The organism is Bradyrhizobium sp. MV1.5 (genome assembly GCF_055807615.1).
The window spans coordinates 1-42589 of sequence record NZ_JBVVPL010000049.1; the positions used below are offsets into that span (position 1 = coordinate 1).

A 42589-nucleotide genomic window follows, 5' to 3' on the forward strand; every position below is an offset into this window, starting at 1 on the left:
GAGCACGGCATAAGCCGTCCGACCATCGCGCAGGGAAGGCCGAGTGATTGGCACCACCTGTATGCTGCTGTGCGGTTCTTTTGCGCTACATCTTCGCGCAGCGGACCGCGGGTGCGAGGTCAGCACCCGGCCTTCCCTGCGCCCTCTTGGATTTGAGGGTGGAGTGACCAGGCAAACCTCGGGCGAATTTCGCCGCGAGAATGCGAAAGCGTGTCCTGCGGATTGCAATGCGTGTCAGAGGACTGCGATGCCTTCCACCAGATGTCGTTTTCATTTTGGAACGACGCTTCATGATCAGAAAGAAGGGTGGCGACACAAGGCGCCAGCCCGATAACAAAACTCCGGTGTTGTCAGCCTCACGCATCTTGCGGCGCCGCTGCTCCGGCGGTCCGTCGCCGTGCCGGTAGGAAACACCCCGCAATCGCGCCGGCCAGCGACAGCGTTGCGGCGAGGCTCATCGCCGCGGCAAATCCGCTCTCGAAATGAGCGGCCGAATCGACCCCGCCATGGGCCGAGAAGTTCGCCACCAGCGCGGCGATGCCGAACATGCCGCCGAGGAAGCGGCCCATGTTGAAGATGCCGGACGCCTTGCCCATTTCGGCCACCGCGACCGAGCTCAGGATGGCGTTCTGGGCTGCCGGCATCGCCATCGAGACACCGACGCCGGCCAGCACCAGCGGCGCGACCAGAGCGGAGTAGGCAACCGCGGGGCTCACGATCTCCGCGATCCAGCCGAGGCCGATCGCCTGCATCAGCAATCCCGTCACCACCAGCGGCCGCTCGCCGAACCTGTTGACGACCGCGCCGGCGATCGGGGCGGTGACGAACAGCGTCGCTGTCCAGGGCAGCAGGCGAAGTCCGGCGCCGAAGGCGTCGAAGCCCAGCGTGGTCTGGAGGAACTGCGGCAGCAGGAACAAGACTCCATACATCGCGGCGTAGAACAGCACGCTTGCGGACATGCCGGAGGCAAGCGCGCGCGATGCGAACAGCCGCATCGGCACCATTGGCGCGGCCGCGCGCAATTCCCAGAGCACGAAGCCGGCCGTGAACACCAAGCCTGCCATCAGCGTGGCCATGATTTCGGCGCTCGCCCACCCCACGGCGTTGCCGCGCAACAGGCTCCACACCCAGGCCAGCGCCGCAAGCGCAACAAGCACCAGTCCGGGGATGTCCAACGCGGCGGCCGGGCCGAAGCTTTCGCGCAACCGTGCCAGCACCAGGGCGATCGCGATCAGGCCGATCGGCAGGTTGATCCAGAACACCCAGCGCCAGCCGAAATGTTCGGTGATGAAGCCGCCGATGGCGGGGCCGATGATCAGCGCGCAGCCGGTGATGCTGGCGAAAATGCCGAGCGCGCGGGCGCGCTCCTCGCGGCCGAACGTGCCGCTCAGGATCGCCATCGCCAGCGGCATCACCAGCGCAGCGCCGGCGCCCTGCAGCGCACGGGCGGCGATCAGCGCGGTGGCACTGCCTGCCAGCGCACAGGCCGCCGATGCAACGACGAACAGGGCGATCCCGGTCGCGAACATGCGGCGGCGACCGAAGCGGTCGCCGAGCGCGGCCCCGGTCAGGAGCAGCACGGCAAAGGTCAGGTTGAAGGCGTTGACGGTCCATTGCAGCGTTTCGACCGGGCTGCCGAATTCGGCGCGGATGGTCGCGAATGCCGTCGTGATGATCATGGCGTCCAGCGCCATCATGAAGGATGCCAGCGCGGTGATGCCGAGCACCCAGTTCTGCGCGGCGCGATCGGTCGGGGTCTGCATCGCCCTGTCTCCGTGTGTCGCGCCAGCCTGTCGCGGCGCGTTCTGCGGGTGAGACGAGGGCTGAGCGGCAAAGGATGCGCCCAAAAATAATTTGTTCCGGGCCGCATCCTTCGCCGACCGGCAAACGTCTTGGGGTGATGCGGCCATTTGCGCGATTTTGAGCGAACCAGGTCGCGACATGAGCAAGGAGCGCGCGATGAGAAGGACGTTGATAAGGTACAAGGCCAGGCCGGAGCTGGCCGATCGGAATGCCGAGCTGGTTTCGGCCGTATTTGCGGAATTGAAGGCGGCCGGGCCGGACGGTGTGCGCTATCTGACGCTGCGGCTGGAGGACGACACCTTCATCCATCTTGTCGAGGCCGCGACCGAGGACGGCTCGAGCCCGATCCCGAAACTCAAGGCGTTTCAGGCCTTCCAGGACGGCATCCGTGACCGCTGCTCCGAGCCGCCGCTGGTTCGTGATGTGAGGATCGTCGGTAACTATCGTATGCTGGACGAGTCCTGACCAAGCGAAGCGGAGGAGCAATGGCGCCAGACCCCCTGGCCACCGTCGATGTCGAGGCCCTGCTGGCGCGGATGCGGCCGAAGCTGCATCGCTACTGCGCCCGCATGGTCGGCTCGGTCATCGACGGTGAGGATGTGCTGCAGGATGCGCTGATCAAGGCGATGGAAGCGCTGCAATCGGTCACGCCTGTCAATATGGAGGGCTGGCTGTTCCGCATCGCGCACAACACCGCGCTGGATTTCCTGCGCCGCCGCAACCGGCAGGAGGCGCTGCATTCGGCCGAGGAGGTGGAGATGATTGCCGACCGGCTCGATGATGTGGAAAGCCGCCAGATCGCAGCGACCAGCCTGCGCACCTTCATGCGGCTGCCGGTGGCGCAGCGCTCCAGCGTGATCCTGATGGACGTGCTCGGCTGCTCGCTTGCCGAGGTCTGCGACATCATGGATTTCAGCCTGCCGGCGGCGAAGGCCGCGCTGCATCGCGGACGCACGCAGCTGCGTGAGTTCGCCGGAGAGCCGGACGACGTGTCGCAGCCGGGCCTGTCGGAAGCCGATCGGACGCGGCTCAACGCCTATGTCGGCCATTTCAACGCCCGCGACTTCGACGCGATCCGCGCCATGATCGCCGACGACGTCAGGCTCGAGCTCGTCAACCGCACCAGGCTGAAAGGCAAGGCCGAGGTGTCGAACTATTTCGGCAATTATTCGAAGGTCAGCGACTGGCACCTGGTGACGGGGCAGGTCGAGGGACGTCCCGCGATCCTGGTGTTCGATCCGAATGAGCCGAGCGGGCGCGCGAAATATTTCATGCTGCTCGACTGGTCCGCCGGCAAGCTCGCCACCATCAGGGATTTTCGTCACGCGGCCTATGTTATCGATGGTGCGCAGTGCGTGGTGGATAGAGGGTGAACTCGCCCATGTGCTTTTCGCGCAGCGGACTGCGGGTGTCAGCCGGCCCCCGGCCTTCCCTGTGCCCTCTTGGATTTGAGGGTGGAGCGACGAAGAAAAGCTCGCGCGAAGGCGCCGCGGGGACGAGAGTTCATGCCCGTTTGAAAGATCGGACGCACCATTTTCAGGGATATGTCAACGTTGCTGGCGCTACGCGGCCAGCTCACGCGGCGCTGCGGTGGGCCTTTGCCTTTGTCTTTGCCTTGGGCTTCTCCGGCGCCGTCGATGCCGGGATGCGTCGAGCACCTGGGCCGGGGTGGGTATGAACCTCCTTGGCCAAAAGCGGCTCGCCGCATTCGGAGCAAACCATGACCGGATCGAAGTCCTTGCCGCATTTGCGGTGTTGATGCAGCAAAGGTCGTCCGCGCGCGTCGACCATATGGGTGTCGCCCCAGTGCACGATCGCCATCATGATCGGATAGAGATCGAGCCCCTTCTGGGTGAGGATGTATTCGTGCCGCTTGGGCGAGTCCTGATAGGGGATACGACGCAACACGCCCTGCCGGACCAGCTTCTTCAGCCGTTCGGCGAGCAGGTGGCGCGTGATTCCGAGCGAAGACTGAAACCCCTCGAAACGGCGCGTGCGCAGGAAGCATTCACGCAGGATCAGAAGGGTCCAGCGGTCGCCGATCACGCCGATGGTTCGGGCCATCGAACACGGCTCGTCCTCCAGCTCACCCCATTTCATTCCAGATCTCCACTCTGCCCGCGGCTTCTGCGCGAATCGTCCAGGAAGCCTTTGGTGTTGTTACCATTCTAAATCGGAACTGACTGTGAAACAATGTCTTTGAAAGGCTAAATCAGATGGGAAAATCGCGCAGAAATTGACAGTTCGTTTTCAGAACTGTAAGATAATATGCGGCCTGGATGATGGTCCGACGACCGGATCCAGACCTGACCGGGAGAAGACCCTTGCAAAAGAGAAACGCGACCGTGGCCGTGATCGGCGCCGGTGATTTTATCGGCAGCGAGATTGCAAAGAAGTTCGCCTCCGAGGGCTTTACGGTGTTTGCGGGACGCCGCGACGGCGCCAAGCTCGAACCGCTCGTCAAGGAGATCGAGCAGGCCGGCGGCGAAATTCACGCGCGCGCGCTCGATGCGCGCAAGGAAGACCAGATCATCTCGTTTCTCGGCGATGCCGACAAGCACGCCCCGCTCGAGGTTTGCATCTTCAACGTCGGCGCCAACGTCAACTTTCCGCTTCTGGACACGACCGAACGGGTGTTCCGCAAGGTCTGGGAAATGGCTTGCTATTCCGGCTTCCTCGCCGGCCGCGAGGCAGCGCGCCTGATGCTGCCCCGCGGCCAGGGCAATATCTTCTTCACCGGTGCGACGGCGAGCTTGCGCGGCGGAAGCGGCTATGCGGCCTTCGCCAGCGCCAAGTTCGGGCTGCGGGCGGTCGCGCAAGCCGCGGCGCGCGAATTGGGCCCGAAGAACATTCACGTGGCGCATCTGATCATCGATTCCGGCGTCGACACGGAATGGGTCCGGCAACGGCGGATCGAGGCGCTCGGTCCGAACGCGCTTGACAATCCCGACCTCCTGATGCCGCCATCGTCGGTCGCCGAATCCTACTGGATGCTCTATCAGCAACCCAAGAGCGCATGGACCTTCGAGCTGGAGATTCGTCCCTTCGGCGAGAAATGGTAGCGAAGCCGGCTCACGATGACCCGTGCAAAGGTTCAGGATGAATTGCCGAAGCGGTGTTCTGGAAGTCCCTGTGCGATGCCATCGATGGCCAGAACATGACCCGCTTGGGGTTCGCGGCCCAATTGCTCGCGATCCAGAAACTTTCTCGCCGTCGTCACGAACAGGGTCTTCAGATCGGCTCCGCCGAAGCACACGCAGGTCGGGTTGGTCGCCGGCACCGGAATGACGGTATCGATCCGGCCGTCCGGCCGATAGCGCACCACCCGGCCGCCGGAGAAGAATGCGGTCCACAGTCCGCCCGCAACGTCGATGCACGCGCCGTCCGGCCTCTCCCCGGAGGCGCTGTAGTCCGCGAACAGCTGTCTGTTGCGGATCACGCCGTCGTCGAGATCGAAGTCGAACTGCCAGGTGCGGTATCGCCTCGTATCCGTGAAATAAAGTGTGCGATTGTCGGGCGAGAACGCGATTCCGTTCGTCACGATGACATCGCCGAACATGTGCGTTGTCCGGCCGTCCGCCTCCACCCGATACAGCGCCCCGTTCGGCCGATGCAGCTGGTTGTCCATGGTGCCGATCCACAGCCGGCCCCGCGCGTCGACGCGTCCGTCATTCAGGCGGTTGTCGCGGCCGCTTTCGACCTCACAGAGCTGGCCTGGAGGACCGCCACTGGGCGAGTGGCGATAAAGCCCCAGATCCTGCGCGAGCAGGTGGGAGCCATCTGCCGTCAAGGCCTGACTGCCGAGCGAGTTGCACGCGTAGGGAAAGACCTGATGCGCGCCGGTCGCCGGATCGAAGGATTGATGCAGCCGCCGGTCGATGTCGACCCACCACAGCTTGCGCGAGCGGTCGCACCACAATGGCGTCTCGCCGAGGATGTCGCCTGCGGCGACCGCGGTCTCGACCCGATGCGCGGGGATCATGTCAGGAGTCATCCCGAAATCCGATTGCAGCGACGAGCGCTGTCTCCGAACGACGTCAGGCCGCGGACGATCAATCCTCGTTCCAGGAGGCGAGGGCGTGCGCGACGCAGCCGTTGATGTGGTCGGTGAGCACGGTTTTAGCGCCTTTGATGTCGCGCTTGAGCGCGCAGTCCAGCAGCGCCTTGTGCTGGTTGATCGTCTCCGCGCCGCGGTAGCGCAGCGCATAGCGGAAATATTTGTCGAACACGATCGCGTGGGTCTGCATCAGCTCGCGCGAACCGCAACTCGAGATGAGAGCCTGGTGGAATTCGCCATCGTAGCGTTTGCGCAGCTCGGGATCGTCCCCCTCCTTGAGGACCGTGCGTTCGGTGGCCGCCAGCTTGTGATGCGCGGACACCACGCGGCCCTCCCACTCGACGTCGCCGGCACGAAACGACTCGGCCATTGCATGCTGCTCCAGCAGGATACGCAGACCGGCGAGCTCACGCAGGTTCTGGATGGATATCGGCGCCACCTCGAAGCCGCGCTGGCCCTCCGCGACCACGAATCCCTCGGAGGTCAGACGATTGAGGATCTCGCGCAGCGTGGAGATGCTGACGCCGTAGTCCTCCTTCATGGCGTCGAGCTTGAGACGTCCGGACGGCGTGAGCACCCCGAAAATGATGTCGGCCCGGATGCGCTGATAGCCGCTGTCGCCCGCCGACAGGGGCCGTTCCTCGAGTGACGTCATGCCTTCTGATCCCGCCTGTCCCGGTCGGTCGGCCACTTCGGAGGCGGCCGAACCATCAATGTTGCCAGCAATATAGCAGATTTCCAGTGTCAGACGTATAGTAAATCATCATACGAAACAAAGATCGTCATTTGACATGGAAATATATGTGTGATGTCTAAATAGACTGAGGGTACGAAAAATGATGGCTTAAGCCGCCGTTCGCGCCCGTTCGAACAGGGAGGAAACGATGAGCTTGTTGGTACGGGCGCTGTCTGCGACGGCGATCTGCGTGGCGCTGACGGTCGGTGCATCCGCTGAGGACATTCAGGAGCGCACGATCAGGTGGGGACATCTGAACAACACCGATCACCCCGTCAGCGCGGGGGTGCAGAAATTTGCGGAGATCCTGCTGGCGAAGAGCGGGGGCAAGATGAAGGTCCGTGAGTTCGCGGCCTCGCAGCTCGGCAACGAGCTGCAGCAGCAATCGGCGCTGCGCGGCGGTACCCAGGAAATGCTGTCGGCCTCGACGACGTCGCTCGCAACCGTCGTGCCGGAGTTCGGCCTCATCGACTTTCCGTTCATCGTGAAGACTATCGAGCAGGCCGACGCGCTCGGGACCGGCAAATTCGGCACGTCAATGCTCGATACGTTGCCGCCGAAGGGGCTGATCGGTCTGGGATATTGGGGCCTCGGATTCCGCAACGTCACCAATAGCACGCGGCCGATCACGAAGGTCGAGGATTTCAACGGCCTCAAGCTTCGCGTCATTCCCAACCCGGTCTACCTCGAGACCTTCGGATCATTTAAGGCCAATCCCGTTCCGATGGCCTTCGGCGAACTCTATTCCGCATTGGAGACCCGCACCGTCGACGGCGAGGAGAACCCCTTCACGGTCATTCTCTCCAACAAGTTCTACGAAGTGCAGAAATACGTCTCCGCCACCAATCACACCTTCACCCTGAACATCATCCTGGTGAGCAAGGCGTTCTGGGACAAGCTCTCGCCGACCGAGCAGCGCCTGATGCGCGAGGCGTATGAGGAGAGCCGAGGCTATCAAAAGGAGCAGACGCGCCTTCAGACCGAAAAGGCCCTCTCCGAATTGCAGGCGAAGGGCATGCAGTACAACACCGTTGCGCCGGAAGAGCTCGATCGCATGCGCAAGACGGCGCAGCCGGTGGTCGACAAGATTGCCGCCAGTCTCAAGCCGGACGCGGTCAAGCTCTTCAACGACGAGCTCGACCGCATCCGCAAGGACGTGAAATAGTCGACCTTGTCAGCATGCATAAGTAGGAGCCGACCGGTCGGCCGGCTCTTGAACTGACCTTGCCCGGACGGCACGTATGGCGCGATTTCTCGACCTCTATTGCACCCTGCTGAAGGGTATCATTGCCGCATTTCTTGCGGTGATGGTGGTGCTGGTGTTCGGCAACGTGGTGCTGCGCTACGGCTTCAACTCCGGTATCGCGATTTCCGAGGAGCTGTCGCGCTGGCTCCTGGTCTGGCTGACTTTCCTCGGTGCGGTCGTGGCAATGCGTGAGCACGCCCATCTCGGCGTCGATAGCCTTGTGCGGATGCTGCCGGCTTACGGCAAACGCATCTGCTTCATCGTCAGCTATGTCCTGATGCTGTTTGCCGACTGGCTTCTGCTCTCGGGAAGTTGGCGTCAGACGATCATCAATATCGACGACCGCGCGCCGGCGACCGGCCTGTCACTCGGCATCTTCTATGGCGTGGGCGTGATTTTCGGCGTTTCGGCCGGAGTGATCCTTCTCTACGACCTGTTCCGTGTCATGTCCGGACAGGCCAGCGAAGCCGACATGGTGGCCGTCAGGGAATCGGAGGAGCACTGATGCTGTCTCCCCGTATCGTGCCGCCCGGCGCTCTCATCCTGGAAATCACCGGGATCACGCGATGACCATTGCCGTCTTCACCTTCTCGCTGCTCGGCGCCATGGCGCTGGGCATGCCGATCGCCTTTGCGCTGATCGTCTGCGGCGTGGCCCTGATGAGCACGATCGACATGTTCGACGCGCAGATCGTGGCGCAGAACGTCATCAACGGCGCAGACAGCTTTCCGCTCATGGCCATTCCCTTCTTCATGCTCGCCGGCGAGGTCATGAACAAGGGCGGCCTGGCCAAGCGAATCGTCAACGTTGCGCTCGTCGCGGTCGGCCATTTTCGCGGCGGACTTGGTTACGTAACGATCCTCGCGTCCTGCATCCTTGCGTCGCTCTCCGGCTCCGCGGCAGCCGATGCCGCGGCGCTGGCCGCCCTGCTGGTGCCGATGATGGTGGCGGCGGGTCACAAGAAGTCCTATGCGGCGGGTCTGGTGGCGGCCGGCGGCATCATCGCGCCCGTGATTCCGCCCAGCATCGGATTCGTCATTTTCGGTGTCGCCGCGGGCGTGTCGATCTCAAAACTGTTCCTGGCCGGGATCGTCCCGGGGATCTTGCTCGGGGCAGGGCTCTGCCTGGCCTGGTGGTGGGTGGTGCGCCGGGAGAACCTGACGCCGCCGCCAAGGGCATCGCTCTCGGAAATGGTGAAAGCGGTGGTCGACGGCTTCTGGGCGTTGATGCTGCCGGTCATCATCATCGTCGGCCTGCGCTTCGGTATCTTCACCCCGACCGAAGCCGCAGTGGTCGTCGCCGTCTATTCGCTGTTCGTCGCGACCTGCATCTATCGGGAACTGAAACCGTCGCAGCTTTACGAGGTGTTCGTCTCCTCGGCCCTGACGACGAGCATCGTGATGTTTCTGGTGGCAGCGGCGCTGGTATCGTCTTGGCTCATCACCGTGTCCGAGATTTCGGCACAGATCGTCGCCCTGCTCAAGCCTTTCATGGGCAACAACACGCTCCTGATGCTTGCGATCATGGTCGTGGTGGTGATCGTGGGAACGGCCCTCGACATGACGCCGACCATCCTCATCCTCACGCCGATTCTGATGCCGATCGTCAAGGCGGCGGGCATCGATCCCGTCTACTTTGGTGTTCTCTTCATCATCAACAATGCGATCGGCCTGATCACGCCGCCGGTCGGTATCGTGCTCAATGTGGTTTGCGGTGTCTCCAGGATCAGCATGGAGGATATCATCAAGGGCGTCTGGCCCTTCTTGATTGCGCAGCTCGTGGTTCTGTTCCTGATGATTCTGTTCCCGGGGCTCGTAACAGCCCCTGCCAAATGGTTCGCCGGCTAGACGCGTCGGCAACAAAAGAAGGACAAGCGAAAATGGCCGCAAGGATCATGATCCTCAACGGACCCAATCTTAATTTCCTCGGCATCCGCGAGCCCCACATCTACGGCTCGACGACGCTCGATGAGATCGAGGCGAGCTGCCGCGCGCTGGCCGACCAGCTCGGCGTTTCGATGTCGTTCCATCAATCGAACATGGAGGGTGAACTCGTCAGCCTGATCCAGTCCGCCCATGGCAACGCGGACGTCATCATTATGAATCCCGCGGCCTATTCATTCACCTCGATCGCGCTGATCGATGCGCTGAAGATTTTCGAGGGTGTGAAGATCGAGGTGCATATCTCGAACATCCACGCGCGGGACGAGCTGCACCGCCACTCGATCACGTCGAGCGCCTGCACGGCGGTCATTTGCGGACTGGGTCCCTATGGCTATCTCGCCGCGATGCTCGCGGCCGTCCAACGGCTGGGGCAATTGCCTGAGACCATTGCACCGGCTCTGCGCGGGCTTGCGGCCGGCGGCAAGGCGTAGGCATGGAGGGCGCAATGCGCGGCACGGGATTTCTCGCCATCTGGAGCGACGTCGAGGCTCACGACCTGACCGACTACCGGCATTGGCTGACGCGTGAGCACACGACCGAGCGCGTAACGACGAAGGGGTTCCTGGCATCGCGTGTCTTCCGCGCGGCAAGGGACGACATCAACCGCTTCTTCATTGTGTATGAGCTGGAGACGCCGGAGGTCCTCGACGGCGAGGCCTATCTGGCGCGCCTCAACGCACCGACGCCGTGGTCCCAGCGCATCATGCCGAAGCTCGGCAATTTCATGCGGGGCGGGGGCGTCATGATCGCGCGGGCAGGGCGGGGCGAAGGCGCATCGATCGTGGCGCTGCGGATCGAGACGTTGCCGAAAGATCCCCAAGGTCTGGCTCAGACGTTCGTTGCGTGCGACGGGGTTGCCGCGGTGCAGATCGGCGCGACCGACGAGGCGCGGACATCGGTGCGGACCGCTGAGAAGGGCATGCGGACGAACGAGGGCTTTTTCGCGGGGCTCTTGCTGATCGAGGCGCTCGACGTCTCGTCGCTGCAGGCCGCCTTGCTCAAAGCCGCGGAAATTGCCCCCGACGTCATGGCCGTGGCGAGCGAGCCGGAAGTTTATCAAAGCATGTTTGCGCTCGACGCCCGTATCGCGGATTTCGGCTGATGACAACGTTCTCGCTAGGAACTCTTGCGCACCATTGAGGCTTGACTCAGCGGGCCAGCGTCGCCGCCGATTTGCTGGCCTGCACGGCCCCGCCTCCAAGCCCCCATACCCCCCAGGGTGGGGCCGTGTCTCTTCGCAGGAGACACAATGCCCGAGCCAACCGATCACGACATCAGAGAACGCGCGCACCGCTTGTGGGAACAGGCGGGCAAGCCGGAAGGCCGCGAGGAAGAGTTCTGGCACGCGGCCGAGCAGGAGCTGCGCAACGAGGACAAGTCGAACCCCATGCGGACGCCGGATACGCTGTGACCAACAAGAGGTGCCCATTCTGCCACGGTCTGGGATGGGTCTGCGAAAACCATCCGCTCCGCGCCTGGAGCGACGAATTGGGCGGCTGTCGATGCGGTGAGGGCATGCCCTGCACCTGCAACGCGACGGAAGATCCCGAAACAAGGGCGGTGATCGTCGAAGCGGACACGACGTGGCATTGAAGGACCTGGCATTGAAGGACTTAGCATTGAAGGACCTGGCATTGAAGGCGGAACAGAGCCTTCCAGCAGGAATTGAGGTTGTGAGCAGCACGGGCTGCGACGCAGGCCCGTGGCTACGGCGGGGTTTGCGGTGGACGAGCGGCAAAAGATAGAGCACCAGATCGAACTCGCAACGCGAGCGGCAGCCCTTGTCAAAGACGAAACCACTGTCCAGCGATTCAGGACGTTCGCCGAGGAGCTGAAGCAAAAGCTGCTTCGCATGATGCGGCGCGGCAAGGTGCGAGCGCGCGCGTACGAACTCTGGGAGCAGGCCGGTCGCCCGGTCGATCGGGACGTGGAGTTTTGGCTCGAGGCCGAACGGCAGATCGAAGAAGAGCGCGATCAGCGGAGGCCCTCGGATTGCTCAGACAAACGGTAGAAGTTCCGGTAGCCACATCGGCAGCGAACAAGCTTCAGGCCGCGCGTTCCTGGACAGAGAAAAAGCCGCCGAGTTCTTCACCTGGCGGCTTCAAAAGTCCGTAGCTGTTGGTCGCCTCTCCAGCCTCGTGCGTACCGCCGTTACCTTGTTTGCGGCCATGCAAGTTCAGTCTAGGCCAAGGCGCTCGATTCTGCTGTGACCTGAAGCACACATTGGAAGGACGATGTCGGCAAGCCTGGGAGGGCACCGACTTTGATGGGACTGCTCCGTCATTGCTTTACGCGCCGGCCGCGACACCCAGGCGGCCTATGCCTGGAAGCTTCAGCGCGGGGCGGCGGATGTCGAGGCCGAGCACCGCGCCGAGGAAATTGATCTCGACCCCTTCGACCCAGCCGATGGTCATGCCGAGATAGCCCGACAGCGAAGCGTAGAGTCCGGTGCCGGACGCCGTGATGCCGGCCCAGCGTCCGCTGTAGGGAAAGTCCTTGCCGATGGCGGTCGGCGGCAGCACAGCGCGTAGCTCGGGAACGGCGTCGAGCGCCGCCTGCACGAAGGTGTTGGAATTCGGTCCCGGCCAGGCGCTGTAGTCGCCATAGGCGCGGAACCTGTAATTCTCGATGACGGCGCGGATCTTGGGAATCAGCGCTTCGGCCCGCGCGCCGTCGACGGCGACGACCGTTTCCGGGAGGGCGCCGAACCAGCGGCCGTCGGGCGCAAAGCCGTTGCTGCGAACAGGGTCGCCCCAGGCCGTGTAGTCGTATCGGCTGTACGTCGGGGCGCCCTTCTCCTTGACGACAATCCAGGTGTGGACGGCAAAAATACTGCGCCAGCGCACGGTGCGCGCGGCGAACACGCGGATCAGCGCATCCGGATTGGCGGATGCGGGCGGCAGCAGGCCGGCGCTGGAGCGATCCGCGGTCTGCCAGTTGCCGCGGCCGTCGCCGCGCAAATAATAGCGGCCGGCCGATACGCCGATCGGCAGGAAGATCAGCAGCAGGAACAGAATCAAGAATTTCCTCAAGGGCAAATGGCGGTCGGGCGGGACGATGCCACCAATATAGTTCGCAAGGCACGCCGCGCCAGCGCTCTCCTGCTCTTGCATTCGGGTGGTGCGGCCATATGTTGCGTCCATGAGGAAGTTGTCGCTCGTCGAGGACCAGGCCATCCAGGCGCGAATCGCGTACATCGCGGGCGCCGAGATTTTCGATCGCCTGTTCGCCGGCATCCGGTTCGACGAGATCGACGGTAATCTGCTGTTTGCCATCGCCAGCGACGAGGACTGCGCGGCCGAGATCGAGGACGAGTTCTCGCACCAGCTCGCCGTGGTCGCAACGCAGATCCTTGCGCAGAGCGTGGACGTGGTCGTGGTGCTGCCGAAGGTCCTGCAATAGCCGCCTGGCCGTTAGCTTCTGCCCGCTCAGGCCGCTTGCCTTCCCCCGCTGTCTCTGCTTTTCAACGCAATTGCAAAATTGTAATGACGTCACTGGGCGCTCAGGCCCGAGGCGCGTTATCGACGGAGCTCGACGGGAGGGCTCGTCGTCGCTCGCCTCTATTTGCGAAACAAAGTTGGATACACATTGGCGCCCACCAGGAAAGCCCGGGCCACCACCGGCGCGATAAAGACAAAAAGCAAGAGCTCGAAAAGCAAAGGCTCGATAAGCAAAAGCGCGAAACGCAAGAGCACGAAGAGCACGAGCTCGAGAAGCACGAGCTCGACAAGCCAGCGCCTGGACAAGAGCGCCTCGCGTTCCGCGGTCGCCTCCTCATCGCCGCTCGGCATGCTGGCGCTGCATCTGCTCGAGCAGTGGGAGAAGTCCGGCCGCGACGGCCTCGTCTTCCTCTGCGACGACGAGAGCAGGGCGGAGCGACTGGGCGGTGTGATCCACGCCCTCGATCCCTCGGTCGACGTGCTGGTGTTTCCGCGCCTGAACACGCTGCCCTTCGACGGCCTCGAGCCCTCCCGCGAGATCGCGGGCCGGCGCAGCTCGGTGCTGCGGCGTCTCGCCAAGGCAAAGAAGCCCGTCTTCCTGGTGTCCACCGCGGAAGCGATCATGGAACGGCTGCCGCTGCCGGCGAGCTGGTCGCGGTCGAGCCTCACGCTGAAGGTGGGCGCGCCCTATTCCGGGCCCGAGCTGGAGACCCGCTTGGAGGCTCTCGGCTACGATCTCGACGAAGAGGCGGAGTATCCGGGCGGCGTCCTGTTCCACGGCAAGACGTTCGAAGTGTTTCCCGCTGGCGCGCTCGCTCCCTTCCGGATCGAGCATTCCGGAGACACGATCCGCAAGATCGTCGCCGTCGATCCCATCGAGCACGAGGTCGTCTACGAGACCGCCGAATTGATCATCGATCCGATGTCCGAGCGGATCGCGCTGGGAGCTACGCGCGGACAGCGGGCGACTCTGCCGGATTATTGCAGCCGCGCGCGATGGATCGCGGATGCCGGGGTATCGACCCACGCCGAGAGCTGGCTGGGCACGATCGAGGACGCTGCCGGCCGCAGGGATGCGGAGCGCGAGTATCTGGGGCAGGCGGACTGGAAGCAGCTGAAGAAGCGCATCAGCGTGCTGCCGCGCAAGGCCGCCTTCATCTCGACGCCGGAGTTCTCGAAGCTGGCCTCGCCGCGCAAGGCGCTTCGCGCCTTCGTCGCCGACATGCAGCGCGGCGGATCGCGGCTGCTGTTCGTCGCAGCCGTCGAGGACGACCTTCGTGCGATGGAGCGCATGAGCGGCATCAAGGCGGAGCGGCTGGCCGATTGGAGCGAGGTGACGAAGGCACGCAGCCGCGAAGGCGCGCTGCTGGCCGATTTCGACGCGGGGTTCATTGGCGCCGGCCGCAAGCCGCTCGTCGTCGTGACCGCCTCCGACGTGCTCGGCAGCCGGGCCCATCATCCCCAGCCGATGGCGCGCGCCTGGAACCCGGCGTTCGATCATCCTGATGTGCCCGAAAAGGGCGCCGCCATTGTCCATCTGCAACGAGGGCTCGCCGTGCTCGATGGCTTGCAGACCCTCGACATGGGCAAGGGATCGCGACGCGAGATGATCAGGCTCAAATTCGCGGGCGACAATGCCGTGCTCGTACCGCCGTCCGATCTTGCCGTGATCTGGCCCTATGCCGGCGAGCCCGGCAAGCTGACGCTCGACAAGGCGGACGGCAGCAGCTGGTGGGCGCGGCGCACCGAGGCGGAAGCGGAAATCCAGGTCGCCGCCAAGGCTCTCGCCAAACACATCAGCCAGCGCCTCCGCCGTCGTGCACCCAAACTGGTGCCACCGGGGCCGGCCTACGAAAAGTTCGTCGCGCGGTTCCCCTATTTCACGACAGTGGACCAGGGCCAGGCGATTCAAGACGTCCTCGACGATCTTGCGGCGGGCCATCCGATGGACAGGGTGATCTGCGGTGACGTCGGCTTCGGCAAGACCGAGGTCGCGCTGCGGGCGGCGGCCGCAGTGGCGCTGTCGGGCAAGCAGGTGGCGATCGCCGCGCCGACGACCGTGCTGGCGCGGCAGCATGTCGAAACCTTCCGCAAGCGGTTCGGCCCTCTCGGCATCGAGGTGGGAAGCCTGTCGCGAGCCAGTTCAGGCCCGGAGACGCGAGAGACCAAGGAGGGGCTGCGGCGCGGCGCGCTGAAAGTCGTGGTCGGCACGCAGGCGCTTGCGGCAAAGGACGTGAAGTTCGCCGACCTCGGCCTCGTCATCATCGACGAAGAGCAGCATTTCGGCGCAGCGGAGAAGGCGAAGCTTTCAGGCCTCGCCAAGGGAGCCCATTCGCTGTGGATGAGCGCCACGCCGATCCCGCGCACGCTCGCGGCGGGACTTGCCGGCTTCCGGGATCTCAGCGTGATCGCCTCGCCGCCGGTTCATCGCCTTCCCATCGTGACCAGGATCGCGCCGCTGTCCGACGCTGCCATCGCCGCGGCGCTGCTGCGCGAGCGCAGGCGGCATGGTCAGAGCTTTCTGATCTGCCCGCGCATCCAGGATCTGGAGCCGATGCTGGCCCGTGTGCAATCGGTGGCACCGGAGCTGCGCATCGTCTGTCTTCACGGCAGACTGCCCGTGGACGAGATCGACGACCGCATGATGAGTTTCGTCGATGGCGAGGCGGACGTGCTGTTGGCGACCAATATCGTGGAAAGCGGTCTCGATATTCCGCGCGCGAACACCATCGTGGTGTGCTGGCCCGAAAAGTTCGGACTTGCGCAGCTGCATCAGCTCAGGGGACGGGTGGGACGCGGCGGCACGCGCGCCTTTGCCCATCTGCTGACGGAGTCGACCTCGGAGCAGTCCGAGAAGCGTCTGGCGGTGCTGGAGGAGTTCAGCAAGCCGGGTGCCGGCTTTGCGATCAGCGAGCGCGACCTCGACCTCAGAGGCGCCGGCGATCTGTTCTCGGAACAGCAGTCCGGCCACGTCCAGGTGTTCGGACCGGTGCTCTACAGTCATCTGCTGAAGCGGGCGTCCGAGCGAGGCAGCGATACCGGCGCCGATCTGTGGGTGCCCGATCTCAATATGCCGTTGGCTGACATGTTGCCTGAAGGCTACGTGCAATCGGAAGCGGTCCGGCTCGAGATCTATGGCCGCGCTGCCAGGTGCCGAAACGACGACGATCTGGAAGATCTGGAGGAGGAGATCTCGCGTCGTTTCGGCAGGCTGCCGCCGGAGGCCCGCGACTTCTTCGCATCCGCCAGGCTCCGGATCGATTGCAAGCGGCGCGGCATCGTCAGGCTCGATGTCGGGCCCGAGGCCGTCGCCGCGACTTTCCTGCCGGGGCGGCTGCGGAAATCCAGGGGGAAGTCGCAGGCGGGAGCGCTACAGCGCGACGGCGACCGCGTCGTCTACGCCGGTCGCCGTGATCAGGACCCGTTCAGGCGCGTCGAGGAATTCCTCGAACTCCTCGACGCCTGAGGATCATTCGGTCTGCTCGACTGCCGCGGGCATTTTCGCCACCGACATCAGCGAGCGAGCCACCTGGTTGAGGAGCTGATCGGCGTTCTCCTCCTCGGCGAGTGATTTCGACAGCAGGGCGACAATGGCACTGTGGCGAAGCTGCTGGGCGAGGTTGCGCGCCGTGGTGTAGCCCGCGATCTCGTAGTGCTCGACGCGCTGCGCCGCGCCGATCAGGGCGAGGTCGGCCGCCGCGTCCTCCTTGTCCTCGCCCTCGGCCATGATCTCCTGGCCTTCCTCGACGAGGCCCATCATGCCCTTGCAGGGCTTGGCGCGGGCGGATTTGCCGAGCATTTCGAAGCATTGGTTGATGCGCTCGACCTGCGCTTCGGTCTCCGCGAGGTGCTGCTCGAACAGCTCGCGCAACTGGTCGAAGCGGGCGGCCTCCGCCATCTTGGGAAGCGCCTTGGTCAATTGCTTCTCGGCATGCAGGATATCGCGCAGCTCGTTGATGAGCAGATCGCCGAGACCGGCTTCGTCCGCCGGCGGCGAGCTCTCGGCGACGATGGCCGAGGCCGGACCCGGTTCGCCCGCCTGGATTGCCGGCGAGTCCGTGAAGACCCAGTCGCCGCCCTCGTTCCATGGGCCACGCGTGTCGATCTCGCCATGATCGCCGGCACCGGTGGAATCGTTGAAGAACTGGTCGACGAGGCCGGGCGTCGGGGCAATGCGGCCGATGCTGAAGGCCGGCTTGCCCATGCTCTCGAGCGCCAGCGCGAACGCCTTCATGTGCGTGATCTCGCGGGTCATCAGGAACTGCAGCGCGTCCTTGCTGCCGGCGTCGTCGCAGAAATTGATCAGCCGCTCGTAGACGATCTTGGCCCGCGCCTCTGCGGCGATGTTGCTGCGCAGATCGACGTCGAGCTCGCCGGTGATCTTCAGATAGTCGGCGGTCCAGGCATTTCCCTGCGAGTTGAACAGATTGACTCCGCCGCCGCCCGCGATGGCGATGAGGGGATCGGCTTCGGCCGCCTGGCGGTCGAACTTCGAGGGCTTGAGATGCATCCGCGCCAGCGTGCCGACCACTTCCAGATGGCTGAGCTCTTCGGTGCCGATGTCCATCAGGAGGTCCTTGCGATCGGGATCCTCGCAGTTCAACCCCTGGATCGAGTACTGCATCGCGGCAGCGAGCTCGCCATTGGCGCCGCCGAACTGCTCCAGCAGCATGTTGCCGAAGCGGGGATCCGGCTCGTCGACGCGAACGGTGAACATCAGCTTCTTGACGTGATGATACATGGTGGACTCTCGGTGCAGGAGGGAGTGGAAAGAAGGTGAGTCCCGAACGGGCGGCTTCAGCGTTCGTTCCTAGCGAAACGACCTGCGCCGATGATATCAGGCGCAGGTCGTTCGAAGTCGATCGGCAGGATTGTGGACGTGTTCGTTTAGCGCTGGTCCGGACGCTTGGCGGGCGGCCCATTCTTGTTGCCCGGTGCGCCCTGAATATGCGACGGGTCCTGCGATTGCACGGCGGTGTTGCCAGTGGAATTCGTCGAGCTCGATCCGACGGTTTCACCGGGCTTGGCGGCCGGACCGTTCTTGTTGCCGGGTTGTCCGGCAATGCCGGCACCCGAATTATGCGCGCTTGGCGCGGACGAAACGTCAGGTTTGCTGGCCTGCGCCAAAGCTGCTCCGGGCAATGCGAGGGCAGCGAGGATAACGACACCTGTGAACTTCATCTCGGTGTTCTCCGATGGATGCCCCATCTCCTCGAACGCCGGTAACCTGCGTGCGTTCCCTGTCGTCATCAACTCGAAAACGTCTGCTCGCACTATCATGGCGAATTATCCGGGCAGTGGCGCCTCCACGACGTCCAGCAGCGCGCCGAGGCCCTGTCGCAAACGGCGCGTGGCGATGCTCTCGGTGGCGAGACCGAACACCACGAGGGATCGCCCGGTCATCGCATAAACGTGCCCGAAGTCGAACGCGGGCATCTGCCCCTCCGGTTGATTGGTGTCGATCAACCCGACCCAGCTGCGTCCCTCGGCGACCGCGGGCAAGGTGAAATTGACGACGTCGTGATGAGCATTGTAGATCAGCAGCATGGTTGCGTCCGAGCCGCGGCGCTTGATCCCGGTCTCCTGGGCGCGGCCGTCGAGCAGCAACGCGAAACATTTGGCGTTGCCGTCCTGCCACTGCTCCGTCGTCATTTCCTCCCCGGACGGCGCGAGCCACGTCACGTCCTTCACGTCCAGCTCTTCATTGTGGGAGCCGACCAGGAACCGGCTGCGGTAAAGAATCGGAAACGCCTTGCGCGTGGCGATCAGCTTGCGCGTGAATTCGCGCAGGCTGCGGCCGTTGGCGGTGATGCCCATCCAGTCGAGCCATGTGGTCTCGTTGTCCTGGGCGTACGCGTTGTTGTTGCCGTGCTGGGTGTGTCCGAATTCGTCGCCGGCAAGCAGCATGGGCGTGCCGTGAGACAACAGCATGGTCGCCAGCAGATTGCGCTTCTGGCGCTCGCGCAGCGCAATGATGTCCGGATCGTCCGTCGGTCCCTCGGCGCCGCAGTTCCAGGAATGATTGTTGCTGTGGCCGTCGCGATTGTCCTCGCCATTGGCTTCGTTGTGCTTGTCGTTGTACGAGACGAGATCGTTGAGATTGAAACCGTCATGGGCGGTGACGAAGTTGACGCTGGCCCATGGCCGGCGTCCGCGCTTGTTGAAGAGATCGCCGGATCCGGACACGCGCTTGGCGAAGTCCGCGATCGTGCCTTCGTCGCCCTTCCAGAAAGCGCGCACGGTGTCCCTGAACTTGTCGTTCCACTCCGCCCATCCCGGCGGAAACTGGCCGACCTGATAGCCGCCCGGACCGATATCCCAGGGCTCGGCGATCAGCTTGACGCTGGAGAGCACGGGGTCCTGGCGGCAGGCGTCGAGAAAGCCGCCGCCTTCGTCGAAGCCATAGGGCTCGCGTGCCAGAATGGTGGCGAGGTCGAAGCGGAAGCCGTCAACCCGCATCTCGGTCGCCCAGTAGCGCAGCGAATCCGCGACCAGTTGCAGCACGCGCGGGTGCGACAGGTTCACCGTATTCCCGGTACCGGTGTCGTTGATGTAATAGCGCCGCTGGTCCGGCAGCAGGCGGTAATAGCTGGCGTTGTCGATGCCCTTGAATGACAGGGTCGGGCCGAGCTCGTTTCCTTCGGCGGTGTGATTGTAGACGACGTCGAGGATGACCTCGATGCCGTGGGCGTGGAACTGGTTGACCATGGCCTTGAATTCGTTCGCGAACGGCGTCTTGAGGTAACGCGGCTCCGGGGCGAAGAAGGCGAGGGAGTTGTAGCCCCAGTAATTGCGCAGGCCTTTCTCGACCAGATAGCTGTCGTCGACGAAGGCATGGATCGGCAGCAATTCTGCACTGGTGATGCCGAGCGATCGCAAATAGGCCGGAACTTCCGAATGCGCGAGACCGGAGAACGTGCCGCGATCTGCGTCCGGTACCAGCGGATGCAGCTGGGTAAAGCCCTTGACGTGCATCTCATAGACGATCGTCCGCTCCCATGGCACTTCCGGCTTGCGCGCGGCGCCCCAGGTGAAGGCCGGGTCGATGACGCGGCATTTCTGCATCAAGGGCGCGCTGTCGCGTTCGTCGTAGGAGAGATCCTTGTCGGCATGGTCGAGCTGGTAACCAAACAGCTCCGGTCCCCAGCGCAACCGGCCGACCAGCTGCTTGGCGTAGGGATCGAGCACGAGCTTGTTGGGATTGAAGCGGTGTCCCGCGTCGGGTTCGTAGGGGCCATGGACGCGGTAGCCGTAGACGGTGCCGGGACGGGCCGCGGGCAAATAGCCGTGCCAGACTTCGTCGGTATATTCGGGGAGCTCGATCCGCTCTAATTCGGTCTCGCCGTCGTCGTCGAACAGACAGAGTTCGACCTTGGTCGCATGGGCGGAAAACAGCGCGAAATTGACGCCGAGCCCGTCCCAGGTGGCGCCGAGCGGAAACGGCTTGCCCTCGCTGATGCGGGAGCGGCGCAGGCTTGAGGCCGCTCGCGTCAGGGCGTCATCCGAATGTACTTGTTGATCCATCGTTCCCCCCGAACAGCCCTTCAAGAATTTGGTGCAGTTGCCGTCACTTCCGCGTCGCCTGCTCGCCGACGGTCGCCGAAGCGATCACGGCGACAGGAGGCACATCGTCCGGCTTGGGCAGCGTGGTTGCCCTTTGCAGCGCCGCCTCCTTGCTGATGGCCGCAATCGAGTTGCCGGTCCGCTCGACGATGCTGGTCAGCTCCGCGTCGGACAGTCCGAGACGCTTTCTGACGAGGCGCACCTGAGTACGGTCGGCCAAGTCGAGCTTGTTGCGGATCGGTTGCGGCTTCGGGCGGCGCATGGCGAGAACTCCTGTGTAGAATTGCAACCGTCGCCCACGCGATTCCGTTCCCCATTTGCAACAGTGATCTTCCCCACCCATCGTCGCCGCACCTCGGCCCAAAAGTGCCCACAACGGGTGTGGCGCCGGCCTGAGGAACGAATGCCTGCATCTCGGCTTTTCCCGTCCTGAGCATGCTCAAGCGATCGTAAAATCGAGCCTCGCGAAGCGTGCTGTTACTTCCAGCCACGCAAAGGCGGCCAGTTTGAGTCACAGATTGGGAATGGCCGGGCAAGCGCGACACCATGGTCCTCGATGCCTCGATCACGGGGTCTGCTTCAATCTCTGGGCGCCAACGGCGCAATCGGTCGAATTGCTCGAGGCCGGCCGGCCGCCACTCCGGATGACGCGCGACGAGGACGGCTGGTACCAATCGTTGAGTCCCACCGCGCATGTCGGCACGCGCTATCAGTTCAGGATCAACGGAGACCTGGTCGTTCCCGATCCGGCCTCGCTCTTCCAGCCCGACGACGTCGGGGCGCCGAGCGAGGTGATCGACGCCGCGGCGTTCCGGGATTCGGTGCTCTATCCCGGCCGCCCCTGGGCGGAAGCCGTGATCTACGAGCTGCATGTCGGCACCTTCAGCGAGGAAGGCACCTATGCCGGCGTCGAGAAGAAGCTGCCCTATCTGCGCGATCTCGGCATTACCGCAATCGAGCTGATGCCGCTCAATGACGTCCCCGGCCGGCACAATTGGGGCTATGACGGCGTGCTGCTGAATGCGCCGAATGCACGCTACGGCAGGCCGGAAGACCTCAAGCGGCTGTTACGCGCGGCGCATGCCCTCGACATCATGGTCTATCTCGATGTCGTCTATAACCATTTCGGGCCGCAGCTGAATTACCTGCACCTCTATGCGGAAAGCTTCTTCACCACGCGCCACAGCACCAGCTGGGGCCCGGCCGTCAATCTCGAGGGACACGACGGCGCGTTCGTGCGCGAGTTCCTGATCGAGAACGCGTTGATGTGGCTGCGCGACTACGGGTTCGACGGCTTGCGGCTGGACGCCGTTCACGCCCTGAAAGACGATTCCGACCGCCATTTCCTGATCGAGCTTGCCGAGACGGTTCGCAGTCAGCTGCCGGGCCGGCGCGTGCATCTGATGCTGGAGAACGAGGCCAATCAGGCCCGCTTGCTCGACCGAGCGCAAGGGCGAACCCGGCTCTATGACGCGCAATGGGGCGATGATTTTCACAACGCGCTCCACGTCCTGCTGACGGGCGAGGACGAAGGCTATTATCGCGCCTTCGCAGACAGGCCGCTCGAACATCTCGCGCGAGCGCTCACCGAGGGCTTTGCCTATCAGGGCGAAGTCTTTCCGCTGCATGACGAACCGCGCGGCGAGCCGAGCGCGCATCTGCCGCCTGAGGCCACCATCTTCTTCGCCCAGAACCACGACCAGATCGGCAACCGCGCGTTCGGGGAGCGGCTTTCCGCGCTGGTAAGTTCGGAGAAGCTGGACCAGGCCGTGGCGCTGGTTCTCTTGAACCCGCACATTCCGATGTTGTTCATGGGTGAGGAAGCCGCGGCCGAGACGCCATTCTTGTTTTTCGCCGACTGGTCCGGCGAAGCTGCCGAGCTGACGCGGGAAGGGCGGCGCAAGGAGTTCGCGCATTTCAAGGCGTTCTCGACGCCCGACATGCGCGCCAGAATTCCGGATCCGTGCGATGAAAAAACCTTCGCGGCATCGAAGCTCGACTGGACCGGCATCGACCGCTCTCCCGCCAGCGCCAGGTTTCGCGGCCTCACAACCCGATTGCTGAAGCTACGGCGCGAGAAGATCGTGCCGCTGATCAAACGGGGTTTCGTGTCGGCTAGTTGCAAGTTGCTGGGAGAGGACCAGCGTAAGGGCGGCCTGGACGCTCGTTGGCGGACGGAGAACGGAGACATCTTGCAGATTGTCGCCAATTTCGCGGACGGCGAACTGCCCATGCCGGCGCTGGTTGCGGGCGAGAGCCTATGGCGATCGGGCGCGGCCGAGGCGCCGCCCCTGTTGCCGAACGACATCATCGTGCGGCTTGGCCAGGAGGCGTGATGGAACCGCGAGGAACGCTTCCGAAAGCTTTCCGTTAGCGGAGTAAATCTCTGGAGCCGCTTCATGACTGAATATCCAAAGCCGCCTTTCCCGCCGCAGCAGCAATCGATGCCCGGCTCGACGCGCGCGATGAATCCTCGACCGGATCACGGCGAGGAAAGTTACAGGGGCTCCGGGCGGCTGGCCGGAAAGAAGGCAATCATCACCGGAGGCGACAGTGGCATCGGCCGCGCGGTCGCGATCGCCTATGCCCGGGAAGGTGCCGACATCGTCATCGCCTACTTGAACGAAGAGGAGGATGCCGCCGAGGTCAAGACGCTGGTGGAGCGCGAGGGACGCAAGGTCGTCCTGATCCCCGGCGACATCCGCAATCCCAATCATTGTCGCGCAATCATCCAGCGCACCGTCGAGACGTTCGGCGCAATAGACATCCTCGTCAACAACGCGGCGCATCAGGACACCTTCAAGGAGATCGCTGATATCAGCGACGAGGAATGGCAGCGGACGTTCGAGACCAACATTCACGCCATGTTCTATCTCACCAAGGCTGCGGTCCCCCACATGCGCCCGGGAGCGGCGATCATCAACACCGCGTCGGTGAACTCCGACATGCCGAATCCCACCCTGCTGGCTTATGCCACGACGAAGGGCGCCATTCAGAACTTTACCGGCGGCCTTGCCCAGATGCTGGCGGCGAAGGGCATTCGGGTCAATGCGGTCGCCCCGGGTCCGATCTGGACGCCGCTGATTCCATCGACGATGCCGGAGGACAAGGTCAAGAACTTTGGCAAGCAGGTGCCGATGCAGCGGGCCGGCCAACCGGCCGAACTCGCGACCGCCTTTGTCATGCTCGCCGATCCGCTCTCGAGCTACACATCGGGAGCGACCTTGGCGGTCACCGGCGGCAAGCCGTTCATTTGACCGAACCTGCAACGAGAACGTGGCAGCCCCGCGGGGCCGCCACGTCCAGTACGTCTTCACCAGCACGCCGTGACCAGCAGGTCGCGATCAAGCAGCGCTGGACGCCTTGGCATTGACGCCCTTGCGAAGCGCCACCGTGTTCAGCTTGGTGTTGGCGGCCTTCTCTTCGTTCAGGTTCGTCGTGAGGAAGCGCACGATGTCGTCGTGCCCGAGTTCCTCCGCCCAGGCGATCAGCGTGCCGTAGCGGCACATTTCATAATGCTCGACGGCCTGTGCGTTGGCCACGATCGCGGCGTCGAGCACGGCCTTGTCCTCGATTTCGCCCGCGGTCTCATCGGCCTCCTTGATGATGCCGTCGATGGCGGGACAGTGTGTGCCACTGGGCTCCTTGCCGAGTTTCGCGAATGCCTTGCCGAGCCTGTCGATCTGCTTGTTGGTCTCTTCCAGATGGGCTTTCAGTCCGGCGACGAGGTCTTTGTTTGTCGCCTTGTCGATCATCTTCGGCAGCGCCTTGAGGATCTGCTGTTCCGCGTAATAGATGTCCTGCAGCCCGTGCAGCAGCAGGTCTTCCATCGATTTGATGTCCTTGGTGAAGAAACCCATAAACGACACTCCTTTAACAATGATGGAACTGGAACGCCGCACAGCCCTAGCTGTTCCATTCCCGTGATTAGATCAGGAGAGCCGAATGAGTGATGGTGCGGATCATCTTGCGGGCCTGCTCGGACGGGCGGCGATGGACGTGTGGGGTGACATGCCGCGCGACATCCAGGAAGCGCTGTTCGAGACCGCCATGAAGGGGCGTCCTGCGGAGCGGGAAGAACTCGCGCGGCTGCTGCACGAGCGGCATCCCCGTACGCTGCATCCGGCGCGGCCGGGCTGACGCCGCGGGGGGAACGATCGCGCAAGAAGCCGATTTGTAAAATGGGGGAGGCGCGGTGAATGGGATTCGACGAAGCCCGCGAGCCGTAGCTCCGCCCAGAATCAAATCGGTGAGTCGATCGGCGTGACTGAAATGATGATCGGAAAATGGTACGACCCGATCTCCCAGAGATGGATCGTGCCGCGTGAAGCGCACCCGGTGGCGGGCTATTCGCAGTCCAACCCGGAGAAGGGTCCGGAAACCCGCGCATCGGGCGAGGCGCAGCGGATATGGGACCTGTTGGTCGATTGCTGCGCGCGCGGGTGATTCCCGAGCCGCACCATCATTGGCTTGTGCTGTCGGCAATTCACAGAGTGATGACATAGACCGCGAAGGCAATGATGAGCGCCAGGCTTACGACGGCGGTGCTGATCAATATCTTGCCCATGGCGCGTCCGTGCTGTCTCGCCGCGTCAATGAAACAGTCGCCCTTTTCGTTCCGAACCGTCAGCTGAAGGCTCCGACTGTTCACATGTGAACAAAGCACGTCGGTACCAAATGGCTTGAACTATATCATTTGATATAGATATGGCTGCGCCCGCTCTTATCATTGGCAATCCGGAAAGGCACCGCGTGGTGCCGTGACATGGAGACCCGATCGTGCTCAGGCGGCGTCGCGTTCAGCAAACCACCACGCTTCAAGAGCGGCTTGCGGAGTTCACCAGGACCATCCGCAAAAAGGCCGAGTCGTTGCCCGACGGCAAGGAGAGGGATGAGCTCATGAAACGGCTGAGAAGCGCCGACACGGCGTCAAACCTCGACCGTCAATTCGCCGGCGGGGATTGAATTGGCAAGGATTGAACTGGCAAGCACTGAGATGGAAGGCGTCAGCTGCGGTACCAACTCGCCAGATTCCAGGTCGTGACGTCCCATCCCGACATGTCGACCATGAGGTTGTTGACCCCCGCGTTGACGATGTTGCGGGATAGAAGCGGCAGGAACACGTTGGCCTCGCAAAAAGTCTCGTCCACCTTGATCAGCAACGCGGCGCGCTTGACCGGATCCAGTTCGTTCTGTGCAGCCTTGTAGGCCTTGTCGGCCTCGGGATTGGACCAGCGCGAGACGTTGCGGCCGAGCCATTTGTTGTCCTTGTTGGAGATCTCCCAGGAGACGCACTGGTTCAGGAAGCGCTCCGGGTCGGGCTGCGGCTGCGTGGTGTTGTACATCTCCATGTCCGCATAGAACTTCGAGTAGGTGTCGGGATTGCCGACGTCGGACGAGAAGAATACCGATGCCGTGACCGCCTTGATCTCGATCTCGATGCCGGCTTTCTGGCAGGCCTGCTTGATGATGGCCTGCGTCTTCTGACGCGGCGCATTGGTCGAGGTCTGGAAGACGAATTTGAGCTTCTTGCCGTCCTTTTCGCGAATGCCGTCCGCGCCCTTGGCCCAGCCGGCTTCATCCAGGACCTTGTTGGCCTTGTCGATGTCGAACTCGAATTTCAGCTTCGGCGACTTGAACTGTTTGGGTGCGTTGACGAAGCTCGCGGTGGCGGCGCCGCCGCGCCCGTAGATGAACTTCTGGATCGACTCGCGGTCGATCAGCAGGTTGATCGCGCGACGAACGGCGGGATCAGACAGCGTCGGGTGCTTGGTCTTGGGGCTGGAGCGCTCGCCGTCCACCTCGGTCCACGGGTCCGTCGTGTTGAGGATGATGAACTCGACGTTGCCTGACGGCGTGACGTCGAGCTTGCCCTTGCCGCTGGCCTCCATGCGCTTGAGGACCTCCTCCTCCACCTGCATGTTCCATGCAAAGTCATATTCGCCGGTCTGCAGCACGGCGCGCGCCGCGGACACCGCATCGCCGCCGCCCTTGATTTCGAGCGTGTCGAAATGCGGCTGGTTCTTGACGTGATAGTCGGGATTGCGTTCGGCTCGGATCAGGTCCCCGGGCTTGAACTCGACGAATTTGTAGGGACCGGTGCCGACCGGCTTCAGATTGCCGGGCGCCTCGCGCGACTTCGCGCCGACATAGTCGCCGAAATGATGTCTGGGCAGGATCGGACCGACCGAACCGACGAAGGGGTCGGCCCAGAATGGGGTCGGGGCCTTGAAAAGTACCTTGACGGTGTAGTCGTCGACCTTCTCGACCTTGATGTCCTTGTATGAACCGGTGGTGTACGCCGCCGTGGCGAGATCCGAGGCGTATTGCCAGGTGAAAATGACGTCGTCGGCGGTGAAGGGCTTGCCGTCGTGCCATCTCACGCCCTGCTTCAGTTTCCAGGTCACGCTCAGGCCGTCCGGCGAAAGGCCGCCGTTCTGCTTGGACGGAGCCTCGGCCGCAAGGCAGGGGACGAGGTTGCCGTCCTTGTCCCAGCCGGCGAGCGGCTCGAAGAAGACGCGCGAGGCGATCTGGTCCTTGGTGCCGAGCGCGAAATGCGGATTGAGCAGCGTCGGCGCCTGCCAGAGCAGGATCTTGAGCGGGCCGCCGCCCCCGGCCTTGGTCGGCTTGTAAGGCAGGGTGGCATCCGCCATCGCCACGTCGTTCCAGACCAGGATCTGGCTCGCGACCGGCGCTGCGATCCCGATCGCAGCCATCGTCTGCATGAACGAGCGTCGCGATAGCGTGCCTTGCTTCACCTGCGCGATGGACTTGCGGATTTCGTTCTCGTTCATCGGATGATCCCCACTTTACAGACTTGTCGTCACTGGCCAGGCCCATCATGTTTCATCGAGGGCGAGGCGGCAATGCCGACAGGGTCAGAAAACCCTGCGGCGAAATGACGAATGTGCGGAGGTTTGAAGCCGGGATGGAGCCGAGCGCAAACCAGGATAGGTCCTGCCGCGCAGGCGGCGCCCCGGATTACGCTTCGCTCCATCGGGCTAGGACAACGATCCGTGCTGTTTTGCCGTGATGCGCCTCACGCTTGCGCAGGTGCCTTCGTTCCCCACATGCGGACGAACGGAGAAGCGTCGTCCGCGCCAGGAGACCAATATGGATTTCCATTTCATTGATTTCGCGCTGCGGAGAAGCGAATACGGTGCCAATCATTTCCGCCGAGTCATGGAGACCAAGATGTCGTTTCGCCTCCCCCTGATCCTTGCGACCGTGCTCGCCGCCTGGTCGGCCGCCGCTTCAGGCGAGACCATCAAAATCGGCGTGACGCCGGGGCCGCAGGCCCAGATCTTCGAGGCCGTGAAGCCGATCGCCGCCAAGCAGGGTCTCGACATCCAGCTCATCGAATTCTCCGACTACGTCGTGCCGAACGCCGCGCTGGATGTCGGCGAGATCCAGGCCAATTCGTTCCAGAATCAGCCCTATCTGGGCAACCAGAAGGCGGACCGCGTGTTGCTGCTGCTGCGCGACAAGGGTGCGATCAAGCTGAAGGACGGCACGGGCTTCAAGCCGACGGTGCTCGATATCACCGAGAATCCCAAGAAGCTGAAGTTCATCGAGGTCGACGCGGCCCAGGCGCCGCGCGCGCTCGACGACGTCGACGCTGCCGCGATCAACACCAATTACGCAACCCAGGCGGGTCTCGATCCTGTCAAGGACCCGATCCTGCGCGAGGACCCGAAGGGGCCCTATGTCAATCTCATCGCCGTTCGCGCCGCCGACAAGGACAGGCCCTGGGTCAAGATCCTGGTGGACAGCTACCACACGGCGGAGGTCAAGGAGTTCGTCCTGACCAAGTTCAAGGGCGCGGTGCTGCCGAGCTGGTAGGCAATCTGCCCAACCAAAGTTCAGCTCGGGACGATCCCGGCGGGCAGGCTTGCGTATGAGCCCTGCGCAATGCCCGCTTGTCTGGAGCTGCGGCAACCGACATCATCGGGATCCATCCTCGTCCGACAGGGGTCGTATGAAACGCTTAGCAAACCTGAAACGCCTGGGTTTTTTCACGCGGCTGCTCGACGAGGCCCCGCCCGCCGACCGATATCGCTTCGCGGCTGAGCAGATCGTGCGCGCCGAGAAGGCGGGCCTCGATTCCGCGTGGATTGCGCAGCACCATTTCCACGAGCGCGAGGGTGGCCTGCCGTCGCCCTTCACCTTTCTCGGTTACGTCGCAGCCCAAACCTCGCGCATCCGGCTCGGCACCGGCATCGTCACCTTGCCGCTTGAGAATGCGGTACGCGTGGCTGAGGACGCCGCGGTGCTCGATCTGCTCTGCAACGGTCGCTTCGAGCTCGGTGTCGGCACCGGCGGCAATCCCTCGGCCTTTGCCGCCTTTGGCCTCGACAGCGCCCAGCGCAACGAGATCTTTGCGCGCAATCTGGAGATCGTCCGCACCGCGCTGGTGGGCAAGCCGCTCGACGGTGGCGACACGCTCTATCCGCAGCGGCCGCAATTGGACAACCGGATCTGGCAGGCGACGTTCTCTGTGGCGGGCGGCGCGCGTGCCGGCAAGGCGGGCGATGGCCTGTTGCTGTCGCGCACCCAGCCTCGGACCAAGGAGGCGCCGAAGGCAACGCTGGCCGAGATTCAGAATCCGGTGATCGATGCCTATCTCGAAGCGCTGCCGCCGGGACGGGAGCCCCGCATCATGGCTTCGCGCACCGTCTTCGTCGCCGACGACCGCACTGAGGCGATGCGCCTTGCCGATATCGGGCTGCGGCGCGCGCTGCCCCAATTCCTCAAGGGCGGCCACGCCAAGCCGGGCGAGACGCTCGAGGAGATGATCGCGGCGTTCGACACCCATGTCGGAGCGGCCGACGACGTCATCGCTTCGCTCCGCGCCGACGCCACGCTGGAGCGGGTGACCGATCTCGTCTTCCAGGCGCATTCGGTCGATGCCCCGCATCCCCATATCCTGCGCTCGATCGAGCTGGTCGCGGAGAAGGTTGCGCCGGCGCTGGGCTGGGCGCGGACCGCACCCGACGTGGCACTGGCGGGTTAGTCGGAATGAACGGAATTGCGTGGCACGAGTCTCAATGATGGGTACCAAGGATATCATCGATACGCTCGCCGGGATCGAACCGGGTTCGGCGCTCGATACCATTCGCGGGCGCCGCCTGCAGGCGCGCGACAATGCGCAGAAGAGCTATCTCTCGCTGTTCGAGCCGGTGGACGCCGGCGATGTCTCGCTGATGGAGCGCGCCGCGGTCGCGCTCTTCGTGATCGGTCTTCACCGCGAGCCCACGATGGCCGGCTTCTATCGGGCGAAGTTAGCTGCGACCGCCGATGGCGCGCGCCTGGTCGAGGCGGTCGAGGCCGAAATCGCGCGCGGCGAGACCTCGGGCCCCTACGGCGCGTTTCCAGCTGGTCCCCTGTCGGTCGAAAGCAAGGCCGGCCTGATCTATCGCGTCAGCGCGGAGCGCAAGCCCGATCTCGGGGACCGGCTCGCTGCGGCTTTCGAACATGCGCATCTGCTGGTGTTCCGCCCGCGCGATGCGGCTGCAGCAGACATGAAGGCTCTGCTCGCCGCCGGCTGGTCGAACACCGGCATCGTCACGTTCTCTCAGCTCGTTGCGTTCCTGTCGTTCCAGGTGCGCGTCGTCACCGGACTGCGCGTGCTCGGTGCCTCGCTCGGGCGCACCGCGAACGCCGCGGCCGGCGCGTAAGGAGGCTGCATCATGAGCGCTGTAAACAATGTCAATCCGCCCGTCGTCTTCACCCAGGATGAACTGGGCTGGGTGTCGTGGATCGATCCGCTGCCCGAAGCCGAGCTGACCGAGCGGCATTTCGCCGGCCTCGTCGATCGGTCCCGTTCCAAGTCCGAGTATTTCCGCCTGCTGGTGCGCGATCCCGAGGTGCTGGAGGCCCGCACCAAGACCGACAAGGACATCTTCTACAACGTTGCCGACGGCCTGCCGCGCGCCGAGCGCGAGCTCGCGGCGGCTGCGACCTCGCGCTACAACGGCTGCATCTACTGCGCCTCCGTGCATGCGCGTTTCGCCAGCACCTATTCCAAGCGCCGCGACGATGTGCAGCGGCTGCTCGACGACGGCGTCGGCGCTGATCTCGGCGAGCGCTGGAATGCGGTCGTCAAGGCGTCGGTGGCGCTGGCTGCGACGCCGATCGCGTTCGGCCCCGACAATATCGATGAGCTGCGCCGCGCCGGTCTCGACGATGCGGAGATCGTCGACGTCATCAACGGCGCGTCTTTCTTCAACTGGGCGAACCGGCTGATGCTGTCGCTCGGCGAGCCCTCGAAATAGGCCAATCTCATCGGCATGGAAATTGCTGGTTGTTTCAACACCTGACAGGATGGAGCCATCCATGAGCAACATCGATCGTCGTACCCTGGTCAAGGGCTCGCTGGCTGCCATGATGGCGGGAGCAGCTTTCTCGCGCGCCGCGGTTGCGCAATCGTCCGAGCCGATTTTGCTGGGCGTCAGCGGCCCCCTCACAGGGCCGAACGCGCAATATGGCACGCAATGGAAGCAGGGCTTCGATCTCGCGCTCGACGAGATCCAGGCTGCGGGCGGCATCAACGGCCGCAAGCTCGCCTATAGTTTCGAGGACAGCCAGAGCGACCCGCGCCAGTCGGTGGCGATCGCTCAGAAGTTCGTCTCCGATCCCAGGATCGTCATGGAGCTTGGCGACTTCTCCAGCCCCGCCTCGATGGCGGCCTCGCCGATCTATCAGCGCGGCGGGCTGGTGCAATTCGGATTCACCAATTCGCATCCCGATTTCACCAAGGGCGGCGACTTCATGTGGAGCACCTCGGTCAGCCAGGCTGACGAGCAGCCGCTGCTGGCGGCCTATGCCGTGAAGCGTCTCGGGTTGAAGAAGCTCGCCGTGCTGCACCTCAACACCGATTGGGGCCGCACCAGCCGCGACTATTTCGTCAGGGCCGCGAAGGAGAACGGCGCCGAAATCGCCGTCACCGAAGGCTACATCGCGGAGGAGCGCGACTTCCGCTCCACGCTGGTGCGGGTCCGCGATGCCAATCCGGACGGGCTGATCCTGATCTCCTATTATTCCGACGGTGCGCTGATCGCGCGCCAGGCGCGCCAGGTCGGGCTGAAGCAGGTGATCTGCGCCGCGAGCTCGGTCTACTCGCCGAAATTCCTGGAGCTCGGCGGCGAGGCCGTCGAGGACGTCCATGTCGGCACGCGCTACTTCCCGGAAGACCCGCGCCCCGAGGTGCAGAAATTCATCGCGGGCTTCAAGAAGAAATACAACGGGGTGGAGCCCGACGCATTCAACGCCTACGCCTATGACGCGATGAACATGGCGGCTGCCGTGGTGAAGATCGGCGGCACCGACCGGCGCACGATCCGCGACGCCTTCACGAAAGTGAAGGACGTCTCGAGCGTGATCTTCGGCAAAGCGACGTTCGACGTCGAGAGCCGGCGCGTCAAGGGCGCCATGAACGCCGAGCTCGTCGTGCGCAAGGGCCAGTTCGCGCTCTGGGACGGCAAGCCGACCTGAGGGGATCTCCTGCGTGTCTTCCTGGCTCGACTACACGATCAACGGGCTGATCGTCGGTAACGTCTACGCCCTCGTTGCGGTCGGGCTCGCGCTGATCTTCGGCGTCAGCCGGCTCATCAACTTTGCGCAAGGCTCGATCTACCTCGTCGGCGCCTATATCGGCTGGGTCGCGGTGGTGCAGCTGCATACGCCGCTCCCGCTCACCATCATCCTGGTCGCGGTGGCGGCGGCGCTGGTCGGCCTGATCATCGAACGGTTCGGCCTGCGTCCGCTGCAGAACTCGGTGCGCATCGCACCGCTGCTGGCAACCATCGGCATCAGCTTCGTGCTCGATCAGCTCGTGATGCTGACTTTCTCGCCCAATCCGCGCGCATTGCCAAGCCAGTTGCCGGATGTCCGCTTCCAGATCGGCGGCGGCACGATCGGCCCGCTCGATCTGCTCATCGCTGGCGTCGGCGTCACCAGCGCGCTGCTGCTGTTCGTGTTCTTGCGCTACAGCAAGCTTGGCTGGGCCATCCGCGCCACGGCCCAGGATCGCGACGCCGCGATGCAGATGGGCGTCGACGTCAATCGCGTCAATCAGGCGGTGTTTGGCATTGCGGCTGCGCTCGGCGGCGTCTCCGGCCTTCTGGTCGGCATGTACTACAACCAGATCGACACCGCGATGAGCCTGCAGGCGACGCTCAAGGGTGTCGTCGCCGAAGTCGTCGGTGGTGCCGGCAACGTGCCGGGTGCGGTGATCGGAAGCCTGCTGCTCGGACTGGTCGAGAGCTACGGTGTCGCCGTGTTCGGCACCAGCTACCGCAATCTGTTCGCCTTCCTGCTGCTGGTCGTGGTGCTCGTGCTGCGCCCGAACGGCCTGTTCGCCAGCGCACGGCAGGCGCCGCCCGAGCCGCTCACCGGCACTTTCATCGCGCCGAGCCGCCCGGTGCGCATTCCGCGATGGGCTCTGCTGATCGCTGCCGCCGTGTTCGCGATCCTGCCGCTGCTCCCGGTGTCCTTCTACGTGCTCCAGACCCTGATCAACGCCTGGCTGCTCGGCATGCTCGCGCTGAGCCTCACCCTGGTTGCAGGCACGATCGGCCAGGTCTCGCTGGGACACGCCGCGCTGCTCGCGATCGGTGCCTACACCTCCGCGCTGCTGTCGCTCACGTTCGCCGTCCCGGTCGGCCTTGCCATCATCGCTGGCGGCTTGATGAGCGCTGCGCTGGGCACGGCGCTGATCTCCCCGTCGTTCCGGCTGCGCGGGCACTATGTCTCGATCGCGACGCTCGCGATCGGCGAGATCGTCTCGCTGGTGATCCTGAACTGGGAGAGCGTCACGCGCGGGCCGATCGGCATCTCCGGCATCCCGCCGCTGTCGCTGGCTGGCTATGAGCTGGTCAGCCCGGTTTCGATCTACTGGTTCAGCTTCATCGTGATGGTCGTGCTGGCGCTGCTGCAGGGACGCCTGCTCGGCTCGCATCTCGGCCGCAGTTTTCGCGCCATCCGCGACGACGACATCGCCGCGCGAGCCTATGGCCTCAGCCTGAACCGCTACAAATCGCTGGCGTTCATCTTCGGCGGCTTTTCCGCCGGCGTCAGCGGCGGCATCGCCGCGCATCTCTATTCCTACATCAACCACGAGACCTTCAACACGCAGCAATCCATCCTGGCGCTGACCGTCGTGATCCTCGGCGGGCTCGGCAATGTCGTCGGGGCGATTCTCGGGGCGGTCGCGCTGGTCGGTCTGCCGGAAGTGTTCCGCATCGCGGCGGAGTACCGCATCCTGATCTACGGCATCGTGCTGCTGCTGCTGGTGCGGTTCAGGCCGCAGGGCCTGCTGGGGACGATGTGATGAGCACGACCATGCTGTCCCTGCGCGGGCTGACGCGGCGCTTCGGCGGCCTCACCGCCGTCGACGCCATCGATCTCGATCTCGCCAAAGGCGAGCTGATCAGCATCATCGGCCCGAACGGAGCCGGCAAGACGACGTTGTTCAATCTCGTGACCGGGCTTGACCTGCCGGACGCCGGTACGGTTCGCTTCGAAGGTCAGGACATCACGGGTCTCTCGCCGGAACGGCTCGCCGCCGAAGGCATCGCGCGCACGTTCCAGCTCGGCCGTGTCTTCGGCAATCTCAGCGTCATGGACAACGTGTTGATCGGTGCCCACACGCGGCTGCGTGCCGTCAAGCCGGCCGTGCCGCTGATCGGCCCGCTGCTGGAATTGGGGTTGGCGTTGCTGCGCCCCGCCAGCGTCAAGGCCGAGGAGGAGCGGCTGCGCGAGGACGTGAAGGTCATTCTCGCGCGCTTCGGCGAACGGCTGCTGCCGCGCATCGACCAGCCGGCCTACAGCCTGTCCTACGCCAATCGCCGCCGCGTCGAGATTGCGCGTGCGCTCGCGCTGAAGCCGCGCCTGCTGCTGCTCGACGAGCCGACCGCCGGCATGAACCCCACCGAAACCACGGAGATGCAGGGGCTCGTCGCCGAGCTGAAAGCCGAAGGGCTGACGATCTTGCTGATCGAGCACAAGCTCGAAATGGTGATGCGCCTCTCCGATCGCGTCATCGTCATGGACGAGGGCAAGAAGATCGCGGAAGGCCCGGGCGAAGCGGTGCGCGGCGATCCCAAGGTGATCGAGGCCTATCTCGGCCACGGCCTGACGACGAAGCAGGAGAGCGCGGCATGACGAACCCGCCTCCCGATGCGCTGCTCGCGCTCACCGACGTCAATACCTTCTATGGTCAGGCCCAGGTGCATTTCGACCTGTCGATATCAGTTCCGCGCGGCCACATCGTCTGCCTCCTCGGCGGCAACGCCAGCGGCAAATCGACGACGATGAAGATCATTTTAGGTCTCGTGAAGCCGCGTTCCGGTGACGTGACTTTCGACGGCGCTTCGCTGATCGGGCTGACCACGCCGCAGATCGTCCGCCGCGGCATCGCCTCGGTGCCGGAGGCGCGGCGTCTGTTCGCGGACATGAGCGTGCGCGAGAACATCCTGATGGGCGCCTTCGTGCGCGACGACCGCGAGGCGATCGCGCAGGATCTCGACAAGATGCTGACGCTGTTCCCGAAGCTCGGCCAGCGGCTGTCGCAGCGCGCCGGCTCGCTCTCCGGCGGCGAGCAGCAGATGGTCGCGATGGCGCGCGCGCTGATGAGCCGTCCAAGGATGATCGTGATGGACGAGCCGACCATGGGCCTGTCGCCGCTTTATGTCGACCGCGTGCTGGAGCTGATCCGCGCCATCAACCAGGAGGGCGTCTCGGTCTTCATGGTCGAGCAGAACGCCAGCCTCGCGCTCGAGATCGCGCACGAGGCCTATGTGCTGCAGACCGGCAAGATCGTTCTCTCCGGCTCCGCCCGCGCGCTGAAGGACGATCCCCGCATCCGCGACGCCTATCTCGGCGGCTCCGAGGCGGCCTAACTCGATGTCGGCCTTATGGTTCGAGACGCCCGCCGTTGGCGGGCTCCTCACCATGAGGGCATCTCGCAGCGAAACAAGACCTCATCCTGAGGAGCCCGCGCAGCGGGCGTCTCGAAGGATGGACACAAGCATTCCTGCAAAGCGGCTTCCCGGGATTGCACTGGTCAGTATGACCATCTTATGAAAAGATCATACCGCTCGTGCGATAGGCGTGCAGTGGACAGAATGATTGTCGTGACGAAATTATCTTTGCGGGCGGTCGAGCCCCGAATGGTGCTGCTGTTCGGCGGGTTGATCGCGGCCAACATCGCGGCGTGGGCCTGGGCCTTCGCGGCGTTCGGTGACCGGCCGACGGTGATGGCGACCGCGCTGCTCGCCTGGGTGTTCGGCCTGCGCCATGCCGTCGATGCCGACCACATCGCCGCCATCGACAATGTCGTGCGCAAGCAGATGCAGGCAGGCGGCGCGCCGCGCAGTGTCGGTCTCTATTTCGCGCTCGGCCATTCCACAATCGTCGTGGTCGCGACCATGCTGCTCGCGCTCGGCGTCGTGAGCCTCGGTGGCGACAGCCTGCTCAAGGAGATCGGCGGCTTCATCGGCACGTCGGTCTCGGCGCTGTTCCTGCTGGTGATCGCGGCCATCAATCTCGTCATCTTTGCCGGCTTGTGGCGGACGTTTCGCGCGGCACGGGAGCAGGGCATTCACGATGCGGAGGGCCTCGATGCCCTGCTTGCCAATCGCGGCGTCCTCGCCCGGCTGCTCGGCCCGATGTTCCGCCTGGTGACAAAACCCTGGCACATGTATCCGCTCGGTTTCCTTTTCGGGCTCGGCTTCGACACCGCAACCGAGATCGGCCTGCTCAGCATCTCCGCCGGCGAAGCCGCGCGCGGCGCTTCGTTTGCCGATGTTCTCGTTTTCCCCGCGCTGTTCGCGTCGGGCATGGCGTTGGTCGACACCGCCGACTCCGCACTGATGGTGAGCGCCTATCGCTGGGCCTTCGTCGATCCGCTGCGAAAGCTCTGGTACAACCTCACGATCACAGGGGCTTCCGTGGCGGTGGCGCTGTTGATCGGCGGAATCGAGGCGCTCGGGCTGATCGCGGACCGGCTCGGCCTGTCCGGCGGCGTGTGGGCACTGGTCGATGCGCTCAACGACTCGCTCGCCAATGTCGGTTTCGCCGTGATCGCGCTGTTCGCGATCGCATGGCTCGTCTCGGTCGTGCTCTATCGGCGCATGTTTGCGCTGGGCGGCGGCGCCGCGCCAAAAGTCCTGAAATGCGCCGATGCCCCCGAGGCGGTCTGAGCCCGGTCGACGCTGCGGAGCGCTGACGGCATTTTCCGCCTTGGTGCTGCTCGCAGGTGGCGGTGACGCCTTCGCGCAGAACACAGGCGCCTCGCGTGAGCTGCCGCCGGTCCAAGTCAGCGGCGGCGACACGAAACCTCGCAAGAAGCCGGCCGTGGCGCGACGCGCCAGCGAGCCGGTCCAGTCCGGCGGCCGCATCGTTGTTGATTCCACAGCGATACAAGCGGCGGATGCGGGCGGTATCGCCTCCGGCGTCAAGGGCCCGCCCGGCATGGCGAGCGAAATCACCGTCTCCGGCGAGGACATCAACGCGCGCTCTTTCACACGGCCGGGCGAGGCGCTCGAAGCCGTGCCGGGGCTGATCGTGACCCAGCATTCGGGCGAGGGCAAAGCCAACCAGTATTTTCTGCGCGGCTACAATCTCGACCACGGCACCGATCTCGCGATCGCCGTCGACGACGTGCCCGTCAACATGCGCACCCACGCGCATGGCCAGGGCTATGCGGACCTGAACTGGCTGATCCCGGAGACCATTGCCGCGATGGACGTGCGCAAGGGGCCGTACTTCGCCGACGAGGGCGATTTCGCCTCCGTTGGCAGCGTGCACATCGGCCTGATCGACCGCACCAAGGGCCTCGCCCAGGTCACCGCCGGCAGCTTTGGTTATCGCCGCCTTGTCGGCATGGACTCCGCGAAGGTCGGGGACGGCTCGCTGCTCGTCGCCGGCGAGATCGGCACCTATAATGGACCGTGGGACAATCCGGACAATGTCCGCAAGCTCAACGGCCTCGTACGCTACAGCCAGGGCACCGCGACGGATGGCGTATCGGTCACCGGCATGGCCTATGCGAACAAATGGAATTCGACCGACCAGGTGCCGCAGCGCGCGATCGCGCGTGGCCTGCTCGACCGGTTCGGCTCGGAAGATCCAAGCGACGGCGGCAGCACCAATCGCTTCGCGCTCTCCGCCCGCATCGCGCAGAGCGACGATGTGGGGTCCTGGAAAGCCAACGCCTATGTGGTGAAGAGCCAGCTCGACCTCTTCAACAACTTCACCTACTTCCTTGGCGATCCCGTGCTTGGCGACCAATTCCGTCAGCACGACGACCGCCTGATGGCCGGCGCCAACATCGCGCGCACGCTGAACGGCTCGTTTGCGGGGCTGCCGATGCAGACGACCATCGGCCTGCAATCGCGCCATGATTCGATCGATCTGGCGCTGACCAACAATTCTCGGCGCGGCTTCGTCTCCAACGTTCGCAGCGACAAGGTCGGCGAAGGCAGCGTCGGTGTCTACGCCGAAAACACCGTGCGCTGGACCGATTGGCTCCGGACCACTGTCGGCTTGCGCGGCGACTACTACGCTGCCGATGTCGCCTCGCTGTTCAATTCGAACAATTCCGGCCGTGCCGACGCCGCGCTGGGCAGCCCGAAATTCAGGCTGGTCCTCGGTCCGTTCAATCAGACGGAATTCTTCCTCGCCGCGGGCTACGGCATGCACTCGAACGACGCCCGCGGCGCCACTACGATCGAAGACCCCGGTGATCCCAGCGCGAGACTTTCGCCGTCGCCCCTGCTGGTGCGCACCAGGGGCGCGGAGGTCGGCGTTCGCAGCAGGACCGTTCCAGGCCTCGACACCTCGGTCAGCCTCTTCATCCTCGATCAGGAGTCCGAGATCCTGTTTTCCGGCGATGCCGGCGACACCTCGGCGACCCGCGCCAGCCGTCGCTACGGCTTTGAATGGACCAACCATTATCGCCCGCGATCATGGATCGATATCGATGCCGATCTTGCGATGACGCATGCGCGCTTCCGCGGCACTGACAGCGACCAGGCGGACGTCTACGCCTCGCTCGCCGGCTACCCGGAGGCGCAGGCCGGCAACGCGCCCGGCAATTACATCCCCAGCGCGCCCGCGATGGTGGCAACGGCCGGCATCACGCTCGGCGAAAAGACCGGGTGGTTCGGGGGCTTGCGCTGGCGCTATCTGGCGTCGAGCCCACTGACGGAAGACAATGCGTTCCGCTCATCCGCGACCAGCGTCTTCAACGGACGCCTCGGCTATCGCATCGACAATGCCTGGCGCCTTCAGCTCGACGTGCTCAATCTCTTCAACACGCAGGCGAACCAGATCACCTACGCCTATGGGTCGCTGCTGAAAACCGATACGCTCTACGCCCTCTGTACCTCTGGCACCGCGCCCGCCGCGGTCTGCCAGAACGGCGTGATGGACACCGTGCTGCACCCGGTCGAGCCGCTGACGTTCCGCGTGACCATGGTGGGGGCGTTCTAGGCCGACGCCGCGCTCGCGACCTGCTCCGCCGGCAGATCGTCGGCATTGGGATCGCCCGGCGCGGTGGCCCAGGCCAATTCCACCAGCGTCACGAACCTGCGGCCGGCGCCGTCGAGCTGGCAGACGATCAGGCCCTGCTCTTCCATGTAGCCGAGCAGGCGCTGCGCCCGGCGCAGCGAATGCGAGCCGTAGGCGCGTGCGATGGCGGCGTCGCCGGGACACGGCCAGCCTTCTTTCGCCGCGCGCGCGATCATCATGAACACACCCTGCATGTCGTCGGGCAGGATCGAGGCGCGCAGCGACACCTCCTGCCAGGCGTCGTCCTCGGCATGCTCGGCGCCGAGCCCGGCGCGTGCGCGTGTCAGCATGCGGCGGAATTCGGTGAGATCGGGCACCGCCGAGCCGAGCCCCTCGATGCGGCAGCGAACCACGAACTCCTGGTACAACACGCCGACCGCGCGGAAACCGGCGTCGGGCGCGGCGAGCACGGCACGAAGGGTCCGATCCACGCGTTCGCGCCGTTCGGCGAGCTCTTCGGCACTGGTCGGGACCTCGATCATTTCGGGGCCGATCTCCGGTGCCGCAGCCTTGGCGGCGCGGAGTTGCTCGAGCAGATCCGGCGCGGGCCGGCGCTGCGGCCGGCTGGCATCGGGCGGCGGCGCGGCCAGGATCACGGCGCGCATATTTTCGAGTGCGGCTTCAGGCATCGGCATCAGCCGCGGGGTGGAATTGCGCGGCTGGGTTTCGGTCGCACCGATATTCAAACGCAGGGGGCGTCGCGACAGTGCGGGGCCGAGCGCCATGAATTGTCCGCGTTCGAGATCGCGAAAGGATTCGGCCTGCCGCCGCTCCATGCCGAGCAGGTCGGCGGCGCGCGCCATGTCGATGTCGAGGAAGGTGCGGCCCATCAGGAAGTTGGACGCTTCGGCCGCGACGTTCTTGGCGAGCTTTGCCAGCCGCTGGGTCGCGATGATCCCGGCAAGCCCGCGCTTGCGGCCGCGGCACATCAGATTTGTCATCGCGCCGAGTGACAATTTTCGCGCTTCGTCCGAGACTTCGCCCGCGACCGCAGGCGCAAACAGCTGCGCCTCGTCGACGACCACCAGCATCGGGTACCAATGGTCGCGGTCCACGTCGAACAGCCCGCCAAGGAAGGCCGCGGCGCGGCGCATCTGGTTCTCGGCGTCGAGCCCCTCGAGATTGAGCACGGTGGAGACGCGATGCAACCGCGCGCGCTCGCCGGCGACCTGAAGACCGCGCTCGGTGTGATCCTCGGCCTCGATCACGAGATGGCCGAAATGCTCCGCCAGGGACACGAAATCACCTTCAGGATCGATGATCGCTTGCTGCACCCAGGGGGCGCTCTGTTCCAGCAGCCGCCGCAGCAAATGCGATTTGCCGGAGCCCGAATTGCCCTGCACCAGGAGGCGGGTCGCCAGCAGTTCCTCGAGGTCCATGGCCGCCGCGGCGCCCGCCGTGGTCTGCCCCATCTCGATCGCAACCGTCATGCCCGACTCAAGTCCCATCATTCGCGGACTGGGGCTTAACAACCCGGTCGCGGCGCGTCGAGCACCATGGCGAAAATCATGCGTTGTTGCCCACGGCGGAGTTCAGGCGTGATTCGATTGCCGTAGAAGTGCGGGCCGATAGGGGGCTTGCGGATCGTCGTCCTGGGGTATCGCTTGCGGCAGTTCCCCCGCTGGTGTGCGAAATCGCCATTGCGCGGTGCGCTCGGCATGCGCCCAGTCAATGATGGGTGCGCGAAGTCCGGCAAAGGGGGATCGCGGCCCGCTACAGCGCGCCCGATCCGCCCTGCACGATCTTCTCGTTGAGCTTCAGGTCCACGGTCTCGACCGTGCGGTCGATCTCTGCATTGGGCGCGCCGAGCTGATGCGAGATCAGCTTGACCAGCAGGTCCACGCGCTCGATGAAGGGCGCGCCGCCGGCCACCGCGCGTGCGGCCGATGACGGCTTCAGCAGGCTCTCGGCGGCCTTGGCGTATTTCGCGAACGGCACCTGGTCCTGCGGATCGGCGCCGAGACGCCGGGCGATGGCGTCGACATGCTCGTAGATCGTTTGCGAGCGCGCGAGATCACCGTGCACGGCATCGCGGATCGACTGCGGCTCGTGCGGCGTGATGCAGCGGTAGTTGCCGGTCAGCAGCATCGACCATTTCGCCAGCGGCACGAACAGAGAATCGAACACCTTCAGCTTCACCGGCACGTCGTGACCGTCGAGGGTCACCGCGTCGATGTCGGCTTCGAGCTCGCGCAGCACCTTGTTGTGCTTCTCGTCCGCGAACACCGATGCCTTGAAATTCGTGGGCAGGCCGACGTGGAGCACGTTCGCAGCCTCTTCCGGCGGACGGAACGCCTGCGGGTCGGGCGAGCACAGGGTCACCAGCCCGGGCTCGAAGCGCTCCCACACCTGCGCATTGGTGTAGGCCTCTTCGAGATCCATGTCTGCGAGCGAGGGGATCCGCTTCAGATAGGGCAGCGGCGGCATGTTCATGATCGACAGGCACGGCAACTTCGCCGCCGCGATCCTGACCATGAGAACGCGTACCGTGTGGTTGGTGTATTGCGGCTCCTGCATCGCAAGGCCGACCATGTCGTAACGCGACAAATCCACATTGGCGGGTGTCACGGCGTCGAGCTTGCCGGGCAGGTCGCGCGAGAAGATGGCGCGGTGAACCGCCTCGTCACGCAACTTGATGCGCACCTCGGTACCCTCGCGGTTGATCAGCTCCGCGGTCTTGGCGCGGCAGACCAGGGTCACGTTGTGCCCCGCCATCAGCAGCTTCGTGCCCAGCAGGGAACCGTAGGAAGCCCCGAGAATCAGGATGTTACGCGCCATGTCTCGTCCCTTTGACGATTTGTGTGATGAGCCCGGCCATCATCCGCGGGCGAGTTTGGCGGGCATGTAAGGCAAAGTGCGTGAGGATGGCAACTGGTATAATGGATGCAAGGGCTGGGCGAATATGACATGGCCCGATGGAGCGCAGCGCGATCCCGGGCGGCTCGCGCGGCATTCGGCACCTTCCCGGATTACGCTTGCGCTCCATCCGGCTATGCGACCGCCTCTGTGTCGCCCCCTGTCAATCCGCGCACGCAAAAATATTCCGCTTTACCGAAATTCGGTTTTGTCGTATGTGTCGGTTATCCCGGCTCATCCTTGAGGGGCGATCTCGTTGTCGTCTTGATTGCGAGCCGGGCTTGCGGTGGACGCAGCAGCGTCGGCATGAGAGGTGCGGGCAGGGCGGGTAGTCCCTGTGAGCCCGCGGCCACATGCGGACGAGCGGCGCTG

General features: G+C 64.2%; 40 protein-coding genes. 26 read left to right on the top strand and 14 right to left on the bottom strand.

Annotation, left to right across the window (positions count from 1 at the left end; translation table 11 throughout):
- Positions 1–356: 356 nt before the first annotated feature.
- Positions 357–1763, bottom strand: coding sequence for a DHA2 family efflux MFS transporter permease subunit (locus tag AC0L2J_RS30100; protein WP_473395423.1), 1407 nt, complete (start codon positions 1761–1763; stop codon positions 357–359).
- Between the two features lie 196 nt (positions 1764–1959).
- Between AC0L2J_RS30100 and AC0L2J_RS30105 the strand changes: the two genes are divergently transcribed.
- Together AC0L2J_RS30105 and AC0L2J_RS30110 are read left to right on the top strand one after the other, a co-directional pair.
- Positions 1960–2268 (top strand): hypothetical protein, encoded by a 309-nt coding sequence (locus AC0L2J_RS30105; protein ID WP_473395424.1) that lies wholly within the window; start codon positions 1960–1962, stop codon positions 2266–2268.
- A gap of 20 nt (positions 2269–2288) precedes the next feature.
- The gene (locus AC0L2J_RS30110; protein WP_473395425.1) at positions 2289–3176 is read left to right on the top strand and encodes a sigma-70 family RNA polymerase sigma factor; all 888 of its coding nucleotides are present in this window, start codon (positions 2289–2291) and stop codon (positions 3174–3176) included.
- A 202-nt stretch (positions 3177–3378) separates the two neighbouring features.
- On the opposite strand, the gene AC0L2J_RS30115 is transcribed toward AC0L2J_RS30110, so the two are convergent.
- On the bottom strand, positions 3379–3903 hold the full coding sequence (locus AC0L2J_RS30115) for a winged helix-turn-helix transcriptional regulator (protein ID WP_063995035.1): 525 nt from the start codon (positions 3901–3903) through the stop codon (positions 3379–3381).
- 224 nt (positions 3904–4127) lie between these two features.
- On the opposite strand from AC0L2J_RS30115, the gene AC0L2J_RS30120 reads away from it, so the two are divergent.
- On the top strand, positions 4128–4865 hold the full coding sequence (locus AC0L2J_RS30120; protein WP_007614048.1) for an SDR family oxidoreductase: 738 nt from the start codon (positions 4128–4130) through the stop codon (positions 4863–4865).
- 32 nt (positions 4866–4897) lie between these two features.
- On the opposite strand, the gene AC0L2J_RS30125 is transcribed toward AC0L2J_RS30120, so the two are convergent.
- Together AC0L2J_RS30125 and AC0L2J_RS30130 are read right to left on the bottom strand one after the other, a co-directional pair.
- Positions 4898–5797, bottom strand: a complete 900-nt coding sequence (locus AC0L2J_RS30125) for an SMP-30/gluconolactonase/LRE family protein (protein ID WP_473395426.1) — start codon at positions 5795–5797, stop codon at positions 4898–4900.
- 58 nt (positions 5798–5855) lie between these two features.
- Positions 5856–6515, bottom strand: coding sequence for a GntR family transcriptional regulator (locus AC0L2J_RS30130; RefSeq protein WP_473395427.1), 660 nt, complete (start codon positions 6513–6515; stop codon positions 5856–5858).
- Positions 6516–6744: 229 nt separating this feature from the next.
- On the opposite strand from AC0L2J_RS30130, the gene AC0L2J_RS30135 reads away from it, so the two are divergent.
- The 7 genes from AC0L2J_RS30135 to AC0L2J_RS30165 all read left to right on the top strand — a co-directional run bounded on the left by AC0L2J_RS30135 (position 6745) and on the right by AC0L2J_RS30165 (position 11796).
- Complete coding sequence (locus tag AC0L2J_RS30135) at positions 6745–7761, top strand: TRAP transporter substrate-binding protein (protein WP_473395428.1); 1017 nt, start codon at positions 6745–6747, stop codon at positions 7759–7761.
- Between the two features lie 76 nt (positions 7762–7837).
- Positions 7838–8347 (top strand): TRAP transporter small permease, encoded by a 510-nt coding sequence (locus AC0L2J_RS30140; RefSeq protein WP_007614042.1) that lies wholly within the window; start codon positions 7838–7840, stop codon positions 8345–8347.
- A 61-nt stretch (positions 8348–8408) separates the two neighbouring features.
- A complete protein-coding gene (locus tag AC0L2J_RS30145; RefSeq protein WP_007614040.1) occupies positions 8409–9689 on the top strand; it encodes a TRAP transporter large permease in 1281 nt (426 codons plus the stop codon).
- Between the two features lie 32 nt (positions 9690–9721).
- On the top strand, positions 9722–10216 hold the full coding sequence (locus AC0L2J_RS30150; RefSeq protein ID WP_007614037.1) for a type II 3-dehydroquinate dehydratase: 495 nt from the start codon (positions 9722–9724) through the stop codon (positions 10214–10216).
- 14 nt (positions 10217–10230) lie between these two features.
- A complete protein-coding gene (locus AC0L2J_RS30155; protein WP_473395429.1) occupies positions 10231–10887 on the top strand; it encodes a hypothetical protein in 657 nt (218 codons plus the stop codon).
- Between the two features lie 147 nt (positions 10888–11034).
- Complete coding sequence (locus AC0L2J_RS30160; RefSeq protein WP_007595988.1) at positions 11035–11196, top strand: DUF2934 domain-containing protein; 162 nt, start codon at positions 11035–11037, stop codon at positions 11194–11196.
- 312 nt (positions 11197–11508) lie between these two features.
- Positions 11509–11796 (top strand): DUF2934 domain-containing protein, encoded by a 288-nt coding sequence (locus tag AC0L2J_RS30165; protein ID WP_063996830.1) that lies wholly within the window; start codon positions 11509–11511, stop codon positions 11794–11796.
- Positions 11797–12073: 277 nt separating this feature from the next.
- Here the strand turns inward: AC0L2J_RS30165 and AC0L2J_RS30170 are convergent, their stop codons facing one another.
- Positions 12074–12805 carry a DUF3750 domain-containing protein gene (locus tag AC0L2J_RS30170; protein WP_063995039.1) on the bottom strand — a complete coding sequence of 244 codons (732 nt, stop codon included), beginning with the start codon at positions 12803–12805 and terminating at the stop codon, positions 12074–12076.
- A gap of 121 nt (positions 12806–12926) precedes the next feature.
- Here AC0L2J_RS30170 and AC0L2J_RS30175 point away from each other — a divergent pair, with 121 nt between their 5' ends.
- Positions 12927–13187, top strand: a complete 261-nt coding sequence (locus AC0L2J_RS30175) for a hypothetical protein (protein ID WP_007614033.1) — start codon at positions 12927–12929, stop codon at positions 13185–13187.
- Between the two features lie 158 nt (positions 13188–13345).
- Here AC0L2J_RS30175 and AC0L2J_RS30180 read toward each other — a convergent pair whose 3' ends face one another.
- Complete coding sequence (locus tag AC0L2J_RS30180) at positions 13346–13576, bottom strand: hypothetical protein (protein WP_473395431.1); 231 nt, start codon at positions 13574–13576, stop codon at positions 13346–13348.
- Between AC0L2J_RS30180 and AC0L2J_RS30185 the strand changes: the two genes are divergently transcribed.
- Positions 13575–16691, top strand: coding sequence for a DEAD/DEAH box helicase (locus AC0L2J_RS30185; protein ID WP_473395432.1), 3117 nt, complete (start codon positions 13575–13577; stop codon positions 16689–16691). The two genes, AC0L2J_RS30180 and AC0L2J_RS30185, sit on opposite strands and share 2 nt — an antisense overlap.
- A gap of 3 nt (positions 16692–16694) precedes the next feature.
- On the opposite strand, the gene AC0L2J_RS30190 is transcribed toward AC0L2J_RS30185, so the two are convergent.
- The 4 genes from AC0L2J_RS30190 to AC0L2J_RS30205 all read right to left on the bottom strand — a co-directional run bounded on the left by AC0L2J_RS30190 (position 16695) and on the right by AC0L2J_RS30205 (position 21050).
- Positions 16695–17966, bottom strand: a complete 1272-nt coding sequence (locus AC0L2J_RS30190; protein WP_473395433.1) for a DUF892 family protein — start codon at positions 17964–17966, stop codon at positions 16695–16697.
- A 146-nt stretch (positions 17967–18112) separates the two neighbouring features.
- Complete coding sequence (locus AC0L2J_RS30195; protein WP_063996831.1) at positions 18113–18406, bottom strand: hypothetical protein; 294 nt, start codon at positions 18404–18406, stop codon at positions 18113–18115.
- A gap of 105 nt (positions 18407–18511) precedes the next feature.
- The gene (gene glgX, locus AC0L2J_RS30200) at positions 18512–20749 is read right to left on the bottom strand and encodes a glycogen debranching protein GlgX (protein ID WP_473395434.1); all 2238 of its coding nucleotides are present in this window, start codon (positions 20747–20749) and stop codon (positions 18512–18514) included.
- Between the two features lie 43 nt (positions 20750–20792).
- Complete coding sequence (locus AC0L2J_RS30205; protein ID WP_007614018.1) at positions 20793–21050, bottom strand: DUF3606 domain-containing protein; 258 nt, start codon at positions 21048–21050, stop codon at positions 20793–20795.
- Positions 21051–21312: 262 nt separating this feature from the next.
- Between AC0L2J_RS30205 and treZ the strand changes: the two genes are divergently transcribed.
- Both treZ and AC0L2J_RS30215 read left to right on the top strand, forming a co-directional pair.
- A complete protein-coding gene (gene treZ, locus AC0L2J_RS30210; protein ID WP_473395435.1) occupies positions 21313–23124 on the top strand; it encodes a malto-oligosyltrehalose trehalohydrolase in 1812 nt (603 codons plus the stop codon).
- Between the two features lie 63 nt (positions 23125–23187).
- Positions 23188–24045 carry an SDR family oxidoreductase gene (locus tag AC0L2J_RS30215; RefSeq protein ID WP_473395436.1) on the top strand — a complete coding sequence of 286 codons (858 nt, stop codon included), beginning with the start codon at positions 23188–23190 and terminating at the stop codon, positions 24043–24045.
- Between the two features lie 87 nt (positions 24046–24132).
- On the opposite strand, the gene AC0L2J_RS30220 is transcribed toward AC0L2J_RS30215, so the two are convergent.
- Complete coding sequence (locus tag AC0L2J_RS30220; protein WP_063995046.1) at positions 24133–24648, bottom strand: YciE/YciF ferroxidase family protein; 516 nt, start codon at positions 24646–24648, stop codon at positions 24133–24135.
- Between the two features lie 85 nt (positions 24649–24733).
- On the opposite strand from AC0L2J_RS30220, the gene AC0L2J_RS30225 reads away from it, so the two are divergent.
- Together AC0L2J_RS30225 and AC0L2J_RS30230 are read left to right on the top strand one after the other, a co-directional pair.
- The gene (locus AC0L2J_RS30225; protein WP_007614011.1) at positions 24734–24928 is read left to right on the top strand and encodes a hypothetical protein; all 195 of its coding nucleotides are present in this window, start codon (positions 24734–24736) and stop codon (positions 24926–24928) included.
- Between the two features lie 123 nt (positions 24929–25051).
- Positions 25052–25234: a hypothetical protein gene (locus tag AC0L2J_RS30230; protein ID WP_156527006.1), complete on the top strand. Its 183-nt coding sequence runs from the start codon at positions 25052–25054 to the stop codon at positions 25232–25234.
- Positions 25235–25794: 560 nt separating this feature from the next.
- On the opposite strand, the gene AC0L2J_RS30235 is transcribed toward AC0L2J_RS30230, so the two are convergent.
- Positions 25795–27582 (bottom strand): peptide ABC transporter substrate-binding protein, encoded by a 1788-nt coding sequence (locus AC0L2J_RS30235; protein WP_473395437.1) that lies wholly within the window; start codon positions 27580–27582, stop codon positions 25795–25797.
- Between the two features lie 388 nt (positions 27583–27970).
- Here AC0L2J_RS30235 and AC0L2J_RS30240 point away from each other — a divergent pair, with 388 nt between their 5' ends.
- The 10 genes from AC0L2J_RS30240 (at position 27971) to AC0L2J_RS30285 (ending at position 39283) form a co-directional block, all read left to right on the top strand.
- A complete protein-coding gene (locus AC0L2J_RS30240; RefSeq protein ID WP_473395443.1) occupies positions 27971–28630 on the top strand; it encodes a MetQ/NlpA family ABC transporter substrate-binding protein in 660 nt (219 codons plus the stop codon).
- Positions 28631–28766: 136 nt separating this feature from the next.
- Positions 28767–29801 (top strand): putative FMN-dependent luciferase-like monooxygenase, encoded by a 1035-nt coding sequence (locus AC0L2J_RS30245; protein WP_473395438.1) that lies wholly within the window; start codon positions 28767–28769, stop codon positions 29799–29801.
- A 37-nt stretch (positions 29802–29838) separates the two neighbouring features.
- Positions 29839–30465: a CMD domain protein gene (locus AC0L2J_RS30250; protein WP_473395444.1), complete on the top strand. Its 627-nt coding sequence runs from the start codon at positions 29839–29841 to the stop codon at positions 30463–30465.
- 12 nt (positions 30466–30477) lie between these two features.
- The gene (locus AC0L2J_RS30255; RefSeq protein ID WP_007613993.1) at positions 30478–31062 is read left to right on the top strand and encodes an alkylhydroperoxidase domain protein; all 585 of its coding nucleotides are present in this window, start codon (positions 30478–30480) and stop codon (positions 31060–31062) included.
- Between the two features lie 61 nt (positions 31063–31123).
- Positions 31124–32281 (top strand): ABC transporter substrate-binding protein, encoded by a 1158-nt coding sequence (locus tag AC0L2J_RS30260; protein WP_063996834.1) that lies wholly within the window; start codon positions 31124–31126, stop codon positions 32279–32281.
- A gap of 13 nt (positions 32282–32294) precedes the next feature.
- The gene (locus AC0L2J_RS30265) at positions 32295–34118 is read left to right on the top strand and encodes an ABC transporter permease (RefSeq protein ID WP_473395440.1); all 1824 of its coding nucleotides are present in this window, start codon (positions 32295–32297) and stop codon (positions 34116–34118) included.
- Positions 34118–34951 (top strand): ABC transporter ATP-binding protein, encoded by an 834-nt coding sequence (locus AC0L2J_RS30270; RefSeq protein WP_063995050.1) that lies wholly within the window; start codon positions 34118–34120, stop codon positions 34949–34951. Before AC0L2J_RS30265 ends, AC0L2J_RS30270 begins: the two co-directional genes overlap by 1 nt.
- Entirely contained in the window at positions 34948–35688 is a 741-nt protein-coding gene (locus tag AC0L2J_RS30275; RefSeq protein WP_473395441.1) for an ABC transporter ATP-binding protein, read from the top strand. Before AC0L2J_RS30270 ends, AC0L2J_RS30275 begins: the two co-directional genes overlap by 4 nt.
- A gap of 270 nt (positions 35689–35958) precedes the next feature.
- Positions 35959–36990, top strand: a complete 1032-nt coding sequence (locus AC0L2J_RS30280) for a HoxN/HupN/NixA family nickel/cobalt transporter (RefSeq protein ID WP_007613981.1) — start codon at positions 35959–35961, stop codon at positions 36988–36990.
- Complete coding sequence (locus AC0L2J_RS30285) at positions 36971–39283, top strand: TonB-dependent receptor (RefSeq protein ID WP_473395442.1); 2313 nt, start codon at positions 36971–36973, stop codon at positions 39281–39283. The genes AC0L2J_RS30280 and AC0L2J_RS30285 overlap by 20 nt, the downstream gene beginning before the upstream one ends.
- Here AC0L2J_RS30285 and AC0L2J_RS30290 read toward each other — a convergent pair.
- Together AC0L2J_RS30290 and AC0L2J_RS30295 are read right to left on the bottom strand one after the other, a co-directional pair.
- Complete coding sequence (locus tag AC0L2J_RS30290; protein ID WP_007613978.1) at positions 39280–40791, bottom strand: ATP-binding protein; 1512 nt, start codon at positions 40789–40791, stop codon at positions 39280–39282. The two genes, AC0L2J_RS30285 and AC0L2J_RS30290, sit on opposite strands and share 4 nt — an antisense overlap.
- Positions 40792–41074: 283 nt before the next feature.
- On the bottom strand, positions 41075–42139 hold the full coding sequence (locus tag AC0L2J_RS30295) for a ketopantoate reductase family protein (protein WP_007595931.1): 1065 nt from the start codon (positions 42137–42139) through the stop codon (positions 41075–41077).
- Positions 42140–42589: the final 450 nt, after the last annotated feature.

What these genes read in the sequence shown, in the direction of transcription:
- AC0L2J_RS30100 (WP_473395423.1), bottom strand. Translation starts at nt 1,763, where the DNA reads ATGCAGACCCCGACCGATCGCGCCGCGCAGAACTGGGTGCTCGGCATC.
- AC0L2J_RS30105 (WP_473395424.1), top strand. Translation starts at nt 1,960, where the DNA reads ATGAGAAGGACGTTGATAAGGTACAAGGCCAGGCCGGAGCTGGCCGAT.
- AC0L2J_RS30110 (WP_473395425.1), top strand. Translation starts at nt 2,289, where the DNA reads ATGGCGCCAGACCCCCTGGCCACCGTCGATGTCGAGGCCCTGCTGGCG.
- AC0L2J_RS30115 (WP_063995035.1), bottom strand. Translation starts at nt 3,903, where the DNA reads ATGAAATGGGGTGAGCTGGAGGACGAGCCGTGTTCGATGGCCCGAACC.
- AC0L2J_RS30125 (WP_473395426.1), bottom strand. Translation starts at nt 5,797, where the DNA reads ATGACTCCTGACATGATCCCCGCGCATCGGGTCGAGACCGCGGTCGCC.
- AC0L2J_RS30130 (WP_473395427.1), bottom strand. Translation starts at nt 6,515, where the DNA reads ATGACGTCACTCGAGGAACGGCCCCTGTCGGCGGGCGACAGCGGCTAT.
- AC0L2J_RS30135 (WP_473395428.1), top strand. Translation starts at nt 6,745, where the DNA reads ATGAGCTTGTTGGTACGGGCGCTGTCTGCGACGGCGATCTGCGTGGCG.
- AC0L2J_RS30140 (WP_007614042.1), top strand. Translation starts at nt 7,838, where the DNA reads ATGGCGCGATTTCTCGACCTCTATTGCACCCTGCTGAAGGGTATCATT.
- AC0L2J_RS30145 (WP_007614040.1), top strand. Translation starts at nt 8,409, where the DNA reads ATGACCATTGCCGTCTTCACCTTCTCGCTGCTCGGCGCCATGGCGCTG.
- AC0L2J_RS30150 (WP_007614037.1), top strand. Translation starts at nt 9,722, where the DNA reads ATGGCCGCAAGGATCATGATCCTCAACGGACCCAATCTTAATTTCCTC.
- AC0L2J_RS30155 (WP_473395429.1), top strand. Translation starts at nt 10,231, where the DNA reads ATGCGCGGCACGGGATTTCTCGCCATCTGGAGCGACGTCGAGGCTCAC.
- AC0L2J_RS30160 (WP_007595988.1), top strand. Translation starts at nt 11,035, where the DNA reads ATGCCCGAGCCAACCGATCACGACATCAGAGAACGCGCGCACCGCTTG.
- AC0L2J_RS30175 (WP_007614033.1), top strand. Translation starts at nt 12,927, where the DNA reads ATGAGGAAGTTGTCGCTCGTCGAGGACCAGGCCATCCAGGCGCGAATC.
- AC0L2J_RS30185 (WP_473395432.1), top strand. Translation starts at nt 13,575, where the DNA reads ATGCTGGCGCTGCATCTGCTCGAGCAGTGGGAGAAGTCCGGCCGCGAC.
- AC0L2J_RS30180 (WP_473395431.1), bottom strand. Translation starts at nt 13,576, where the DNA reads ATGCCGAGCGGCGATGAGGAGGCGACCGCGGAACGCGAGGCGCTCTTG.
- AC0L2J_RS30190 (WP_473395433.1), bottom strand. Translation starts at nt 17,966, where the DNA reads ATGTATCATCACGTCAAGAAGCTGATGTTCACCGTTCGCGTCGACGAG.
- AC0L2J_RS30195 (WP_063996831.1), bottom strand. Translation starts at nt 18,406, where the DNA reads ATGAAGTTCACAGGTGTCGTTATCCTCGCTGCCCTCGCATTGCCCGGA.
- glgX (WP_473395434.1), bottom strand. Translation starts at nt 20,749, where the DNA reads ATGGATCAACAAGTACATTCGGATGACGCCCTGACGCGAGCGGCCTCA.
- AC0L2J_RS30205 (WP_007614018.1), bottom strand. Translation starts at nt 21,050, where the DNA reads ATGCGCCGCCCGAAGCCGCAACCGATCCGCAACAAGCTCGACTTGGCC.
- treZ (WP_473395435.1), top strand. Translation starts at nt 21,313, where the DNA reads ATGGCCGGGCAAGCGCGACACCATGGTCCTCGATGCCTCGATCACGGG.
- AC0L2J_RS30215 (WP_473395436.1), top strand. Translation starts at nt 23,188, where the DNA reads ATGACTGAATATCCAAAGCCGCCTTTCCCGCCGCAGCAGCAATCGATG.
- AC0L2J_RS30220 (WP_063995046.1), bottom strand. Translation starts at nt 24,648, where the DNA reads ATGGGTTTCTTCACCAAGGACATCAAATCGATGGAAGACCTGCTGCTG.
- AC0L2J_RS30225 (WP_007614011.1), top strand. Translation starts at nt 24,734, where the DNA reads ATGAGTGATGGTGCGGATCATCTTGCGGGCCTGCTCGGACGGGCGGCG.
- AC0L2J_RS30235 (WP_473395437.1), bottom strand. Translation starts at nt 27,582, where the DNA reads ATGAACGAGAACGAAATCCGCAAGTCCATCGCGCAGGTGAAGCAAGGC.
- AC0L2J_RS30240 (WP_473395443.1), top strand. Translation starts at nt 27,971, where the DNA reads ATGGAGACCAAGATGTCGTTTCGCCTCCCCCTGATCCTTGCGACCGTG.
- AC0L2J_RS30245 (WP_473395438.1), top strand. Translation starts at nt 28,767, where the DNA reads ATGAAACGCTTAGCAAACCTGAAACGCCTGGGTTTTTTCACGCGGCTG.
- AC0L2J_RS30250 (WP_473395444.1), top strand. Translation starts at nt 29,839, where the DNA reads ATGGGTACCAAGGATATCATCGATACGCTCGCCGGGATCGAACCGGGT.
- AC0L2J_RS30255 (WP_007613993.1), top strand. Translation starts at nt 30,478, where the DNA reads ATGAGCGCTGTAAACAATGTCAATCCGCCCGTCGTCTTCACCCAGGAT.
- AC0L2J_RS30260 (WP_063996834.1), top strand. Translation starts at nt 31,124, where the DNA reads ATGAGCAACATCGATCGTCGTACCCTGGTCAAGGGCTCGCTGGCTGCC.
- AC0L2J_RS30270 (WP_063995050.1), top strand. Translation starts at nt 34,118, where the DNA reads ATGAGCACGACCATGCTGTCCCTGCGCGGGCTGACGCGGCGCTTCGGC.
- AC0L2J_RS30275 (WP_473395441.1), top strand. Translation starts at nt 34,948, where the DNA reads ATGACGAACCCGCCTCCCGATGCGCTGCTCGCGCTCACCGACGTCAAT.
- AC0L2J_RS30280 (WP_007613981.1), top strand. Translation starts at nt 35,959, where the DNA reads ATGGTGCTGCTGTTCGGCGGGTTGATCGCGGCCAACATCGCGGCGTGG.
- AC0L2J_RS30285 (WP_473395442.1), top strand. Translation starts at nt 36,971, where the DNA reads ATGCCCCCGAGGCGGTCTGAGCCCGGTCGACGCTGCGGAGCGCTGACG.
- AC0L2J_RS30290 (WP_007613978.1), bottom strand. Translation starts at nt 40,791, where the DNA reads ATGACGGTTGCGATCGAGATGGGGCAGACCACGGCGGGCGCCGCGGCG.
- AC0L2J_RS30295 (WP_007595931.1), bottom strand. Translation starts at nt 42,139, where the DNA reads ATGGCGCGTAACATCCTGATTCTCGGGGCTTCCTACGGTTCCCTGCTG.